52 protein-coding genes are annotated in these 56,106 nt (G+C 66.4%); 20 read left to right on the forward strand and 32 right to left on the reverse strand.

Annotated features, from left to right (window positions below):
• Positions 1-78: 78 nt before the first annotated feature.
• Positions 79-393: an EthD family reductase gene (locus L5G32_RS12005; protein ID WP_237011293.1), complete on the reverse strand. Its 315-nt coding sequence runs from the start codon at positions 391-393 to the stop codon at positions 79-81.
• Positions 394-528: 135 nt separating this feature from the next.
• Here L5G32_RS12005 and L5G32_RS12010 point away from each other — a divergent pair, with 135 nt between their 5' ends.
• Positions 529-1,212, forward strand: a complete 684-nt coding sequence (locus L5G32_RS12010) for a nitroreductase family protein (protein WP_237011294.1) — start codon at positions 529-531, stop codon at positions 1,210-1,212.
• 65 nt (positions 1,213-1,277) lie between these two features.
• Here L5G32_RS12010 and L5G32_RS12015 read toward each other — a convergent pair whose 3' ends face one another.
• Positions 1,278-2,465 carry a globin domain-containing protein gene (locus L5G32_RS12015; RefSeq protein WP_237011295.1) on the reverse strand — a complete coding sequence of 396 codons (1,188 nt, stop codon included), beginning with the start codon at positions 2,463-2,465 and terminating at the stop codon, positions 1,278-1,280.
• A 167-nt stretch (positions 2,466-2,632) separates the two neighbouring features.
• Between L5G32_RS12015 and L5G32_RS12020 the strand changes: the two genes are divergently transcribed.
• Both L5G32_RS12020 and L5G32_RS12025 read left to right on the forward strand, forming a co-directional pair.
• Positions 2,633-3,751 carry an amidohydrolase family protein gene (locus L5G32_RS12020; protein WP_237011296.1) on the forward strand — a complete coding sequence of 373 codons (1,119 nt, stop codon included), beginning with the start codon at positions 2,633-2,635 and terminating at the stop codon, positions 3,749-3,751.
• A 228-nt stretch (positions 3,752-3,979) separates the two neighbouring features.
• Positions 3,980-4,849, forward strand: a complete 870-nt coding sequence (locus tag L5G32_RS12025) for an SDR family oxidoreductase (RefSeq protein ID WP_237011297.1) — start codon at positions 3,980-3,982, stop codon at positions 4,847-4,849.
• On the opposite strand, the gene L5G32_RS12030 is transcribed toward L5G32_RS12025, so the two are convergent.
• Positions 4,834-5,403, reverse strand: coding sequence for a TetR/AcrR family transcriptional regulator (locus L5G32_RS12030; protein WP_237011298.1), 570 nt, complete (start codon positions 5,401-5,403; stop codon positions 4,834-4,836). The two genes, L5G32_RS12025 and L5G32_RS12030, sit on opposite strands and share 16 nt — an antisense overlap.
• 89 nt (positions 5,404-5,492) lie before the next feature.
• Here L5G32_RS12030 and L5G32_RS12035 point away from each other — a divergent pair, with 89 nt between their 5' ends.
• Both L5G32_RS12035 and L5G32_RS12040 read left to right on the forward strand, forming a co-directional pair.
• Entirely contained in the window at positions 5,493-6,398 is a 906-nt protein-coding gene (locus tag L5G32_RS12035; RefSeq protein ID WP_237011299.1) for an oxygenase MpaB family protein, read from the forward strand.
• Positions 6,395-6,919: a DUF4334 domain-containing protein gene (locus L5G32_RS12040; protein ID WP_237011300.1), complete on the forward strand. Its 525-nt coding sequence runs from the start codon at positions 6,395-6,397 to the stop codon at positions 6,917-6,919. The genes L5G32_RS12035 and L5G32_RS12040 overlap by 4 nt, the downstream gene beginning before the upstream one ends.
• 100 nt (positions 6,920-7,019) lie before the next feature.
• On the opposite strand, the gene L5G32_RS12045 is transcribed toward L5G32_RS12040, so the two are convergent.
• The 5 genes from L5G32_RS12045 to L5G32_RS12065 all read right to left on the reverse strand — a co-directional run bounded on the left by L5G32_RS12045 (position 7,020) and on the right by L5G32_RS12065 (position 11,560).
• Positions 7,020-7,841, reverse strand: a complete 822-nt coding sequence (locus L5G32_RS12045; protein WP_237011301.1) for a sulfurtransferase — start codon at positions 7,839-7,841, stop codon at positions 7,020-7,022.
• Positions 7,842-7,845: 4 nt separating this feature from the next.
• Positions 7,846-8,766 carry a TIGR03564 family F420-dependent LLM class oxidoreductase gene (locus L5G32_RS12050; RefSeq protein ID WP_237011391.1) on the reverse strand — a complete coding sequence of 307 codons (921 nt, stop codon included), beginning with the start codon at positions 8,764-8,766 and terminating at the stop codon, positions 7,846-7,848.
• A gap of 29 nt (positions 8,767-8,795) precedes the next feature.
• Complete coding sequence (locus L5G32_RS12055; RefSeq protein ID WP_237011302.1) at positions 8,796-9,452, reverse strand: NAD(P)H-binding protein; 657 nt, start codon at positions 9,450-9,452, stop codon at positions 8,796-8,798.
• 87 nt (positions 9,453-9,539) lie between these two features.
• Positions 9,540-10,616, reverse strand: a complete 1,077-nt coding sequence (locus tag L5G32_RS12060) for an ATP-binding protein (protein ID WP_237011303.1) — start codon at positions 10,614-10,616, stop codon at positions 9,540-9,542.
• Between the two features lie 62 nt (positions 10,617-10,678).
• Positions 10,679-11,560: a LysR family transcriptional regulator gene (locus L5G32_RS12065; protein ID WP_237011304.1), complete on the reverse strand. Its 882-nt coding sequence runs from the start codon at positions 11,558-11,560 to the stop codon at positions 10,679-10,681.
• 248 nt (positions 11,561-11,808) lie between these two features.
• On the opposite strand from L5G32_RS12065, the gene L5G32_RS12070 reads away from it, so the two are divergent.
• Positions 11,809-13,179, forward strand: a complete 1,371-nt coding sequence (locus L5G32_RS12070) for a malate:quinone oxidoreductase (protein WP_237011392.1) — start codon at positions 11,809-11,811, stop codon at positions 13,177-13,179.
• Positions 13,180-13,202: 23 nt separating this feature from the next.
• Here the strand turns inward: L5G32_RS12070 and L5G32_RS12075 are convergent, their stop codons facing one another.
• Positions 13,203-14,438, reverse strand: coding sequence for a Glu/Leu/Phe/Val dehydrogenase dimerization domain-containing protein (locus L5G32_RS12075; protein ID WP_372491691.1), 1,236 nt, complete (start codon positions 14,436-14,438; stop codon positions 13,203-13,205).
• A 117-nt stretch (positions 14,439-14,555) separates the two neighbouring features.
• Here L5G32_RS12075 and L5G32_RS12080 point away from each other — a divergent pair, with 117 nt between their 5' ends.
• A complete protein-coding gene (locus tag L5G32_RS12080) occupies positions 14,556-15,515 on the forward strand; it encodes a LysR substrate-binding domain-containing protein (RefSeq protein WP_237011305.1) in 960 nt (319 codons plus the stop codon).
• Here the strand turns inward: L5G32_RS12080 and L5G32_RS12085 are convergent.
• Positions 15,500-16,465: a D-2-hydroxyacid dehydrogenase gene (locus L5G32_RS12085; protein WP_237011306.1), complete on the reverse strand. Its 966-nt coding sequence runs from the start codon at positions 16,463-16,465 to the stop codon at positions 15,500-15,502. The genes L5G32_RS12080 and L5G32_RS12085 overlap by 16 nt on opposite strands.
• Positions 16,466-16,543: 78 nt before the next feature.
• Here L5G32_RS12085 and L5G32_RS12090 point away from each other — a divergent pair, with 78 nt between their 5' ends.
• Positions 16,544-17,836, forward strand: a complete 1,293-nt coding sequence (locus tag L5G32_RS12090) for an aspartate aminotransferase family protein (RefSeq protein ID WP_237011307.1) — start codon at positions 16,544-16,546, stop codon at positions 17,834-17,836.
• Entirely contained in the window at positions 17,833-19,296 is a 1,464-nt protein-coding gene (locus tag L5G32_RS12095; protein ID WP_237011308.1) for an NAD-dependent succinate-semialdehyde dehydrogenase, read from the forward strand. Before L5G32_RS12090 ends, L5G32_RS12095 begins: the two co-directional genes overlap by 4 nt.
• A gap of 327 nt (positions 19,297-19,623) precedes the next feature.
• Here the strand turns inward: L5G32_RS12095 and L5G32_RS12100 are convergent, their stop codons facing one another.
• Both L5G32_RS12100 and L5G32_RS12105 read right to left on the reverse strand, forming a co-directional pair.
• The gene (locus L5G32_RS12100; protein ID WP_237011309.1) at positions 19,624-20,286 is read right to left on the reverse strand and encodes a GntR family transcriptional regulator; all 663 of its coding nucleotides are present in this window, start codon (positions 20,284-20,286) and stop codon (positions 19,624-19,626) included.
• Positions 20,283-21,752, reverse strand: coding sequence for an amidase (locus tag L5G32_RS12105; protein ID WP_237011310.1), 1,470 nt, complete (start codon positions 21,750-21,752; stop codon positions 20,283-20,285). Before L5G32_RS12105 ends, L5G32_RS12100 begins: the two co-directional genes overlap by 4 nt.
• A gap of 174 nt (positions 21,753-21,926) precedes the next feature.
• Here L5G32_RS12105 and L5G32_RS12110 point away from each other — a divergent pair, with 174 nt between their 5' ends.
• Complete coding sequence (locus L5G32_RS12110) at positions 21,927-22,673, forward strand: SDR family oxidoreductase (protein ID WP_237011311.1); 747 nt, start codon at positions 21,927-21,929, stop codon at positions 22,671-22,673.
• Here L5G32_RS12110 and L5G32_RS12115 read toward each other — a convergent pair.
• From L5G32_RS12115 to L5G32_RS12130, 4 genes are read right to left on the reverse strand one after another with little or no spacing between them, the layout of a single operon-like run.
• A complete protein-coding gene (locus L5G32_RS12115; protein ID WP_237011312.1) occupies positions 22,641-23,648 on the reverse strand; it encodes a hypothetical protein in 1,008 nt (335 codons plus the stop codon). The genes L5G32_RS12110 and L5G32_RS12115 overlap by 33 nt on opposite strands.
• Positions 23,645-24,226, reverse strand: coding sequence for a hypothetical protein (locus L5G32_RS12120; protein WP_237011313.1), 582 nt, complete (start codon positions 24,224-24,226; stop codon positions 23,645-23,647). Before L5G32_RS12120 ends, L5G32_RS12115 begins: the two co-directional genes overlap by 4 nt.
• Positions 24,227-24,263: 37 nt before the next feature.
• Positions 24,264-25,052 carry a hypothetical protein gene (locus L5G32_RS12125; RefSeq protein WP_237011314.1) on the reverse strand — a complete coding sequence of 263 codons (789 nt, stop codon included), beginning with the start codon at positions 25,050-25,052 and terminating at the stop codon, positions 24,264-24,266.
• Positions 25,053-25,103: 51 nt separating this feature from the next.
• Positions 25,104-25,514: a helix-turn-helix domain-containing protein gene (locus tag L5G32_RS12130; protein ID WP_237011315.1), complete on the reverse strand. Its 411-nt coding sequence runs from the start codon at positions 25,512-25,514 to the stop codon at positions 25,104-25,106.
• Positions 25,515-26,089: 575 nt separating this feature from the next.
• Here L5G32_RS12130 and L5G32_RS12135 point away from each other — a divergent pair.
• Genes L5G32_RS12135 through L5G32_RS12150 form a run of 4 tightly spaced genes read left to right on the forward strand, consistent with a single transcriptional unit; the run spans position 26,090 to position 29,476 of the window.
• Positions 26,090-27,322 (forward strand): acetyl-CoA C-acetyltransferase, encoded by a 1,233-nt coding sequence (locus tag L5G32_RS12135; protein ID WP_237011316.1) that lies wholly within the window; start codon positions 26,090-26,092, stop codon positions 27,320-27,322.
• Entirely contained in the window at positions 27,319-28,086 is a 768-nt protein-coding gene (gene pcaD / locus L5G32_RS12140; protein ID WP_237011317.1) for a 3-oxoadipate enol-lactonase, read from the forward strand. The genes L5G32_RS12135 and pcaD overlap by 4 nt, the downstream gene beginning before the upstream one ends.
• Entirely contained in the window at positions 28,083-28,853 is a 771-nt protein-coding gene (locus L5G32_RS12145; RefSeq protein ID WP_237011318.1) for a CoA transferase subunit A, read from the forward strand. The genes pcaD and L5G32_RS12145 overlap by 4 nt, the downstream gene beginning before the upstream one ends.
• Complete coding sequence (locus L5G32_RS12150; RefSeq protein ID WP_237011319.1) at positions 28,850-29,476, forward strand: CoA transferase subunit B; 627 nt, start codon at positions 28,850-28,852, stop codon at positions 29,474-29,476. The genes L5G32_RS12145 and L5G32_RS12150 overlap by 4 nt, the downstream gene beginning before the upstream one ends.
• 8 nt (positions 29,477-29,484) lie before the next feature.
• Here L5G32_RS12150 and L5G32_RS12155 read toward each other — a convergent pair whose 3' ends face one another.
• The 4 genes from L5G32_RS12155 to benA are packed head-to-tail and all read right to left on the reverse strand — an operon-like array spanning position 29,485 to position 37,019.
• Positions 29,485-32,151 carry a LuxR C-terminal-related transcriptional regulator gene (locus L5G32_RS12155; protein WP_237011320.1) on the reverse strand — a complete coding sequence of 889 codons (2,667 nt, stop codon included), beginning with the start codon at positions 32,149-32,151 and terminating at the stop codon, positions 29,485-29,487.
• Positions 32,152-32,181: 30 nt separating this feature from the next.
• Entirely contained in the window at positions 32,182-35,007 is a 2,826-nt protein-coding gene (gene benC / locus L5G32_RS12160; RefSeq protein ID WP_237011321.1) for a benzoate 1,2-dioxygenase electron transfer component BenC, read from the reverse strand.
• A gap of 13 nt (positions 35,008-35,020) precedes the next feature.
• Positions 35,021-35,575, reverse strand: a complete 555-nt coding sequence (gene benB, locus L5G32_RS12165) for a benzoate 1,2-dioxygenase small subunit (RefSeq protein ID WP_308192039.1) — start codon at positions 35,573-35,575, stop codon at positions 35,021-35,023.
• A 13-nt stretch (positions 35,576-35,588) separates the two neighbouring features.
• Positions 35,589-37,019: a benzoate 1,2-dioxygenase large subunit gene (gene benA, locus L5G32_RS12170; RefSeq protein WP_237011322.1), complete on the reverse strand. Its 1,431-nt coding sequence runs from the start codon at positions 37,017-37,019 to the stop codon at positions 35,589-35,591.
• A 244-nt stretch (positions 37,020-37,263) separates the two neighbouring features.
• Between benA and L5G32_RS12175 the strand changes: the two genes are divergently transcribed.
• Positions 37,264-38,190, forward strand: coding sequence for a LysR family transcriptional regulator (locus L5G32_RS12175; RefSeq protein ID WP_237011323.1), 927 nt, complete (start codon positions 37,264-37,266; stop codon positions 38,188-38,190).
• A gap of 60 nt (positions 38,191-38,250) precedes the next feature.
• Entirely contained in the window at positions 38,251-39,831 is a 1,581-nt protein-coding gene (locus L5G32_RS12180; protein ID WP_237011324.1) for an AAA family ATPase, read from the forward strand.
• A gap of 64 nt (positions 39,832-39,895) precedes the next feature.
• Here the strand turns inward: L5G32_RS12180 and catA are convergent, their stop codons facing one another.
• The 7 genes from catA to L5G32_RS12215 all read right to left on the reverse strand — a co-directional run bounded on the left by catA (position 39,896) and on the right by L5G32_RS12215 (position 46,215).
• Positions 39,896-40,771, reverse strand: a complete 876-nt coding sequence (gene catA / locus L5G32_RS12185; protein ID WP_237011325.1) for a catechol 1,2-dioxygenase — start codon at positions 40,769-40,771, stop codon at positions 39,896-39,898.
• A gap of 85 nt (positions 40,772-40,856) precedes the next feature.
• On the reverse strand, positions 40,857-41,141 hold the full coding sequence (gene catC / locus L5G32_RS12190; protein WP_237011326.1) for a muconolactone Delta-isomerase: 285 nt from the start codon (positions 41,139-41,141) through the stop codon (positions 40,857-40,859).
• A 102-nt stretch (positions 41,142-41,243) separates the two neighbouring features.
• Positions 41,244-42,347 (reverse strand): mandelate racemase/muconate lactonizing enzyme family protein, encoded by a 1,104-nt coding sequence (locus tag L5G32_RS12195; protein WP_237011327.1) that lies wholly within the window; start codon positions 42,345-42,347, stop codon positions 41,244-41,246.
• A 159-nt stretch (positions 42,348-42,506) separates the two neighbouring features.
• A complete protein-coding gene (gene acuI, locus L5G32_RS12200) occupies positions 42,507-43,505 on the reverse strand; it encodes an acrylyl-CoA reductase (NADPH) (RefSeq protein ID WP_237011328.1) in 999 nt (332 codons plus the stop codon).
• A 116-nt stretch (positions 43,506-43,621) separates the two neighbouring features.
• On the reverse strand, positions 43,622-44,398 hold the full coding sequence (locus L5G32_RS12205) for an alpha/beta fold hydrolase (protein WP_237011329.1): 777 nt from the start codon (positions 44,396-44,398) through the stop codon (positions 43,622-43,624).
• A gap of 170 nt (positions 44,399-44,568) precedes the next feature.
• Positions 44,569-45,363: a lytic transglycosylase domain-containing protein gene (locus L5G32_RS12210; RefSeq protein ID WP_237011330.1), complete on the reverse strand. Its 795-nt coding sequence runs from the start codon at positions 45,361-45,363 to the stop codon at positions 44,569-44,571.
• 267 nt (positions 45,364-45,630) lie between these two features.
• Complete coding sequence (locus L5G32_RS12215; RefSeq protein ID WP_237011331.1) at positions 45,631-46,215, reverse strand: TetR/AcrR family transcriptional regulator; 585 nt, start codon at positions 46,213-46,215, stop codon at positions 45,631-45,633.
• A gap of 96 nt (positions 46,216-46,311) precedes the next feature.
• Between L5G32_RS12215 and L5G32_RS12220 the strand changes: the two genes are divergently transcribed.
• Together L5G32_RS12220 and L5G32_RS12225 are read left to right on the forward strand one after the other, a co-directional pair.
• Complete coding sequence (locus L5G32_RS12220) at positions 46,312-47,457, forward strand: acyl-CoA dehydrogenase family protein (protein WP_237011332.1); 1,146 nt, start codon at positions 46,312-46,314, stop codon at positions 47,455-47,457.
• Positions 47,458-47,520: 63 nt separating this feature from the next.
• Positions 47,521-48,381, forward strand: a complete 861-nt coding sequence (locus L5G32_RS12225; RefSeq protein ID WP_237011333.1) for an SDR family oxidoreductase — start codon at positions 47,521-47,523, stop codon at positions 48,379-48,381.
• 51 nt (positions 48,382-48,432) lie between these two features.
• Here the strand turns inward: L5G32_RS12225 and L5G32_RS12230 are convergent, their stop codons facing one another.
• Positions 48,433-49,035 (reverse strand): DUF4203 domain-containing protein, encoded by a 603-nt coding sequence (locus tag L5G32_RS12230; protein ID WP_237011334.1) that lies wholly within the window; start codon positions 49,033-49,035, stop codon positions 48,433-48,435.
• A complete protein-coding gene (locus L5G32_RS12235; RefSeq protein ID WP_237011335.1) occupies positions 49,028-50,110 on the reverse strand; it encodes an AI-2E family transporter in 1,083 nt (360 codons plus the stop codon). The genes L5G32_RS12230 and L5G32_RS12235 overlap by 8 nt, the downstream gene beginning before the upstream one ends.
• A gap of 134 nt (positions 50,111-50,244) precedes the next feature.
• Between L5G32_RS12235 and L5G32_RS12240 the strand changes: the two genes are divergently transcribed.
• On the forward strand, positions 50,245-50,685 hold the full coding sequence (locus L5G32_RS12240) for a DUF6325 family protein (RefSeq protein ID WP_237011336.1): 441 nt from the start codon (positions 50,245-50,247) through the stop codon (positions 50,683-50,685).
• Positions 50,686-50,724: 39 nt separating this feature from the next.
• Entirely contained in the window at positions 50,725-51,006 is a 282-nt protein-coding gene (locus tag L5G32_RS12245; RefSeq protein WP_237011337.1) for an SHOCT domain-containing protein, read from the forward strand.
• 33 nt (positions 51,007-51,039) lie between these two features.
• On the opposite strand, the gene L5G32_RS12250 is transcribed toward L5G32_RS12245, so the two are convergent.
• From L5G32_RS12250 to L5G32_RS12260, 3 genes are all read right to left on the reverse strand, one after another.
• A complete protein-coding gene (locus tag L5G32_RS12250; protein WP_237011338.1) occupies positions 51,040-52,728 on the reverse strand; it encodes a SulP family inorganic anion transporter in 1,689 nt (562 codons plus the stop codon).
• Positions 52,725-53,444, reverse strand: coding sequence for a GAP family protein (locus L5G32_RS12255; RefSeq protein ID WP_237019166.1), 720 nt, complete (start codon positions 53,442-53,444; stop codon positions 52,725-52,727). Before L5G32_RS12255 ends, L5G32_RS12250 begins: the two co-directional genes overlap by 4 nt.
• A gap of 68 nt (positions 53,445-53,512) precedes the next feature.
• Entirely contained in the window at positions 53,513-56,074 is a 2,562-nt protein-coding gene (locus L5G32_RS12260; protein WP_237011340.1) for a helix-turn-helix transcriptional regulator, read from the reverse strand.
• Between the last annotated feature and the right edge of the window lie 32 nt (positions 56,075-56,106).

The raw sequence follows: 56,106 nt of genomic DNA on the forward strand, positions 1-56,106 counted from the left end.
TCGTTGCCCGCCGATCTGTTGTGTGGCGGGGGGGGCCGCTCGCCGTCCCGCGGCCCCCCCGGCCGTTCACGTCACGAGTCAGCTGAAGTCGAAGACCGTGACCTCGGCGCCGACCATCGTCACGCCACCGGTCGCGAAGTTCGGGACGTCGGCGGCGACGGCCTGGCCTTCGGGCGAGCCCAGGCCTGCGCCCAGCGCTTCTTTCGAATCGAAGTCAAGCGTGGTGATCAGGTAGACGTCCGGGGTCGAACCGTCGAGTGCCTCGGCCTTGGAGACGGTCGCGCCGCGCAGCCCGGGGATCTTTCCGGCCAGCGGCATATGGGTGTTGAAGTAGTACTCGTCGAATGCGACCGGATCGGTCGGCTGGTTGTAGAGGACGTTCAGGCGGTACATGGTTCTCCGATATCAGTGGGGGAATGGCGCTTCCAGGTCTGGCGTGGGCGGTGCCACCGTTCGTCACGGTACGGGAGTGCGACTGTGCCCGAAGCGGAATCGGATCGGCCTTGCTCGCGCCGATATCATCGAAGGATGACCTCCGTAGATCGCTTCGACGCCGCAGACTTCGACCGAACCCAGATCGACGCGTTGCTGTCGACCACCCGATCGGTGCGTAAGCGACTCGACCTTGCCCGTGACGTCCCGGACGACGTCCTCCTCGAATGTCTGGAGCTCGCAGTCCAGGCGCCGACCGGGTCGAACAACCAGGGCTGGCGGTGGCTGGTGATCCGCGACGACTCCACCAAGGAGCGCCTCGCCGAGATCTACCGCAAGGGAGGCGGCGAGTATCTGGCGAAGAGCGCTGAGGACGCCGAAGCCGGAACACAGTCGGGCCGAGTGGCGACGTCGGCCAACTACCTCGCCGAGCACCTCGGTGAGGTTCCGGTGATCGTGATCCCGCTGATCATCGGCCGACTGGATCAGCTGAGCAGCTCGCCGAACACGGCGGCGGCCGCTGGCCTCATGGGGTCGATCCTGCCCGCAACCTGGAGCTTGCAACTCGCGCTGCGCAGCCGCGGACTCGGCAGCTGCTACACGACTCTGCACCTCAATGCGGAAGCCGAAGCCGCAGAGCTCCTCGGGATCCCGCCGCACATGACCCAGGCCGGTCTGATCCCCGTCGCGTACACGACGGGCACCTCGTTCAGCGCCGCGAAGCGCCCGCCGGTCGAAGACATCACGTACCTGGACCGGTACAAGAAGCCGTTTCGGTAAGGCTCGGTGAGCGGCGAGGATCGAGCGGCAGGCGAAGCTCGAGCAGCCGGGATGGGGAGCCGGTCTCAGTTCAGCGGATCGTGCGAGATGTTCGCGGGGTCGACGCCGGCAGCGCGCAGCTTGAGTTGCGTGTGGAACACCATCGGCGCCGGGCCGGACAACAGGATCTGGTGATCGGTCCAGTCGCGCGGTTCGAGCGAATGCCGCGAATACGTGTCCGGGTAGTCGACGGCGACCTCGCCGACCCTCCCGAAACGTAGGTCGAATCCCCACTGACGCGGGTCGGGTGCTCCGTCGATCCACCACGGATCGGACTCGGTCTCCGACACCGCCGTCACGTGCAGCCACGGGTTGGTGCGCGCAAGCTGCTGCAGCACGCCGAGTTCGTACAGTTCACCGGGATGACGCGACCCGTAGAACAGATGCGTCTGCGGGTTGTCGACTCGCTGGGCCATGTCCAGAAGGATCGCGCGCAGCGGTGCGAGACCGGAGCCGCCCGCGACCATGAGGACCGGGCGATCGTCGGTGACGCGCATCGTCCCGTGCATCTGACCGAAGGTCCAGACGTCGCCCGGCTCGGTCTCGCGAACGATGGTCCCGCTCATCTGCCCGGTCGGTATCGAGTGGACGTGGAACTCGAGCTCGCCGCGAGGATTCGGCGGTATCGCGGGCGACAGGTTGCGCCACACGTGCGGCCACTGCGGGATCTGCACCTCCGTGTACTGGCCCGCGTGGTACCGCGGCGCGCCGTCCTCGGCGACGAGACGGACGACGGCCCGCTCCCGGTTGATCGTGAACTTCTGCACGACTCTCGCTTGCCAGACAGACGGCTCCGAAGCGCTCTCGGCTGCTCCGCGCATCACGCCGGTCATCAGCATCATCGCATGGGAGGCAGCGTCGAACGCCGTCTGCGTCCAGCGTGGTCCCAGCATCCGAGAGAACTCGGTCATCAGCGCGTCGTACATGAGCCAGTAGTGCTCGCTCGTGACCCCGTACTTGCGGTGGTCTCGGCCGAGTTGGGCGAGGAACTCGATGAGATCTTCGTGGCCGTCTTCCGCTGAGATCGCTTCCAGAACGTAGTCGACGAATTGAGTGAAGGTGGCGCGCAAGGGTGCCATCGACACCGGGAACAGGTCGCGCAGCGGGGGGCTGGCGGAGAACAATCGCGTGAAGACGCTTGCGGCGAAGCGGTCGGGATCCGCTGCGATCAGCCGTCGGAGATCTGAAAGCACGGGCTGAGCTGGCGAATTCACCGGGCGACGTCCTCCTCGCGATAGTGCGGATGTTGTTGTTACCCGAGGGTAGTCCTCGGATGCGACAGCGGGTAGGACTCCTCCCACGTGTCATCGAGAATTCGCCCACGGTGGACTCGGCGTGGGCGCGCCCACGGTGGACGGAATCGGTGTGGCAATGTGAAGCGGTGACGTTGAGTGGAGTGATCCCCGGCATCGTCGATGCGCATGTCCACTTCTACGATCCGATGCGGTCGACGTGGGCACTGTCCCGATTCTCGCATGTGTCGGCGATGCCCGTGATCAAGCATTTCCCCCGCACTGCCCTGTGGCTGTCCGGCCTGACTTCGCACAGCTCGGAAACGCGATTGATGATCGATCCGAGTATCGTGCGGTCCCCGTATGAGCCCGCCCAGTACGGCACCGAGGCGGGTGGCGTGCGACGCGTCGCGGGCGTCCCGGTCGACACTGTCGTCGGCGTGGAATCGCACTGGGGCGGTTCGGGGTCGGCGACGAGCGAGACGTCGTTCGCCGAGACCCGGTACGTGACGGGGCTGCGGTTCGGTCGGTCGCGGGCACCGCGGCTGGGCGGGTTCGTCGTCTCGGGTGACCCCACCGACCCGGGTTTCGGCGACAACCTCGACGAGCACCTGCGGTACACGCCTCTGGTGCGCGGAGTGCGATACCAGTGGTCGAGCCATTCGGACCCACAGGTCAGCGACTCTCGGCGAGCGGCAGGCGTCCTCAGCTCAATGGCATTTCTCCGCGGGTTCGAAGAGATCGAGCGCCACGGACTGGCGTTCCACTCGTTCGCGTACTCACATCAGCTCGGCGAACTAGACCTGCTGGCGCGTCGTTTCCCGGAGACGACCATCGTCGTCGAACACCTGGGACTGCCGGTCGGAGTGTTCGGTCCGGTCGGTTCGGAGACGGGTATGACCGCGGCGGCTCGCGCCGAGATCATGCGGCTCTGGCGGGAGCGGATCGCGATGCTCGGGGCGCGCCCCAACGTCGTGGTCAAGGTGTCCGGTCTGGCGCTCGGGCTACTGGGCTACGGGCGGGAGACCTCGGGGAACATCGGTGGTCGGGACATCCTCGCGCAGATGATCGCACCGCTCGTGCTCCACGTCGTGGATCGCTTCGGCCCGGATCGCGTCGTCTTCGGGTCGGACATGCCGGTCGACCGGCCCAACGCGGGCATCGATGTCGTGGTCGGTGCATTGCTCGACGTGGTCGGCGACCGTGGAGATCACTTGCTGGCGCACCTGTTCGCGAAGAACGCGCAGCGCATTTACCGCATCGAATGACGTCGGCCGCACTGATGGAGCACGCACGGCGACGCTCCCGCCCCGTCGCCGTGCGTGAATCCATGCCCACCGGCACCGGTCGCCGCGAATACGGTGTCGTACGCGGCGGGTCCGCCCCAAAGTGTGTGCTCACAGGATAGTTTTCGGACTTGCACAGCGTCTAGTGAACGGACGAGTGTCACAGGGGCCGACCTCCCACTCCGGACTGAAACATGTTCTAGTTGAGGGATGGGAACGTATGTGGTGACAGGTGCGGCGTCCGGCATGGGAGAGGCCGTGTCCGCACGGCTGATCGGAGACGGGCACACGGTGGTCGGCGTCGACATCGCTGGCTCGGACGTTACGGCGGACCTCTCGACGAGCGAGGGGCGCAGTGATGCGATCACACAATTGCTGGCCAAGGTCGACGGTCCGCTCGACGGTGCGGTGGTTGCGGCCGGGATGGGACCCAAGCAGGGGCGCGAACGCACCCTCGTCGAGGTCAACGTTCTCGGGGTCACCGAGATCCTTACGGCCTTGCGACCGCGCCTGGCTGCTGCAGGCAACGCGAAAGTCGTTGTGTTCGGGTCCAACTCGACGACGTCGACGCCGCTCGTGCCGCGAGTCGCGATCCGTCGACTCGTCGACGGCGACACTGAGGGGGCGGTTCGGATCCTGCAGCGCCGCGGTCCGCTGTCCGGCCCGGCCGCGTACGCGGCGTCGAAGATCGCGGTGGCCAGATGGGCTCGCAGGCAGGCGGTGTCGGACGAGTGGGCAGGCTCCGGGATACGCGTGAACGTGATCGCGCCCGGCCCCGTCATGACGCCGCTCCTGCGGAGTCAGCTGTCGAGTTCCACCGCGTCGCAGGTGCGGTCGTTCCCGGTTCCGATCCGCGAGTTCGGGACGCCCGAGCAACTCGCGGAATGGGTGATGACGATGTTGTCTCCTGCCGCCGACTTCATGGTCGGCGCGGTGGTCACCGTGGACGGCGGAACCGAAGCGCTGCTCCGTCCGAACTCATGGCCCACCCGGCTGCCGGTACGGCTGCTGCCGCGGATGGCCTGGACGATGTACCGGGCTCCGAAGAAGGGGCGGGTAGCCGACTACTCCGACTCCTGACGTTCGTCGAGCAGGGCGAGCGCGGCCGTCGTAGTGCCGCGCATCGCCCAGGCGAAGTCGTCCATCGACGGGTTCGCGGAGTTCTCGAAGCCGGTCAGCAGCAACATCGCGGTGGAAGCGAGTCGCTCGGCGAGTTCGCGGCCGAACAACTCGACGCCCATCTCGGCGATAGCGTCGCGGCGCGCGGCCTCGACCGCGGTGAGCGCCTCGAGGACGGCGGGGTCGACTGACGCCCAGCTTCGGATGGCCCGCTCGGTGGCGTGCGGCAGATTCAGTGCGATCTCGATGAGCGCGTCGATGCGGTCGTGCGGATCGGTCACGCTGCGGGCCGACTCGACGAGTCGGTCGGTGGCCTCTAATCGCCAGTGTGCGATGAGAGCGGACTCGAAAGCCTTCCAATTGCGGAACGAGTGATAGAACGCTCCGGTCGTGACGCCTGCCTCCGTGCAGACCGCGGCCTGTTTGAAACCGGAGTAGCCGTCGCGCGCGAGAACCGTCATGCCTGCGTGGAGGAACCGTCGGCGCAGCTTGTCAGGATCGACGTCGGAGTCCATGGGGAGATTCTGTCATGTGGGTGTTCCGCCATCCTTGCCGATGTGGGTAAGTAGACTTATGCTGAGCTGACAAGCTCGAGAGGACGGCCATGTTCAATCCAGATCGCAATGCGGGCCTTGATCCGCACCGTGACTACATGGAGATCTACCGGAACATGTCGCTGCTCGACTTTCCGTGGGACATCAATCAAGCACTCAGCTTCGCGCTGTTCAGGACGTACGCCGTGCCGAGCGTCGGACGTCTCCTCGCCGAGACCCGCGGATTCGACGACACGCAGAAGCGGTACGACGACACTGCGATCCTGTTGGAGGTTCCGCTGCGAGAGGGATTCGCGACGTCTGACGCGAAGGCGGCGTTGCGGCGGATCAACCAGATGCACCGCACGTACGACATCAGCAACGACGACATGCGCTACGTCCTCGCGACGTTCGTCGTCGTTCCGAAACGGTGGGTGGACGACCACGGTTGGCGGAAGTTCACCTACGACGAAGTCGTCGCGTCGACCGAGTACTACCGCGAACTGGCGCGGCATATGAACATCAAGGATATCCCGGCGACATACGACGATTTCGTGACGCTGCTCGACACGTATGAGGCCGAGCACTTCGCCTACGACGAAGGCGGACGTCACGTCGCCGACATGACGCTGGACCTGATGGCGACGTTCTATCCGAAGCCCGCGCGGCCGGCAGTCCGCGTGTTCTCGCGTGCGCTGATGGACGATCCGCTGCTCGGAGCCTTCCGGTATTCGAAGCCGCCGCGACTGGTCGTCGCGGCCAGCCGTCGCGCAATGCGTGCGCGGGCAGCATTCGTCCGACTGCTGCCGCCTCGTCGTCGGCACAAGAACCCGTCCGACACCCACCGCGTGAAGTCGTATCCCGGCGGCTACGAAGTCGAGAAACTCGGCACGTTCCCGACGGGCTGCCCCGTCAAGCATCTCGATGCCGGACCCGCAGGCCAGAAAACCAACGAGCAGAAGATCGGCGCACGATGACCCTCACCGTCCATGAACTCCAGTCGGGCCTCTCTTCGGAGGCGGCCTGCGAGCTGTACGACTCGCTGCCTGCAGTCACCGTCGACGAGATCCTCGGCCAATGGCACGGATCCGAAGTACCGACCGGGCATCCGCTCGATGGACTTCTCGCCGTGTCGGGCTGGTACGGCAAACGATTCGACAGCGCAGACGAAGTGCATCCGTTGCTGTTCGGCGAGCCCGGCGACCTCTACCCGGTGAACCCGGGCTCGGTCCCGATGAACCTGCTCAATACGTTGGGCACTCGCATGCCCCGCCCGAGGATCCCCGGCGTCACCACCGCGTTCAAGGCCGTCCGGACTCGCAGGCACCGCGCCCGACTCCGCGACATCGAGTACCGCGGCAAGGTCAGTGTCGCGATGGTCTACGACCAGATCGCCGTCATCGATCACTTTCGCAAGCTCGACGACGACGCGCTCCTCGGGGCGATGGATCTCCGGAACTCGCCGCAGCCGTACTTCTTCCTGTTGGAGCGGGACTGAGTTCGCGCTCTACGCACCAGGTTTCGACTCGGCTCGTCGCTAGCGCTCGTCACCGGCTCAACCGGCTGAAAGGTCGCGTGTGTTCGCTGGTCGAGACCCCCTACCCGCGCTCCACGGCGCGCGCCGGATCGGACGACCACTGCGAGTACGAGCCGGGGTACAGCGTCGCGGTGAAACCTGCGTGTTCGAGCGCGGCGATCTCGTGCGCGGCGGTGACGCCGGAGCCGCAGTAGACGATCACGTCACGATCGTCGTCGACGCCGAGATCGGTGAAGCGGGAACGGAGTTCGTCGGCGGGCCGGAACCGTCCGTCGATGAGATTGTCGGACGTGGGTGCGCTGACTGCGCCAGGGATGTGCCCGGGGCGCGGATCGACGGGTTCCACCTCGCCGCGAAACCGCTCGCCTGCACGGGCGTCCAACAGCGGTGAATCGGTGCCGTCGACGTCGTCGACGTCGACCGTCGGCAGCGCTCCACCGGTCAGGACCACGGTGCCGCCGCGCGGAGTCGCGTCGCCCTTCGACAGCCGCATGCCGGCGTCGCGCCAGGCTCCGACACCGCCGTCGAGGATCTTCACGTCGGCGACGCCGCCCCAGCGCAGGAGCCACCAGGCGCGGGCCGCGGACATGCCGCCGTTGTCGTCGTAGACGACGACCGGAGCGAGTGCGTCCACGCCCCAGCGTCGGGCGGCCGCTTGCAGGTCGGCGACGTCCGGCAGCGGATGACGGCCGCGTGCGGGTTCGGCGGGCGCGGCCAACTCGGTGTCGAGGTCGACGTACACGGCGCCCGGGAGGTGTCCCTGACGGTACTGCTCCGGGCCGTCGTCGCGCCCCAACTGCCAACGCACGTCGAGAACGGCGGGCGGCCTCGACGAGAGCATGGCCTCGGCCAATTCGTCGACGGTGAGGAGGACGTTCGACATCGGTCTACGCGTCCAACGTCTTCAGCAGGGCGCGGGTGCGCGCGCGAACTTCCGGATCGCGGTCGAACAGGATCCCGACGAACTCGTCGACGCCGAACGATGCGAGTTCGGCGATCCGGTCGGCGACCGTCGCTTCGTCCCCGACGATCGCGGCGTCGGCGGGACCGGTGAAGCCTTCGCGGTCGAGCATGGCTTTGTACGACGGCAGTCCGTCGTACATCGCGAACTGGCGGCCGGCTTCGGCGCGGGCGGCGTCCACGTCGTCGGTCACGCTGACGGGCAGCATCGCCACTGTGCGGACGGAGCGTTCGGGACGTCCGGCGTCGGCGGCAGCCTGACGCAGCGTCGGGACGATGTGGTCGCGGAGAGTCTTGGGGCCGGTCATCCACGTGACGGTGCCTGCCGTGCGGCGGCCCGCGACGTCGAGCATCTTGGGGCCGAGCGCTGCGAAGTAGACCGACGGAGCAGATGAACTCTCGAGTGTCAGCGCACCGCGGGTGGTGACGAGTTCACCGGCAGTGCTGGCCTTCTCACCGTTCAGTAACGGGAGGAGACCGTCGAGGTACTCCTCGGTGCGCTGCACTGGTTTGCGGTAGGAGACACCCCACATGCCTTCGGTGACCACCTTGTGGCTCAATCCGAGGCCGAGCGTCAGGCGTCCGCCGATGATCTGATTGACCGTCGTGGCCTGCTGCGCGAGCTTCATCGGGTGCTGGGACTGGATCGGGAGCACGCTGGTGCCGAACTCGATGTCCGGGACCTCGCGGCCGGCGACGCCGATCACCGTGAGTGCGTCCGGCTCGTTCGGCATCTGGGTGGTCCAGACGCGTCGAAAGCCCTCCTCGCGCAGTTCGGCCAAGTTCGCGATCGCCTTGTCGATCGACAAGTTCTTCGCGTTGATCGTCCAGACGACGCCGACCTGCATGTGTGCTCCCTCGGGTTCTGCCAACGGTCTCACAGTGCGGCGAGTGCGACTTCGATCGGCACACTGCCGTCGGTGAACGCGATGTTCTGGCGGACCGATGACGGGGTGGCCAGCGCCGCGGCCGCGACGAGAGCGACATTGGCGCGCGAAGTGCCGGGCAGGTTCGCCGCGCGGATCGCCGCCGGGTCGATCGTGCCGGACGGCTCGTCGAGGGTCAGTGCGCCCGGCATGAGGATCGTCCAGTCGAGACGGGTCTCCCGCAGTGCGGTGTCGGCTGCCGCCTTGGCCTCGGCGTACGCGAAGAACGGCTCATCGCTGGGCACGCCGTGATTGGGGCCTGCGCCAAGGTACGAGACCATCACGAACCGGTCGACGCCGGCCTGGCCCGCGGCCTCCATGGTGCGGATCGCAGCATCGCGGTCCACCGCGTACGTGCGGTCGGGATTGCCGCCGCCGGCTCCGGCGCTCCACACGATCGCGTCGAACCCGTCCAGGGCCTCGGCGAGTTGATCGCGAGTCGCGTTCTCCACGTCCAAGACGAGCGGGGTGGCGCCTGCGGCGCGGATGTCGTCGGCCTGGTCGGGATTGCGGATGACGGCGGTCACCGCGTCTCCGCGCGCATCGAGCAGCGGGGCGAGAAGTAGTGCGATCTTGCCGTGGCCGCCGATGATCATGATGTCTGCCATGACGGTCACCGTACCGGGGGCGCGCGATCGACGCAGGTTCAGGGAGCGTTACACCTGCGTCGTGTGCCGTGGTGGTCGGGCGTTTCGCTATCGCAGCGGGACCGCCACATCCGACCCGCCTTCGTGGGTGAGACGGGCCGAGACCTGGACCACCTGCGGACTCGGCGTGAAGCCTCCGGCGAACAGGACTTGCCCCTGGGCGAAGGCAGGCGAACGCTGCAGCATCTGCTGCGGCGCATAGCCGAATACATCGCCGAGATCAGCGAGATCGCGCATCGAACTCATCTTCATCAGACCCAGGTTGTCGCACTGAGAGAGAGCGTTGGGGTGCACTTTGGACGGTCGCTGCGTCGACAGCAGTAGCCAGATCCCATACTTACGGCCCTCCGCAGCGATCTGCACGATCCGGTCGGTGAGAAGTCGCTCCAAGGGAGTCGTCGGGGTCGGTGGACATAAGTTGTGGGCTTCGTCGATCACCACGAGTCGGCCGACACGCTCGTCGCGGTGCGCCCACAAGTGGTCGAGGGCCGCGAGCGCCGTCGCCTGCTGCTCCTCCGGAGTGCCGAACGAGCCGAGGTCGACGACGGTCGCATCGGCCTTCTCGTCGATCACGTCGGTGACGTCGGCAGCTCCCCACGCCCACAGGTCCCAGTCGGTGACGCCGAGGTTCTCCAGTCGCATCGCGATCTTCTGGAACTGAGGATCATCGGTGCGGCGTAAAAGATCGACCAGCGGCTCGTCGATCTTGTCGATCTGCACGGTGTCGGTCCGCAGCATCACGTTGAACTCTTCGCGGTCGAGGATCGGATCGAGCTGCAGGATGGCCGCCCGCGATCGGATGTCCATGTCGACGAACCGCACTCTGAGTGCATGGTGATCGGCTCCCGGGCGCAGGACCCGAATGTCACGTCCGGTGAGTGTGGCGCCGTCGGACGAGGCGTCGTCCCGAACCGACCCGAGCTTCACGAAATCCGAATTCGGGTCGAGGACCACGATCGGCAGGCTGGTGTGGAGCAGGACCTGTTCCAGGAGGACACCGAGCGCATACGTCTTTCCCGAACCGCTCTGCCCGCACCAGAAGGTGTGGCGATTCAGCTTCGAGGCGAGGAGTCGTGCGGGTTCGTCGGAGTCGAGGATGACACCGACGGGCAGGTCAGAGGACATACGAGCTGATGATATCCGGACATTCGGTTCATCGGCGAGAGTTCGCGAACACGACTGACGGCTCAGCTGGATCGCTGCACGATGAAGTCCGAGAGTCGTCGTGCTGCGGGCGCCAGACGTGCCGTCGCCGACGCGAGTCCCACGGTCCGGCGGTGCTCGCCGGACAGCGGTATCTGGACGGTCCCGTCGGCCGGGTCGTCGGTCACGGGCAGTAGGGCCACGCCGAGCCCGAGTCCGACGAATTCCCGGATGGTCGAGAACTCGGTGATCTCCACCGCGATCTGCGGATCGAATCCGACTGCCTGGCACCATGCCTCGGTCATCAGGCGAAGGTTGTACGTCCTGGGATTGGCGATGAACCGGTCGTCGGCGAGGTCGGCCAGGTCGATACGTGGCGACACGGCTAGTCGGTGGGTCGCAGGGACCGTCGCCCGGATCTCCTGGGTGGCGACGACAGTGTGCGGCAACCCGTCGGGCGGAGGAATCGTCAGAGCGAGGTCGAGTTCTCCGTGACGCAAGTCGTCGACGAGTTCGGCTCCGTGGGCCTGCTTCAACTGCAGGCGTATCCCGGGGTGTGCTCGATTGAAGTCGGCGAGTAGGTCGGGCACGGTGCCATGCCCCATCGTCAGAGGGAAGCCGAATCGGACTGTGCCGTGCTCGGGATCGGCGTCGTCGGTCACTTCGGCGACGGCCGCCTCCAGTTCGGCGAGCGGTCCTCGAACCGTCTCGGCGAGGCGACGGGCTGCGGGCGTCAGACGTACTGCGCGACCGTCGCGCGAGATCAGTGGGATCCGCAGAGTCTGTTCCAACGCGTGAATGCGCCGACTCATCGACGACTGCGGGATGCCGAGCGACTCGGCCGCGCCGGTCATGAATCCGTCGTGGTCGGCGAGCGCGGTCAGAGCTCGCAGTTGGGGAGCCAGCTCCACAGTCCATTGATCCATATTCGGATTGTAATCAGAGGAAATGTCATTGGACGGATTGGTTGGCCGCGGGCGATCGTGAGATGTACCGGGACGGTTCTTCCCGGGTTCTCGATTCGTCAGGAGGCATCATGAGGAAGGTTTCAGGCCGACTCGCTGCGCTCGCCGGGGTCTCGACCCTTCGACTCGCTCCGCTCGCTCAGGACGGCGCTCCGCTCGACCAGCGGCGTGCGGAGGAGGCGGACGTCGTGCTGATCGGCGGCGGCATCATGTCGGCGACGCTCGGGTCAATGCTCGCAGTGAGCGACCCGGCGCTCAAGATCGTCGTTCTGGAGCGGTTCGACGAGGTCGCCGCAGAGAGCAGCGGCCCATGGAATAACGCGGGGACCGGGCACTCCGGTTTCTGCGAACTCAACTACATGCCGGACCCGACCGACGGCGCGAAACCTGCCGAGATCGCCCGGCAGTACCGGCAGAGCCTGCAGTGGTGGGCGTACCTGGCGCGCGAAGGCCTCGTCGACCCGACGCAGTTCATCCATTCGGCTCCACACCTGAACGTGGTGTTCGGGGCCGACGGTGTCGACTATCTGCGCGCGCGCCATCGGACGCTGTCGGCCGATCGGATGTTCGACACGATGGAGTTCACCGACGATCCGGCATTGATCGCGCAGTGGGCGCCACTGCTGATGGACGGTCGCGAACCCGGGGACCCGATCGCAGCGACTCGGCAGGACCGGGGTACCGACGTCGATTTCGGTGCGCTGACCAAGGCACTGCTCGACGTGGTCGTCGAACGCGGTGGGCAGGTGCGCACCGGACACGAGGTGCGCGACCTGACACGACGCTCGGACGGCGGCTGGACGGTGGCCGGTACGACGTACGACGGCGGCCGCTTTGCCGTCGACTCCCAGCGGGTCTTCGTCGGAGCAGGCGGATTCGCCCTACGACTGCTGCAGAAGGCGCAGATTCCGGAAGTGCGCGGGTACGCGGTGCTCCCCGTCGGCGCGGCGTTCTTCCGCACCGCAGACGACGACGCCGTCGCCCGCCACGACGTGAAGGTCTACGGGCAGGCGGAGTTCGGAGCGCCGCCGATGTCGGTGCCGCATCTGGATCGTCGATTCGTCGACGGGCACGGCTACCTCATGTTCGGGCCATATGCGACGTTCAGCACCAAGCTGTTGCGGAACGGCTCGCTCACCGACTTCTTCACCACGCTGCGCTGGCACAACCTGCGGGCGATCGCATCGGCGGCGCTGCACAGCCTTGACCTGGTGCGGTACCTGATCGGTCAACTCGCTGCCCGACCGCGACGCAAGTTCGCTGTGCTGCAACGATTCTGGCCGAACGCGGAGTTCAACGACTGGGAGCTGATCCCGGGCGGTCAACGGGCCCAATTGGTCAAGCCGAGCCCGGGTGGAGGCGGTGAACTACAACAGGGGACCGAACTCGTCGTCGGCGGATCCGGGACGATCTCCGGCCTGCTCGGCGCGTCACCGGGTGCGTCGACGGCGGTATCGGTCATGGCAGATCTGGTGCATCGGACCTTCCCGGCAGAGACTGCTTCGGCGTTGGACGAGGCGTTCGCTGCGTGCTCGGACCAGACGGCCACCGCCGAGACCCTGTTGGGGGCTCGGCGGTGACGGTCGTCAGGTGACAGCGGTCCTCACGGGACCACGAGCGGCTCCGGATTCCGGACTATCGCCGACACGTCCGCCGCCCAGCGGATCGGACCGTCCGACGGCGTCCATTCCGCGACGAGTGACGTCACCTTCGACGTCATCTGGGCGTCGAGCATGGCGAACGAGTCGCGGTAGTCGTCGCCCACTCGGCCGAGCAGCAGCCACCACGCCCAGGCGACAGCGCCTGCATTGGCGATGAAGTCGGGGACGACGGCGATACCGCGGGCGGTCAGATCGAGTTCGGCATCGATGGTGGTCGGCGCGTTCGCCGCTTCGACGATGATCGACGCGTCGATCGACGCGCAGTTGTCGGCGGTGATCGCGTACGACACGGCGGCGGGCACCAGCACGTCGCACGCGGTGGACAGGACTGCGTCGCGGGGGAGTTGCAGCACGGTCGCCGAGACCTGGTCGCGGTCGATCTCGCCGAATCGGTCCCTGGTGTCGAGCAGAGCAGGGACGTCCAGACCGTCGGCGTCGTAGAGAGTTCCGACGGCGTCGGCGAGTGCGATCACCTTCGCGCCTGCCTCGTGGAGATAGAAGGCGGCTCCGCCGCCCATGGTTCCGACGCCCTGGATGGCAACCGTCGTGTCATGTGCCGGACGGCCGGTGGCGCGAGCGGCGGCGAGAACCGCTTGTGCCACACCGTATCCGCCGATCACATCGCCCAGCGCGCCGCCGGGAGTGTGGGCGTGCAAACCAGCCATCACTCGTGCGGTGGTCGCCTCCGGGTTGCTCGAACGGGCGATCGCCGCGTGGTACGACTGCGACATTCCGAGGCGCGCGAACACGGTGTCGATGAGGTCTTGCGTCACGCCGAGATCCTCGGCGGTCACCCAATGGTGATCGAGGTACGGCTTCATCGCATCACAGAACCGAGTGAGGACGTCGAGAGCCCGCGGGTCCTTCGGGTCGAAGTCGATTCCGCCTTTGGCTCCGCCGACCGGAAGGTCGAAAGCGGCGGTCTTGTTGGACATGCCGTACGCGAGGTCGGCGACCTCGTTCACGGTGCAGCCCGAACGCATACGAGTGCCGCCCGTCGCCATGCCCTGGACGAGCGAATCGACGACCAGCCACCCGAGGGCTCCGGTCTCCGCGTCGACCCATTCCATGCGCAGATAAGGCGAGCGCCGCCTGGCCGGTGCAACCGGTGCCAGGGCGGTGGGTGGCATTGAGACCGCGGGAACCGATCCAGGCCGTTCGATAGGTGTGAGTGTCATCGTCATCGCCTCCTTCTGTGTCCCTCAAGCATGGCGCTGACCTGCGGATACTTCCACGTGTTGTTTGTGAACACGATTGTTCGCTTTAACCGATCACTGCGACCTACTCTTGGAGGCATGGAGGTCACCCTGCATCGTCTGAAGCTGCTGCGGGAACTGCGGCGCCGCGGCACGGTCCGTGCGGTCGCCGACGTCCTCCACTACTCGACGTCGACGGTGTCCCAGCAGTTGTCGCTGCTCGAGCGTGAAGCGGGGGCCGATCTGTTCGCTCGCCACGGTCGGCGCATCGTGTTGACCGAAGCAGGCGAACTCCTCGCCGACCACGCCGACGCAATCCTCGACGCCGTCGACAACGCCGGAACCGCGATCGAATCGCTGCGCGACGGTTCCGCCGCGACCCTGCATGCGGGGGTGTGGGCGTCGGTTGCGATGGGGCTGTTACCGACCGGGCTGTCGCTGTTGGCCGAGCGGTCGCCCGGCATCGTCGTGCACTCGGTGGAACTCATGCCCGAAGCCGGTTCGGACGCCGTCCGCGACGGATCGTTGGACGTAGCATTCGTCATCGACTACTCGAACTACGCTATGCCGCGCACCCCGATGCTGACGCGGCGACTGGTCGCCGTCGAACAGATCCAGGTCGCGGCCCGGACTGGCGCGCTCGGTCCGGAGCCGGTCGACCTGGCGTCCATCGCATCTGACCCGTGGATCCTCTCGGACGCCCGGTCGCACTTCGGTCGTTCGGTCCGGATCGCTTGTCGTGACGCGGGATTCGAGCCAGAGGTTCGGCACGTGGTCGGCGAGCAGTCGACCGCGATGACGCTCGCCGCGGCCGGCCTCGGCGTGACCCTGGTGTCCGATCTGGCCGCGCGAGCGGCACCGCCCGGAGTGGAGTTGACACCGCTCGCCGTCCCGCTCGCGAGGAATCTGTCGATCACGTACCGAGTCCGCGACGAGCAGCGGTGGCCGGTCCGACGGTTCGTCGAAGCGATGGTCGACGCCGCACGCGATGCCGGACTGCAGACGCCCCAGCCGGTCACTCCGCAGGCGCAGACGCGGGAACCTCAGCCCGAGACGTAACCGCGGTGCTTGTCGACGGCCGGTCCGGGCGCGGCGCCGTCGATGTAGTCGCGCAGGTGCGCGAGGAATTGGGACGACAGATCGTCGCGCCAGCCGACGACGTCGCCCGACATGTGCGGGCTGATGTGGGCCCCGGGCAACGACCACAGCGGGTCGTCGGCGGGGAGCGGTTCGGTGACGAGCACATCGAGGTGTGCATCGAGCCGTCCGGCGGCGATCTCTGCGGTCAACGCCGTCTGGTCGACGAGCGGTCCGCGTCCGACGTTGATCACGTGCGCGCCGTCGGGCAGCGCCGCGAGTTCGCGGGCGCCGAGCATTCCCTGCGTCGCGTCGGTGAGGGGTGCGACCATCACGAGGTGGTCGACGTCGGGCAGGTGGTCCGCCAACCGGGCGGAGTCGACGACAGTTCCGAAGTCGGGGTCGTCCTCGCGCGGGGTACGGCCGGCTCCGCGGACGTCGAGGCCGACGGCGCGCAGGATCCGCGCGATCGCGCGGCCGATGCCGCCGGTCCCGACGACCAGGGCGCGTCGTCCAGCTACTCGGGTGGTCTCCCGGTGCAGCCACTCGCCACTGCGCTGCAGTTCTTCGGTCCGGTGTAACTGCTTGTCGTGGGCGAAGACGCACGCCAGGACGTATTCGGCGATCGGGCCGTCGAAGACTCCGCGCGCGTTGGTCACCAGGACATCGGAGTCGCGGAGTCCGTCGAACAGGATCTTGTCGACGCCTGCGGCAGCGACATGGACCCACCGCAGCGAATCGGCGGCGTTCCAGGCGTCGGCGAGTGCGTCGGAGAAGATGTCCCACACGAAGAGGGCGTCGGCACCGGGCAGCGCGGTGGCCAGCGACGACGCGGTCGCGGTCCGCACTTGCGCTAGGTGCGCGACGGTGTCGAGATCCTTCGGCGGTGCGACGCCGTCGGCGGTCAACAGGACGACGATCGGTTCTCCCATGGGTCCACCGTAGCCCCGACCACGATTGTCGACAATCCTACCGTTGACAATAGTGGACAGGTCGCACACACTGGCCTCATGAGTGGTGCATCCCTTTCCCCAGTCCTCAAGCAGGCGACACCGGTCGTGGTCGAGAGTGCGGCCGGGTCGTGGATACACGGTGTAGACGGGCGCGACTACCTGGACTTCACCACCGGCATCGGGGTGACGAGTACCGGGCACTGTCATCCCGACGTCGTGGCCGCCGCGCAGGCGCAGTGCGCGAAGATCATCCACGCGCAGTACACCACCGTCCTGCACAAGCCGCTGCTCGAATTGACCGAGAAACTCGGCGAGCACCTGCCCGACGGGATCGACTCGGTGTTCTACGCGAACTCGGGATCGGAGGCGGTCGAGGCTGCCGTCCGGTTGGCGCGAATGGCGACGGGGCGTCAGTACATCGTCACGGTCCAACGCGGATTCCACGGCCGTACGGTGGCGGCGGCGTCGCTGACGACGGCCGGAACCAAGTTCTCGGCGGGTTTCGGTCCGCTCATGTCCGGTGTCGCGACGACGCCGTTCCCGGATGCGCTGCGGCTGAAGATGTCCGTCGACGACGCGGTCGACTACGCGCTCGCCGAGTTCGACTTCCTCCTCGCCACCCGGGTGAACCCGAGTGAGATCGCGGGCGTTCTGGTGGAACCGTTCCTCGGCGACGGCGGGTACATCGCCGTCCCGCCTCGCTTCCTGTCCGGGCTCGCCGAGCGGGCACGTGCGCACGGTGCACTGATGATCTTCGACGAAGTGCAGGCAGGTGTCGGACGCACCGGAAAGTTCTGGGGCCATCAGCACACTGAGGGGTTGGTCCCCGACATCATGATCACTGCGAAGGGCATCGCATCGGGTTTCCCGATCTCGGCAATCGCCGCGCCGGAGTCGATCATGGCCAAGGCGTGGCCGGGCTCGCAGGGCGGAACCTACGGCGGCAATGCCGTCGCCGCCGCTGCCGGGGTCGCGACCCTCGGCGTGATCGACCGGGAAGGCCTCGTCGAGAACTCTCGAGCGCGGGGAGCGCAGTTGCTCGATGCGCTCCGCGCCGACCTGTCCGGTGTCAGCGAGATCTGTGACATCCGGGGGACAGGTCTGATGCTGGCCGTCGAGTTCGGCGACCCGACGGCGCCCGCGGGCGGAGCCGCTTCCGCCGACGCCGCTCGCCTTGCCGCCGCCGTCCAGCAGGCGTGCATCGACGAAGACCTGCTGACGCTGACGTGCGGACCGACCGGGTCGATCGTTCGGATCATCCCGCCATTGGTCGTCACCGCGGACGAGATCGACACCGGCGCAGCCCGATTCGGTCGAGCGGTGCGTCGCGTGGTTGGAGCGCAGTCATGACCCGCTCCGTGGCCGATATCATCGCAGGCCTGGGAACGGGCATCTACCGCGACGGCCGGTGGCACACCGCGTCGTCCGGCGACACGTTCACCGTCGAGAATCCGGCCACCGGCGAGACGATCGCGACCCTGTCCGACGGCGGGCCCGATGACGCGAGCGCTGCCGTCGCAGCTGCCGCGGCCAACCAACGGGACTGGGCCGCCGTACCCACCCGCACCCGGTCGGAGATCCTCCGTCGCGCCTACGAACTCGTCCTCGAGCGAGCCGACGAGCTCGCTGCGGTGATGACCGCAGAGATGGGTAAGCCGCTCGCCGAGGCCCGCGGCGAGGTCGGTTACGCAGCCGAGTTCTTCCGGTGGTTCGCCGAGGAGGCCGTCCGGGTCCGCGGCGACGCGCGACGCAGCCCCGACGGGAAGTCTCGATTCTTCGTCACCTCGGAGCCGGTAGGCCCGTCGATCCTGATCACACCGTGGAACTTCCCCCTCGCGATGGTCTCCCGCAAGATCGGTCCGGCGATCGCGGCAGGCTGCACAATGGTCTACAAACCGGCCGAGCTCACTCCGCTCACCTCCCTGTACGTCGTCGACCTCTTGGCCGAGGCCGGACTGCCAGACGGCGTCCTATCGGTGGTGTGCACGACGTCGCCGGGCCCGGTCGTGTCGACCTGGATCGACTCGGGTCAGGCGCGGAAGCTGTCGTTCACCGGGTCGACTCCCGTCGGGAAGGTCCTGCTCGAGCAGTGCGCGCGTGGCGTCCTCCGGACGTCGATGGAGTTGGGCGGCAACGCGCCCTTCATCGTCTGCGCCGATGCCGACATCGACACCGCGGTGGACGCCGCAATGGTCGCCAAGACCCGCAACATGGGGCAGGCGTGCACGGCGGCGAACCGGATGCTGGTGCACTGCAGCAGGATCGACGAGTTCTCGGCAGCGTTGACGGAACGGATGTCGGCGCTGACCGTCGGCGACGGCGCCGCGGAGGGAACCGACATCGGGCCGCTCGTCGAAGCGAAGGCGCTCGACAAGGTCGAGAGTCTGGTCGGCGACGCCGTCGCCCGCGGCGCGAAGGTCCTGTGCGGCGGCGAGCGCATTGAGGGCGCCGGGCACTTCTACCCGCCGACCGTCCTCACCGATGTCGACCCAGCTGCCGAGTTGATGAGCACTGAAGTCTTCGGCCCGGTCGCGGCGATCGTCCCGTTCGACACCGACGACGAAGCCGTCGCCGCCGCGAACGACACCGAGTTCGGTCTCGTCGCGTACGTGATGACGGAGTCCGCCGACCGCGGGTTCTCGATCGCCGAGCGCCTCGAATCGGGCATGGTCGGATTCAACACCGGCCTGGTGTCCAATCCCGCCGCCCCGTTCGGCGGTGTGAAGCAGTCGGGCCTCGGCCGCGAAGGCGGCCTGACTGGAATCGACGAGTTCCTGGAGACGAAGTACGTGGCGATGCCAGTGCGGTGACCCCACCCGCTGCCCGCTGCTCGAACTCCCCACGTCGCCGGTCGAGCTTCCTACGTCGCTGGTCGAGCGGAGTCGAGACGCTGCCCGCTGGTCGAGCGGAGTCGAGACGCTGCCCGCTGGTCGAGCGGAGTCGAGACGCTGCCCGCTGGTCGAGCGGAGTCGAGACCGCAAGTCGCGCAAAGGGATCTCGACTCCGCTCGATCAACGGGGGACTCCGCTCGATCAACGGGGGACTCCGCTCGATCAACGGGGACTCCGCTCGATCAACGAGGACTTCGCTCGATCAACGGGGAGCCCGCTCGATCAACGGGCGGCCCGAGGGCCGAGCTAGGTCAGACGGGCCAGGCCGTCGCGCATGTGGTCGTCGAGCAGGGCGGTGGCGCGGGCGACGTCGCCGGCGCGGACGGAGTCGGCGAGAGCGCGATGCTCGGCGGCCCGGTCCTCGTCTGGGCCGTACGTCGGGGCCGTGGCGCGCAGACACATGCTGGTCTCGACGATGACGGTCTCGTGGACCTGGGACAGGCGGGGCGAGCCTGCGGCTTCGACGAGTTCGTGGTGGAAGTCGAGGTCGGCGTCGACCATCGCAGCCGAGTCCGGGCGGTCCGCATGCGCGACCATCTTCTCGACGGCGGCGTCGAGCCGGTCGGCGCACGTCGGACCGTTGCCTGCAGCGAGGACCTGTTCGATCGCGGCGCGTTCGATGGTGGTCCGCAGCAGGTACATGTCCGACACCGCGTCCGGCGTCAACTCCGGCACGAACAGGCCGCGGTTGCGGAGCGCGACGAGCAGGCCCTCCTGCGTCAACCGTTGCATCGCCTCGCGTAGCGGTCCGCGACTCACGCCGAGCTGACCGGCGAGCGCCGCCTCGCCCAGTTGGCCGCCCGGCGGAAAGTCGCCCGCGGCGATCGCTCGACGCAACGACCGTGCGATCAGCGCGGGCGTCGACTCTTGGACCACCGGAGTGAGTGATCTGGAGATCTGGTCGGTCACGTGACGGCCTGACTGCTCGCGTGCACTCGCGGCCGTGGCACTCGGCCTGCGACGCGCGTCTCGAGGGCCGCACCGGTTCGGACCACCATGCGGTCGGCGAACCGGGCGCCGACGAGCTGGACGCCCACAGGGAGGCCCGAATCCGTCATCCCGCACGGGACCGACAGTGCCGGTTGCTGAGTCATGTTGAAAAGGTAGGTGTACGGGGTCCACGAGGTCCAATCAGGGCTGTGCCAGTCCTTCGGGACGTCGGCGCCTGCCGCGAACGCGGGGATCGGGATCGTCGGAGTCACGAGAATGTCGTACGTGTGGTGGACCGCACCGAGTCGCACGCCCAACGCCATCCGCTCGGCGACGGCGTCGAGGTAGTCCTGCGCGGTGAAGTCGTGGTAACGGCTCAACGCATCGCGCAGAGTCGGATCGATCCGGTCGATCGCGCCGTCGCCCAACGGTTTCACCACCGCCGCCGCGCCCGCGAACCACAGGACGTGGAAGGCGTCGACGGGGTCGGAGAGTCCGAGCTCGATCTCGTCGACGTCTGCCCCGAGATCGGTGAGTGCACGGACAGCGACGTCCACCTCGCGTTCGACGTCGGGATCGTTGACGCCGAATCCGAGGTTCCGGCTGTACGCGACGCGCACGCCGTCCAACGGCAGGTCCGACCGTCCGACGTCGAGTGCTGCGGCGAGGTAGCCCTCGCCGCCGGGGCACGTCGCCGACGGAGGGACCACTGACCAGTCACGCGAGTCGGGCCGGATCAGTTCGTCCATGAACGCCGCGGTGTCGAGGACGGTGCGCGTCATCGGGCCGGCGTGCGCGAGCGTCCCGAACGGACTCGACGGGAACATCGGGATCACGCCGTAGGTCGGCTTCAGAGCGACGGTCCCGGTGAACGCTGCTGGGATCCGGACCGAGCCTCCCGCGTCCGTGCCGGTCGAGAGCGGGCCGAGGCCCGCGGCGACCGCGGCAGCCGACCCGCCGCTCGATCCGCCGGGGGTCAGGCTCGGATCGTACGGATTCGTGGTCGCTCCGAGGAGAAGCGAGTCGGTGACGCCCTTCCACGCGAACTCGGGGGTCGTCGTCTTGCCGACCACCACGCAGCCCGCTTTGAGCGTGGCCGCGGTGACCGGGGCGTCGACCGTCGGCGGTGTGCCGTCGTCGGCCTCGGCGAGCAGCGTGGACCCGCGGTAGGTGGGGTGCCCGGCGGTGAGGAAGACGTCCTTGATGGAGGTCGGGACTCCGTCGAGCGGGCTGAGTGTCCGTCCGTCGCGATACCGCTGCAGTGCCTCGCGCGCCGAAGCGCGCGCTCCCTCGTGGTCGACGAGGCAGAACGCCGTCAACTGGTCGTTCACTCGATCGATGGCATCGAGGACCGCGTTGGTCGCCTCGACGGGCGAGAGGGTCCCGGTGCGGTACGCGTCCGTGAGCTCCAGGGCGGAGAGAGTGCAGATGTCGCGAGAATCCATGTGAGCGACCGCCTTCGACGAGAAATCGACTGATTGTCGACAATCCTACATCGAATGTGGGCGTCGTCAATGACCCCGAGGTGGGGTCGACTCCTTGACTGCTCGGCCGTGCGACGATAGAAAGTAAGCAATCGCTTATTTTTGAACTGGCGTCGCCAACGCAGGGAGAGTCGCATGACCGCACGTTTCGCCGGAAAGACCGCCATCATCACGGGATCGAGTCGAGGGATCGGACTGGGGATCGCCCGCCGTCTCGTCGCCGACGGCGCGAAGGTCGTCATCACCGCTCGCAAGCAGGACGCACTCGACGGCGCCGTAGCCGAACTCGGCGGATCCGACGTCGCGCTGGCCGTCGCAGGCCCGGCCGACGACTCCGATCATCAGGACGAAGTGATCGCGAAGGCCATCGAGACCTTCGGCAGCGCCGACTTCTTCGTCAACAACACTGGCATCAACCCGGTGTACGGCTCGCTCATGGACATCGACGCCGGCGCTGCGCGGAAGATCCTGGACGTCAACGTGGTCTCCACCCTCCAGTGGACGCAGAAGGTGTATCGGGCGTGGCAGCAGGAGCACGGCGGAGCCGTCGTCAACGTCGCATCCGTCGCAGGTATCCGTCCCGCGCCGGGGATCGCGTTCTACGGAGTGTCGAAGGCTGCCGTCATCGACCTCACCTCGTCGCTCGCCGAGGAACTCGGACCGGACATCCGGGTCAACGCGGTAGCGCCCGCCGTGGTTAAGACCCGCTTCGCGACCGCACTGTACGAAGGCCGTGAAGAAGAGGTCGCGTCGGCGTACCCGCTCAAGCGTCTCGGCGTCCCGGACGACATCGGGTCGGTCGTCGCCTTCCTTCTGTCGGACGACGCGGGCTGGATGACCGGTCAGACGCTAACCGTCGACGGTGGTGTCTTGCTCCACTGACGTCGCGGGTTCGGGGACAACTCGACTCTGCGAACCGACTCGATCGTATTCGCGAGCGATCAACTGAACCCAGCGCCGGTCCGACAGGTCGGTCGGCGTCGTCAGTGTGTCCGGATCGATCGGGGTCACCTCGGTGCTGCGCAGCCATGTCGCGATCTCGTGAGCGCGGTCGCGCGGGGATCCGTGATCGGCTTCGTCGCCCGGCGTGATCAGGCCGGCGCCCGCATGCAGGTACAGGCCGTCGAGGATCTGCGAGACCCGGTCGTCGGCTGCCAGGACGGTCGTCGCCGACTTGTAGTCGCCGGATGCGACCTCCGGGTGAGCTGTCGCCAACGCGGTCCACAGTCGGTCGGTGCGACGCAGGTCGCGCCGTGCGGAGAAGAACGACGTCAACATGACCGACGAGCACGCGAAGCTGATGATGATGATGGCGACCGCCCACCAGCCGCTCTCCGGGTCTGGATGGGCGAGGTCGAGCGCCAGAACGACGGTGGCCACGGTGTTCCCCGCCAAGAAATAGGCGATGGCCCGGCCCAACGGGTGCCAGGCGACGTACCGCACCCCGTTGGCCAGTGCGAACACGCCTGCCACGACGACGAACACCGATCCGACGATCGCGTCGCCGGTCACGCCCATCACGACGAGGTCGACGAGCGCCAGCGCGATCGTTACGACGGTGACGACGTGCAGGACACGCTGCGTCATTCGCGGCAGTGTGGCGACGCCGATCAGAGTCGTCGCGGTCGCCACCACCACCCAGCAGCCGACGAAGGCTAAGACCGGAACGGCGTCGCCGAGAGGTTCGAGGATCACCGACACGGTGGGCGTCCGGACCGCGGCAGCGGCGGCGACTCCGACGGCGGCGACGGCGACCGAGGTGCGTGCCAACGACGGCGGTCGGACGGTGAGCCGTCCGATGCGGGCGCCGACCGCGGCAGCACACAGCACCGCGATCACCCAGGTGAGCCAGGTCATCCGAGAGCCTCGTCGTAGCGGAGCATGGGCCGCAGCGACCGATTGCGATGCAGCTGACGCAGACGTTGCAACAGCCGCGCGGCGAACGCCTCAGCCTCCCACTCCTGCAGTTCGAGCTCCTCGGCGGTGATCGTCTTGCCGGACGTCGACCCGGACACGGACTCGGACTCCGGCGCTGATTCCGACGCATCCGACTCATCCGGTTCGGACAGGCCGAGCATGTAGGCGATCAGATCGTCCTCGGCTTCGACCGTCGATTCCTCGGCGACGGTCCCGGAGTGGGCGAACACGATGTGACCGAGTTCGTGCGCCAACGTTCGCGCCTCGCTGGGAAGGGCTCGCGCCAACACGATCACGTCGTGGTCGGGGAAGTCGCGGCGTTGCCCCCACACTCCGGGCGCGAGGTCGTCGAAGGCGATCGCGATCGGCCGCTGCCTGCTCTCGCCGACGGCGCGGACGATGTCGTCCAACGAACCGGCCTGCTTCTGCGCGGCGACGTCGAGCACTGCGTCGACCGCCGCATGGACGCGACGGTGCGACCGGTGGGCGGCACGGGTCGATTCGACGGGGCTAGACACAGGTCACCACTCTAGGGCTCGTAACCGATTGCACGCATCACTTGGGCGGCGACAGGAACTCGGCGCGTGCGGCGTTCAGCCGGACGCGACCGGCGCGGGCTCCGCGATGGGTCACCAGTCCGGCGCCACCCGCGATCAGGATCATGGCGCCGATCCCGCCGCCAGCCGCGGCGTACTGGCTTGCCGACACCTCGGACGGTACTGGGAGAGCTTCGGTCTGGGTCGGCGGCTTCGGATCGGACGCGGAATGAGCAGCGGGAGCCTTCGACGTAGACGTCCGAGCAGGCTTCTTCGTGGTCTTACGCGTCGTGGACGGCTTGTGTGACCGAGACGGCTTGGATGCCTTGGGCTTGGAGCCCGTCGGCGTCTGCTGCTGCGTCTTGGGAGTCGCCTTCCGGCTCGGCGCACGGCCCGTGGGGGTGTTCGTCGCCGAGTCGTCGCCGGGGCCGAGATCGTCGAGGTCGTGATAGACGGCGCCGGGGTCGCGATCGTCGTCCTCATTCTCGGACGTCGTGGGTGGCTCAGGCTTCTCGTGCTTCGGGGGAGACGCTGGCGCCTCGTCGTCGCCGTTGTCGCCGCCCTCGTCGTCTTCGCCGTCTTCGCCGTCTGTCGTCGTCGCAGGCGACGACTTCTGCGACGACGATTCGGGCGCCTCAGACGACTCGGGCGTCGACGATTCCGCCGTGTCCTCGTCGTCTGCGCTGCACGTGACGTGGCAGTGGTGACCAGGGAAGGCCACGGCCGTCGCAGGGACTGCGAAGAGGGCGCCCACCGCTACTGCGGCGACGCCGAACGGGCGCGCGGCACGCGAGAACTTCACCTGCATCAATGTCTCCAACCGATCCTCGACGTCGAGGATACGAGGTCTGTCGGGCGGTCAGTCGAGGGGGTTTTCCGGGAGGCCTTCGCCGCGGCGAAGTTTCTCGGCCATCGCGGTCAGCATCTCTTGGGACTCTTCGGACAGATCGAACGCGCGGCTCGACAGACGGCGCAGACTCGAACCGCGCAACTGAGACAGGAGTTCGAGATCGTGATCGATCTTCGCCGCATAGATGTCGTCGTAGAAGTAGTCGGGCTTCACCTTGAAGAAACGGGCGAGCGCGGTGACGGTCTCATGCGACGGATTGGTGCGGTGGCCGTTGCGCAACTGAGAGAGGTACGGCTTGGAGAGCTTGTATCCCGTAGCGGTGACGGCGTCGGCGACTTCGGCGTTCGTGTGCGACTTGCGCCCCGGAGGGTGCACTGTCTCGAACAGCCTGTTGAGCCGTCCCGCAAATCCGTTGTCCATGTCGCCTTCCCCCGAGAGTGCGGTGAGCCGGGTGATCCGTCTGACTCTCCGCTACGTGCAGTGCGTCGCCCCGACGAGGGAGAACGTGATGCCTCTGTATCCGCTACATACTAGCAATTCGATGTTGCCAGACGGAAATTGCCGACGGCAACGTGCGATTTGATCACGTAATAATATCCGCTGACGTGCGCATTCGTGGTCGTCAAATGGTGTGTACTGTCTCGATTCCACCTTCCAGCGCACACAACTGGCGGCAGAAATTGGTTTGCTGTACGGTAACTGACGTACTCATGGGGATGGGTGCAACGGACGTCAGTTCGGCGGAGGGCCTTCCGGGTCGATTGCGACTCGGTAGGTGTCGACGACGTCCGCGGCAGGCGCTGGGAAGCGTGGAAGCCGCCGACCGCGAGTGACTCCTAGAGGGGGGAGCATCCGCGATCGGCGGCTTCTGTCGTCTCTAGGCCTGGCTGGCGAGTCGCGGTCTGTATCCGGTCGAGATCATTGATAAACAGCACATATCAATAGAATGAGAATTGATCCTTCTATGTATGGCTGATTGTTCCTATGGTGGATACATGAGTTCTGAATCACAGTCGGCAGACATCGTCGTATGCAGTCCGGTCCGGACTCCGGTGGGGCGGATGGGCGGGGCACTGGCATCCCTCGCCGCGCAGGACCTCGCCACCACGACCCTTCGGAGCCTCATTGACCGCACCGGCCTGGACCCCGAGTCCGTCGACGACGTGATTCTCGGACAGGGATCGCCGAACGGGGAGGCGCCTGCAATCGGCCGGGTCGCCGCCCTCGACGCAGGCCTGGGGATCGGCGTCCCCGGAATGCAAGTGGATCGCCGCTGCGGATCCGGTCTGCAGGCCGTGCTGACCGCCGCGTCGGCGATCGCCACCGGCGGCGCGGACCTGATCGTCGCAGGCGGCGTGGAATCGATGTCGACCGTCGAGCACTACGCGCTCGGGCTGCGGACCGGAATCCGGCAGGGTGGTGTCGAACTGATGGACCGGCTCGACCGCGCTCGAGCCACGGCCGGCGGATCGTCGTACCCCGTGCCGGGCGGCATGATCGAGACGGCGGAGAACCTTCGCAAGAAGTACGGAATCACTCGGGAAGCGCAGGACAGTCTCGCCGTCGAGTCGCACCGCCGAGCAGCCGCCGCGCACGACGAAGGTCGGTTCGCCGACGAGTTGACACCGGTCACCGTTCCGGGCCGACGCGGAAAGCCCGACGTCGTGGTCGACCGCGACGAGCATCCGCGCGCCGACGCGTCGATGGAGTCGTTTGCGAACCTCAAGCCGGTCCGCCGAAAGATCGATCCGGAGTCGACGGTCACCGCCGGAAACGCGTCTGGCCAGAACGACGGCGCTGCGATGGCCATCGTGACCACGCGCGCCACTGCCGAGAAGCTCGGTCTCGACCCGATGCTCACCCTCCGATCGTGGTCGGTCGCCGGCTGCGAGCCGAAGACCATGGGCATCGGCCCGGTCCCGGCGAGTCGCAAGGCGCTCGACCGCGCCGGGATCACCCTGGCCGACCTCGACCTGATCGAGCTCAACGAAGCGTTCGCGGCGCAGGTTCTCAGTGTGCTCGCCGAGTGGGGGATCGGAGCCGACGATCCCCGCCTGAACCCGAGCGGATCGGGCATCTCGCTAGGTCATCCCGTCGGCGCGACCGGTGCCCGGATCTTGGCGACCGCCGCATACGAAGCCCGCCGCCGGGACGCGAGGTACGTCCTCGAGACCATGTGCATCGGTGGCGGACAGGGACTCGCCGCGGTGTTCGAGGCCACCCGATGAGCGCCGTCGACGTCCACGCCGTCGCCAGCGGGAAGGCGGACCGCCCCGCTGTCGTCCTGTCGAACTCGCTCGGGTCGGACATGCGGATGTGGGAGCCGCAGCTTCCGGCTCTCGAGGAGCGCTTCCACGTCATCCGATACGACACCCGAGGACACGGGCAGTCGCCGGTGCCGGACGGCCCGTACACACTCGACGACCTCTCCGACGACCTGCTCGCTCTGCTCGACCGATTCGGTGTCGAGCAGGCTCACCTGATCGGTCTGTCCCTCGGCGGCATGACGATGATGCGCACTGCGGTGCGGGCTCACGAACGGGTTGCGAGCGTCGCGGTGCTGTGTACCTCGGCGGCCCTGCCCGACGCCGGTTACGCCGATCGTGCCGGGTTGGTACGACGGGAGGGGACCGGGCACATCGCCGAGGCGGTCGTCGGCAAGTGGTTCACGCCCACCTACCTCGCCGAGAACTCCGCGCAGAAGGAGTTCTACGAGGCGATGGTCGCCGACACCCCCGACGAGGGGTACGCCGGATGCTGCGAAGCGATCGCCGCGATGGACCTGCGCGACGAGTTGTCGCGCATCGCCGCCCGCACGCTCGTCGTCGCAGGCGCCGAGGACATCGCGACCCCGCCCGCGATGCTGACCGACATCGCCGATCGGATCGAAGGTTCCACCCTGACCGTGTTGCCCAATGCCTGCCATCTGGCGAACTTGCAGCAGCCCGAAGCCGCGACCGCGGCACTCATCAATCACTTGGAGCAAGCATGACCTTGAACAAAGTGGTCGGATCGGCCGACGAGGCCGTTCAAGACATCCCGGACGGGTCGAGCATCGCCGTCGGCGGCTTCGGCCTCGCAGGCATCCCGTGGTTCTTGATCGAGGCGCTCCTCGATCAAGGCGCCAAGGATCTGACCATCGTGTCGAACAACTGCGGCGTCGACGGTGCGGGCCTCGGTCTGCTGTTGGAGGCCCGCCGCATCAGTAAGGTGATCGCCTCGTACATCGGCGAGAACAAGGAGTTCGGCAGGCAGTTCCTGTCGGGAGAGGTGACCGTCGAGTTGACGCCGCAGGGCACGCTCGCCGAGCGGATGCGCTCCGGCGGCAGCGGAATCGGCGCCTTCTTCACCCCGACCGGCGTCGGCACGTTGGTCGCCGAGGGCGGCCTGCCGTGGCGTTACAACGCCGACGGGACCATAGCCGAGGCATCCGCGCCCAAGGAAGTACGGGAGATCGGCGGCCGTCAGATGGTGCTCGAGGAGTCCATCGTCACCGACTTCGCATTGGTCCGGGCCGCGGTGGTCGATCGGGCGGGCAACTGCCGGTTCCACGCCGCCGCACAGAACTTCAACCCGCCCGCCGCGATGGCCGGGCGCATCACGGTGGTCGAGGCGGAGAAGGTCGTCGATGTCGGCGAGATCGCTCCCGACGACATCCACCTGCCCGGAATCTTCGTGCAGAAGGTCGTCGAGTTGACGCCGGAACAGGCCGCCCGCAAGGAAATAGAACAGCGCACCACGCGTGAGAGGACGTCATGAGCTGGAACCGCGACGCGATGGCGGCACGGGCGGCGAAAGAGCTGTCCGACGGGGACTACGTGAATCTCGGAATCGGTCTGCCGACCAAGATCCCCGACCACATTCCGCCGGAGTCCACTGTCACCCTGCATGCCGAGAACGGGATCCTCGGTGTCGGCCCGTACCCGTACGAGGACCAGGTGGATCCCGACCTGATCAATGCGGGTAAGCAGACCGTGACCGTCCTGCCGGGGGCGTCGTTCTTCGACTCGGCGACCAGCTTCTCGATGATCCGCGGTCGCCACGTCGACGTCGCGGTGCTCGGCGGCATGCAGGTGTCGGCAGCAGGCGACCTGGCCAACTGGATGGTTCCCGGCGCGCTGGTCAAGGGCATCGGCGGCGCAATGGATCTGGTGAGCGGCGCCCGCCACGTGATCGTCCTGATGGAGCATCTGACGAAGAAGGGCGACGCGAAGCTGCTCGCCGAGTGCTCGCTGCCGCTGACCGGCCGCGGCATCGTGCAGCGAGTGATCACCGACCTCGGTGTCTTCGACACTGCGGGGGATCACTTCACGATCGTCGAGCTCGCGCCCGACGTCACCCGTGAGGAAGTCCAGGAGAAGACTGGCGCTCCCGTCGAATGAGTTGAGGCTCAGTGCCAGACGGCGGTGAGTTCGGCCCGCGACCGCACGCCGATCTTCCCGTAGATCCGCGTGAGGTGGTACTGCACGGTCTTGGCCGAGATGTAGAGCTCAGCGGCGACTTCTCGATTCGTCATCCCCTGGACGACGAGCGCCGCCACCGCCTGCTCCTGCGGCGTCAGATCGATGCCGTCGCGGGTGTCCCGCGGGGCGTGCACGCCGCCTGCCCGCAGTTCGCGGTCGCAGCGTTCGACGTAGGTCCGTGCCCCTAGCGACTCGTAGAGGTCTCGGGCGCGGGTGATCACCTCATCGGCTGCGCGGCGTTTGCCCGCCCGGCGCAGGGTCTGCCCGTACGCGAAGTTCACGCGTGCCCGGTCGTAGCGCAGTGGCAGACCCTCGAGATGGTCCAACGCCTGCTCAAATGCTTGCCGAGCCGCGGTGAGGTCTCCCGAGCTTCCGAGAAGCCTGCCGCGCGCGTATCCGAGCCGCGCCTGGGCAGATCGGTGCTCGCGGGCGCTGGCACGTTCCTCATGTGGAATCAGCAGCGCGTCGGCCTCGTCGAGTCGGCCTTCCAACACCAACGCGTTGGCCAATTGGTCGACCCACGGCCAGAATCCAGGTTCGGACAACCCGGAGGCATGTCGTGCGAGGGGGACGATCGTCGAGAGTGATTCACGCACCCGCCCGTAGTCGGCCCGCGATTCCGCGTAGGCGGCGCGCGCGAGCAGCGTCGGTACCTGCATCACCTCGCAGCTTCCCTCGGTGACTGCGGACGCGGCCACCGCGGTGCGTGCGGCGTCCCAGTCGCCTCGCAGTGAATTGATCTGCACTGCAGTCCATTCGAACAAGGGAGTGATCAAGGCGATGCCGCTGCTACGGGCCAGGACCCGACCGCGGTCGACGGCGTCGAGCGCCAGATCCCACTCTCCGGTCACGAAGTGCACGCGGGCGAGCCAGGCGAGGGCCCACTGGGTGATCCGGCTCGATCCGCGCAGTTGCGCCATCGACACCGCGACCTCCAGATTGCTGCGGGCCGCGTCGAGGTCGTCGAACCCGAACTCCATCCATCCGCGTCCCATCGTGACGCGCTGCGCCTGAGCGCCGTGCTGGATCGACTCGGTGAGGCTGTCGTACAAGGCGCGGGCCTCGGCGGGACGGCCTGACCATGCGAGACCGAGTCCCTTGATGACCGACGCTTCGGTGTGAGCGGGCGAGTCGTCGCCTGCGAGACCGATAGCAGTGTCGGCCCACGACACGAGTTCGCTGCCCTGGCAGCGCGCGAGGCTGAGTAGGACTCGACGCTGCGCGATGGTGCCTGCTACCTCCGGGGCCCGATCCGGGTTGCTGATGGCCCACGCGCGTTCGAGACGCATGTCGGCCTCTGCAGTGCGGCCGCGAAGGATGGCGAGGTACGCGAGGGTCGCCTCGCGCAGCGGTGTCTCGCGGAGGCTCTCCACTGCCGGCATGAGGACTGTCGCGCTGCCGCAGTCGCCTGCTGCGAGCAATGCGTCCGCGGCCCGCGTCAGGCGTTCGTCACGCATCGGCCCATCGACGGTCAGCCTGCTCGATTGTCGGAACAGCTTTGCGGCGGAGCGCCATTCGCCGTCGGCTCCGAGCCTGTTCGCGAGTGCTTCCAGGCGATCAGCGAGATCTGCATCGGCGACTGGAGTCGCGGCTGCCAGGTGGTGCAGGCGGCGTGCCGGGTCGGTGACGAGCTCGGCGGCCCGGCGATGCAGCGCTCCGGTCGCCTGCATGCCCATCGCCGCGGTGACTGCGGTGGCCTGCATCGGGCTGGTGAATCGGGGCGCCGAGTCGCCGGGCGAGACCCCCGCGGGGAGGGTGATCAACCCGGTGGCCGACGCATCGTCGAGCGCCGCGAGCGGATCGGCGACCTCGGCCAGCGTCGACGCCGTGGTCAGCGCGTCGATGTCGACGAGGCCGTCGCCCAAGACCGCGAGAGCGTTGATCAATGCCCGGCCCTGCGGCGTGCAGTGATCGAGCGCCGCCGCGACCTCGTCGACGACGAAGGCTGGTGCGAAGAGTTCGGCGTCGGGAGTGCTCCAGTACGTCGCCGGAGCCTGCGCCAGCATCGCGAGGACGGCACGTGGGTTGCCGCGAGTATGTCGGGTCAGTCGTGAGGCAGTCACCGGATGCATCACGACCCGGTGCTCGGCGGCGACGGCAGTCACCTCGTCGGCGGTGAATCCGCCCAACTGCAGTGTGAGTGCGCTCGCGACGGCGGTCAGTTCCGCTTCCTGTGGCGCAGTGCGGACGATGAGGATCGGGGCGTCCCGATGGTGGAGCAGGAGGCTCACGATCGCGTGCATCGAATCGGTGTCCGCCTGATGCGCGTCGTCGACGGTGATGAGAGTGGTCGCCTGGCCGCCAACGGACTCCACGGCGGCCCAGAGGTCAGTGGTTCCGTCCGGCAGCAGCTGATTCAGAATCCCACCGGGCCGATCGGACTCCCACGGAACGCCCTGTGCGCTCAGCACGTGATCGGCGCCGTGCGCACCGCGGTGTGCGTCGGCGAGTCGGTGCAGCAGAGTGCTTCTGCCGCTGCCCGGCCCACCGACGACTGTCACCAGACGTGCTCCGGTGACGGCGGAGGACGTGCCCTCCTCGAGGAGGCGAGCCAGGATCGACGCGGGGCCTGAACACTGCGTCGACCCGGTCATCCACTCACCCTAGGGCACGTCCTCGACCGCTCACCCCAGATCGCCGCCTGCGACCGGGAGCACCGTTCCGGTGATGTAGGACGCTTCTTCGGATGCCAGGAAGCAGACCGCCGCGGCCTGTTCGTCGAGCGTGCCGTAACGGTGCATGAGCGAGGAGTCGAGCGTCTGGTCGACGTGTGCCTGGAACCAGGCCTGTTCCTGCTCGTTGGTGGCCTCCGGCGTGCCGCGGGAGATGCGGCGCGGCGGAGCCTCGGTCCCGCCGGGCGCGGTCGCCACGACGCGGATGCCTGCATCGGCGTACTCCACCGCCAGCGACGCGGTGATCGCGTTGATGCCGCCCTTGGCCGCCGAGTAGGGGATCCGGTTGATCCCGCGAGTTGCGGCCGACGAGACGTTGACGATCGTGCCCTGCCCGCGTTCCACCATGCCCGGCAGGGCCGCTCGTGAGGCGTACAACGTGGTCATCAGCGAACGGTCGATCTCGGCCTGGATCTCCGCATCGGTGAACTCGATGAACGGTTTGAAATTGATCGCACCGCCCACGTTGTTGATGAGGACGTCGATCCGCCCGTACTTCGAGACCGCATGCTCCACGACCGATTTCGCGCCGGCATAGGTCTCTAGATCGGCCGTGACCGACGTCGCGTGCCCGTCGATCGCGAGCTCGGTTGCCAGTTCGTCGACCAGCTCCGACCGATCCGCGAGGACCATCTTGCCGCCCTCGGCTCCGATCCGACGGGCCACGTGCTCACCGATCCCCTGCGCCGATCCGGTGACCACGACGACCTTGTCGGCGAAGCGTCCCGGGGTGACGAAACGCGGTTTGCGAGCGGTCATCTCGTCGGCCATCGCACGACGCATGGTCTGCTTCGACCGGTTGGCGTGCGCCCGGATCAGGGAGATCGCGCGTTCTTTGTTGCCGCGCTCGAATGCGTCGACGATGTCGACGTGATCCTGGGCGCACAACGGGTGACACCACGTGGCGTTGCGCAGGACCTCGCCCATCCGGCCCTTCACACCGAGCGCTGAATACGCCTGGAGGAGGTGCTCGTTGCGCGTCTGTGTGAACAGGTAGTCGTGGAACGCCGCGTTGGTCTCGGTGTACTCGGCGGCGTCGATGAACGTCGACTTGTCGGCGTCCACGTACGGCAGGGTCGCGTCCGCGAGCAGTCGGTAGCCTGCGAGCTGCTTGCTGGACATGCGCCCGAAGGTGACCTCCAATGCACCCAGTTCGAGTGCTGCGCGCGCTTCGAACAGAGCATCGGAGGCGTAGACGCCCGGATGCTCCTGACCGATCTGGTAACCCTGCGAGCCGACGGTACTGCCGTCCACGATGCTCGACTCCGGCTGAGCTGGGGCGGCAGCCGTGGCCGGGCTCGACGGGGCGGGCGGCGCCGGTTCGTGCAGCGGAGCGATCGCCGTGTGCGCGAACACCTCTTGTCCGCCGATGCCGCGTGCGGTCGTCGGCAGGATCTCGTCGCCGTCGGCATCGCTGACCTGAGCAGGTGCGGTACTGCCACGCCAGATCTGGTTGCCCGCGATGGCGCGCCGATCGTCGTCGTCCGCTGTGCGGGCGGCAGGGCCGGTCCACGGCTCCGTCGACACCGGCGGCAGAACCTGCTGTCCGCCGATTCCACGTGCCTCGTCGACGATGAGCAGATCGGCGACGCCTGCAGACGTGCCGGATGTGGACCGGGCGGCCCCGGACTCGGCCTCGGCGATGGCAGTCGTGGTGTCCGGCGTCGCGTCGCCCTGGGCCTTCTCCTTGGGCGGAGCGCCTGCGAGTGCGAACTTCTCGTAGTAGAAGCCGGTCGGCTCGATGCCGGTGTCCGACATGTGAGTGCGGACCGATTCGACCATCGGCGGCGGGCCGCACAGGTAGATCGCGACGTCGCCGTCGTAGAGGTGATGCGGTTTGATCAGTGTGGTGACGTAGCCCTTGTTCTGCGCCGTGCTGTCTTCGGCAGACACACAGTGGTCCCACGTGAAGCCCGGCAGTTCTTTCTCGAAGAACTCGATCTCGTCGACCGCCACGAGATCCTCATCGGTGCTGACACCGTAGATCAGGTGTGCCTTGCGAGGACTGTTGTCGGTGTGCAGCTTTCGCAGGATCGACAGGACCGGAGCCAACCCGGTGCCGCCCGCGAGCAGCATGACGGGCCGCTCGGAGTCGCGGAGGAAGAACGAACCGTGCGGACCGGTGAACGAGATCGAGTCGCCGACCTTCGCCTGTTCGGTGAGGTACGTCGACATCACGCCGCCCGGAGTGATCTTGATCAGGAAGGTCAACCGGTCCTCGTGCGGTCCGCTCGAGAACGAGTACGAGCGGGTCAACGGCCCGTCGCCCGACTCGTTCTCGGTGCCCGGCACCGCGATGTTCACGTACTGGCCGGGAAGGAACGCCAGTTCGCCGCGGTTGGGGATCGACACGGCGAGCTTGACGGTGGTCTCCGACAGTCGCTGCAGATCGTCGATGGTCGCGTCGAATGTGGCAGCCTGTGTCTTGGCCACCTCGGACGTCGCAGCGATCTGCAGGACCAGATCGGACTTGGGCTTCATCGAGCACGGAAGCGCATAGCCCTCGTCCGACTCGGACTGCGAGAGTGCGTCTTCGATGTAGTCGCCGCCGTCGTAGTCGCCTGACTCGCAGAACGCCTTGCACGTTCCGCAGGCGCCGTCGCGGCAGTCCAGCGGGATGTTGATGCGGTTGCGGTACGAGGCGTCCGCCACCGTCTGATCGTCCCGGCAGGTGATGAACCGGGTGACGCCGTCTTCGAACGCGAGCGCGACCTGATGAGATCCGTCGCCCGTCTCCGCGGTACCGTCCGGTGTGGGTCGGTCGGTCGTGACAGTCATGGGGTTCTCCGGTTCAGATGTGATAGATGTCGACGACGTGGTGGATGTAGTCGTTCTTCAGCACCACCGTCTTGCGTCGGATCAGCGGGTACTCGCCCGAGAAGTCGATCGTGTAGAAGGACGTTCCGTAGTAGGGGTCGACGATCTTGTAACGGAAGTACATCGTGTGCCAGTTGAAGCGGATGTCGACGATGTCGCCGTCACGTCCGATCACCTCGACGTTCGAGATGTTGTGGCTCGTACGGGCTTCGGGGAGCGACGTGGCCGATGAACGCTCGGTCCGGATTCGGAAGACGCGGTCGGCCAGCCCGCCCTTGTTCGGGTAGTAGATCAGCGAGATCTCGGATTCGGGATCCTGGGTGAGCTCGTCGTTGTCGTCCCACGACGGCATCCAGAAGACGACGTCGTCGGCGTAGCATTCCAGCCACTTCTCGAATTCGCGGTCGTCGAGGTGACGAGCTTCCCGGTAGAGGAACTGCTCGATCATGTTCTGGGTGATCAGCTTGCCGCCGGCCGGTGAGGTGGCCGCGCCGGAGCTCTGTGTGCCGGCATTCTGTGTTGTGGTCATGATGATCGTCCTCTCAGGCGCGGGGGCCGGCGTTCAGGGAGCCGGCGCTGGGGGCGGCGGCATCGGCCGCCTCCTCGGAGGACAGGCCCTCCCGCATCTTCTCGAGCCAGTAGCTGTGCTGAACGGGGAACAGTCCCTCGTCCTCGTTGCGGGCACCGGCGGAGATCACGTTCGGCATCTCCAGGGACTCGGCCACCTCGTCGGGGCCGGTGATCCAATGCTCGGCGCCGCGGCTCATGTCGTTCCACTGCGCTGCCTGTGCACGGAACGTGAGCTGGCACGAGCGGAACTCCTCGAGATCGTCGGGAGTGGCCATGCCGGACGCGTTGAAGAAGTCCTCGTACTGGCGGATGCGCCACGAGCGAGACTTCGCGCTCTCGCCCTTCGGGGCGATGCAGTAGATGGTGACCTCGGTCTTGTCCGGCGCGATCGGCCGGAAGTGACGGATCTGCGTGGAGAACTGGTCCATCAGGTAGACGTTCGGGTAGAGGCACAGGTTCCGCGAGCCGCGGACCATGAAGTCGCCCTTGGCGTCGCCGAACTTCTCCTTGAGCTCGTCCAACTGGTCCCACAGCGGCCGGTCCTGCGGATTGCCTGCCCACGTCCAGAGGCACAGGTGGCCGTTCGGGTACGACCAGTAGCCGCCGCCCGACTTGCCCCAGCTTCCGGCGTCCAGAGTCTTGGTGTCGTTGGCCGACTCACCGGTGTTGCGGCGCGACGTGGTGGCCGCGTAGTTCCAGTGGACAGCGCTGACGTGATAGCCGTCGGCGCCGTTCTCCGCCTGCACCTTCCAGTTGCCGTCGTAGGTGTAGGTGGACGAGCCGCGCACCACCTCGAGGCCCTCGGGGGACTGGTCGACGAGCATGTCGATGACCTTGGTCGAGTCGCCGAGGTGCTCTTCGAGCGAGGAGACGTCCGGATTGAGGCTGCCGAACAGGAAGCCGCGGTAGCTGTCGAACTTGGCGACCTTGGTCAGGTTGTGGCTGCCGTCGACGTCGAACGTGTCGGGATAGCCCGCCCCTTCGGGGTCCTTGACCTTGAGGAGAGTGCCGTCGTTGCGGAACGTCCAGCCGTGGAAGGGGCACGTGAGCGTGGTGCGGTTGTCGGTCTTGCGGCGGCAGAGCATGGCGCCGCGGTGCGCGCACGCATTGATCAGCAGGTGCAGTTCGCTGTTCTTGTCGCGCGTGATGACGACCGGCTGGCGTCCCATGTACGTGGTGAAGTAGTCGCCCGGCTCGGACACCTGACTCTCGTGTGCGAGGTAGACCCAGTTGCCTTCGAAGATGTACTTCATTTCGAGTTCGAAGACGTCATCGTCGGTGAAGATACGCCGGTTGGTGCGGTAGAGGCCCGCATCTCGATCGTCGACCACAGCATTGGAGAGAACCGATGCCAGATGTTCCAGATGGGCTGGTAGCGGAGTCTGCGGAACTGTTGCGGTCATGTGGACCTCCGGAGGTAGTGATGTGGGCTGCGCTTTCGAGAGTGCTCGACTGTGGTTCCAATCACACTAGGTAAAACCCTAGGGTTGAACTGGGGGTCTATTGATAGTTCTGCAATCTCAATCCGACGTCTGCACGCATATTGTGCGTATTTATCGAAAGCCGTACCGTGATTCACATATGTGCCGCATCACTTCTTCAGTACGGCAGAGGTGACGAGCACTCGTCTGGTGAACGAGGAGAACCATGGAACTGCGCCACCTCCGCTACTTTTCTGCGGTCGCCGACACCTGCCACTTCGGGCGGGCGGCCGCTCGACTGCACGTCGCGCAGCCAGCGTTGTCGTATGCGATCCGCCAACTCGAAGGCGAACTCGACGTCGTCCTGTTCACTCGGACCACGCGGCAAGTGGCGTTGACGCCTGCCGGCGAGTACTTCCGGGACGAGGTGGAGCGGATTCTGGCATCGGTCGACCGCGCGGTGCACGGTGCACGCCGACTCGCTGACGGCCGCAGCGGACTGATCCGCCTCGGGCTCACCGGCACCGCTGCCTTCTCCCACCTGCCGTCGATTGCCCGAGCGATCGGTCAGGAACTTCCTGAGGTGGCGTTGCAGATCTCCAGCGACCTCCTGACCCCGGACCAGTGCGACGGCCTCCGCGACGGCACGCTGGACTTGAGTGTGCTGCGCCCGCCCGCGGTCGGAGACGACATCGAACTGCGGACCATCGGTTACGAACCTCTCGTCCTTGCGGTCCCGGTCGATCACCGACTCGCCGTGGAACCGATTGTGTCCGTCGCCGACCTGCGCACAGAACCGTTCGTCGTGTACGGCAGTCGTGACTCCGCCGTCACCGCAGCGGCATTGCGCGTGTGTCGTGAAGCCGGGTTCACGCCACGCGGCGAGCACGAGGCTCCCGGCACCGCCGTCCTGCTGGCGCTGGTAGCAGCGGGCCTCGGAGTGAGTCTGGTGCCTGCGTCGGTGCGTGCCCTCCCGCTGGACGGTCTGGTGATCCGGGACCTGCCGGACGGCGGCTGGATGGAGACGGCACTCGCATGGCGCAGTGGCCGGGACAACCCTCTCGTCGACGCGATCGTCGAGATCATCGCGGCTATCGACTTCTCCGCTGTGACTCCGCGCGGCGCCGTCGCGACACCGGGAACCGACGACTGAACGTCGGGAGCACGAATAGCTGGGTCACGAGGATTCGGGCACGAACAGAAGGGAACCGCAGTGTTGGAAGCACCCACGTCGTTGGTGGCGGCGACCTCGTCCGAGGATCTGCGGGCCGCGCGCGAACAGGCGAAGTCCTGGCGGTCGCCGGAGATCACTCTGGCCGACCACGTCTTGACCGACGCAGCGCTGATCGACCTCGCCGAGACCGCCGTCGCCGTCTCCGACGACTCGTTCCGCCGCGCGGTGTCGGCGATCCAATCGGCCAGGGCCGGTGACTTCCCGGCCGTGCCGGGCATCGGCGCGGCGACCGAGATGCTCCACTCGTTCCTGACCCGAGATCGCATCGACGGCTGGCTGTACGTGCGCGAACCCGATGGGTATCTGCACCCGTACCTCGTCATGAAGCTCTCGCTGGAGACCGCGGACCGGACGCACGGGCCTCGTATCAAATTCACGATGGAGGCCGACAATCCGACGGTGAAGCGGCCGTCGCGTGCGCCGCGGATCCTCTACTTCGAGGAGACTGAGATCGTCGGGAAGTCGCCAGCCGACGTCCTGCTGTCCGGCGGAGCCTACCGCGAGACCCCCGAACTCAAGGCCGAGTACCAGGCGCGCCGGAAACGCTTCACCGAGATCATCGACGAGGGTTTCGGCAAGCAGTACACCTTCACCGGACATGCGGTGCGCACCGACGACTACCGGTCCGCCAACAAACGGGCGGGTCGGAAAGTGGTGCACGACGTCGCCGTCGACGAGATCGCGTCGCTGCGGATGGTGGCGCCGTCCATGTTGTTCGACGACGGTGAGTTCGGGCCGGTGCCGGTGATCACCGCGGTACGGGTGTTCGACCTCGCCGCCCAGGACTTCTTGGACGTGAACACCGGAGACCTCGTGGAGTACGAGTACGACGTGCATCTGCAAGACAAGCTCGTTCTGCCCGACGATCAGCGCGAACTGCTCAACATCCTCACCACCGACATCTCGGTGTTCACTGGGGACATCATCAACGGCAAATCGGCGGGGAACGTGATTCTCGCGAAGGGTCGTCCCGGTGTGGGCAAGACCCTCACGGCCGAGGTCTACGCCGAGGTCACCGGGCGTCCGCTCTACTCGATCCACTCCGGATCCCTCGGCGTGACACCAGAACTCGTCCGGAAGAACCTCGAGGTCATCTTCGATCGCGCCAAGCGGTGGGACGCCGTTCTGTTGCTCGATGAGGCGGACGTGTTCGTGATGGAGCGCGGATTCGACTTGAACCAGAACGCGATTGTCGCCGAGTTCCTGCGCACTCTCGAGTACTTCGACGGACTGTTGTTCCTCACCACCAACCGGATCGACGGCGTCGACGAGGCGATCCTCGCTCGGTGCGCGGCTGTGATCGAGTACCGCCCGCCGGAGCCGGAAGCGGCCCGCGAGGTGTGGACGATCCTCGCCGCGGGAAACGACGTGACGCTGTCCGATGACCTCCTCGACGATCTGATCGGCGGTTTCCCCGACATCACCCCGCGGGACATCAAGATGCTCTTGCGTCTCGCGCTGCGCATGGCTGTGCATCGAGGCACCACGTTGGACGCGGAGATCTTCGCGACCAGTGCGCACTTCCGCGGTCTGCGCTACGTGCTGCCCGAGGAGCGCTGACACCCACGCATGAGAGAGCCGGTCGACGGAATCCGTCGACCGGCTCTCTCGTCTGGTTCAGAACTCAGGCCTCGGGGTCGAGAACGAAGTCGTACTCGGTGATCTCGCCTTCGCCGTCCGGATTCGGCTTCGGGTCGAGGATCAGTTCTGGCTTCACCGCAGAGGCGATGTCGTCATTGTTGTGCGGGTCGCCGGGGAAGTACAACTGGCTGGTGTTCGTCTCATGTCCGGGGGCGCTCACCTTCAGATGCAGGTGCGCGGGACGCCAGGCGTGCCAGTCGGCCGCCGCGATGAGCTGGCCGCAGGCCCCGTCGGTCGGGATCTGGTACGGAGCAGGACGGATGGTGTGGATCTCGTAGCGGCCCTCCTCATTCGCGACGAACGTCCCGCGCAGGTTCCACTCGGGCAGACCCGGTGCGAACTGCGAGTAGAAGCCGAGATTGTCGGCGTGCCACAGCTCGAGCTTGGCGCCCGCCAGCGGCTGTCCGTCGACCGCGCGCACCTGTCCGGCGAAGATGAACGGGGTGCCCGGCTCGTCGTCGCGCATCGGAATGGTGCCGTTCCACTCGACCTCGGGCGAGTCGCCGATGTAGTACGGGCCCTCGATGGTTCCCTTGCTGCCTTCGCGGTGCTCGTTGGCGACCTCCTCGACGGAGTGCTCGAGCCACACGTCCAGGAACAGCGGCCACTCGCCGTCCTCGCCGACCTTGATCAGCCATGCCTTGAGGGCGTTGTACTCGGTGTAGCTGACCTTGTCCTCGAGGACGATGTCGTTGAGGGCCTTGACCGCCTTGCTGGCCAGGTAGTCGACGCGCTTGTGGTCGATGGGGCCGGAGCCTGCGGCAGCAGCGGCCATGCGCTCACGGAACTGCACGGAGGCATTGGCGCCGGACTCGGCGGCCTTAGCGGTGGTCTCGGAATCGAAACTGGTGTCGGTCATTGGATCTCTCCTTCTTCTGGGCTCCGGCTGTGGGGCTGCACGCCGGTCACGGTGTATTGGGATGAAGTACTCGAGGCGATCGGGATCAGCCTGCGGCGATGTCGGACGGGTGAGCGGCGAGGGGCGTGACCTTGATGTCCATGTACGCGAACAGTGGCAGCCCGGACAGGATGTCGTGCAGTTCGGCGTTGTCCGCGACGTCGAAGATCGAGTAGTTGGAGTACTCGCCGACGATCCGCCAGATGTGCGGCCACTTGCCGGACCGCTGGAGGTCCTGCGAGTACGCCTTCTCACGGGCGACGGTGTCCGCCTTGACCTCGGGGTCGAGGTCGTTCGGGATCTTTACGTCCATCCGAACGTGGAACAGCATGTCGGTCAGCTCCGTTTCGTGGTCGATGTGCGCCGGGGTGCCGGCTGGGGTGGGCTTTGGGACGAGTGCATACGGCTGGTCACATCCTTCCCGTCGGGCGGGTCATCGGTCGGTCCGGTACTTGGCGAGCTGATCGGGATCGATCTCGATGCCGATGCCGTCGCCCGCAAGGCGGTGCAGCCGCCCGTCGACGATCTGGAGAGGCTGGGCGAGCAGGTCGTCCTTCATGTCGAGGAAGTTGGAGAGTTCGCCCGCCTGCCGCGAGGTGCGCTCGAACGCCGTCCCGAAGGTCAGGGCACACGCGGTGCCGACCTGTCCGTCGATCTGGTTTCCCATCACGACGTCGAGTCCGAGGCCCTCCGCGAGATGGTGGACACGCTGTGATGCGGTGAATCCGGTGCGTGCGGTCTTGATGCTGATCGCGGTCGCAGCCCCGCTGAGGACTTCCCGCGTGACGTCGGCAGGTGTCGGCACCGATTCGTCGGCGATGAACGGGACGTCCAACTGGTCGACGAGCCAGCGGCGACCGAGAACGTCGTCGGCCGGGCAGAGTTCCTCGGCATACAAGAGATCCAGATCGCTCATCTCGCGCATTGCACGTGCGGACTCCCGAGCGGTCCAGCCGCGATTGCCGTCGACGTACAGGTCGATCTTGTCGCCGAAGTGTCCACGCAGGGCGCGGACCACCGCCGTATCGAGTGATACGGGCTCGCGTCCGACCTTCACCTTGAAAGTGCTGATGCCGTAGGTCTCGCGCATCCGCTCGGCCTCGGCGACCATCACGTCGGGGTCGGCGAAGCCGAGCATGTGCGATACGCGCAGGCTGTCGGTGAAGCCGCCGAGCAACTCGGATACCGGCTGCTCGAGCGTCTTGCCCAGTGCGTCCCAGACGGCCATGTCGACGGCCGATTTGGCGGTCGGGTTTCCGATGGTCCGCTCCAGGCGGTTCCGGATGATCTCGCGCTGCAGCAGGGTGAGTCCGACGACGTCCGGACCGAACACGTCGTTGATGACGGCGACGATGCCCTTCTGCGTCTCTCCGTAGGTGAAGGGCCGCGGCGGCGCCTCGGCCACTCCGATCACGCCGTCCTCGGTGTGCACTCGTACCAGGACGTGCTCGGCGGTGTGGACCTCGCCCGAGGCGAAGCACAGCGGTTTCACGTACGGGATCGCGAAGGGGATCGCTTCGATGGCTGTGATCTTCATGGTGCTCCGAAAAACGGTTATCGCGGCGGCCGCGATGAGTGGGCTGGTGCGATCGTGTCACGCTATGTGACTACGATCACGGGTACCAGCCTAGGAGCACTATAGATATAGAACAAGAACCTAATTTCGTCAGATTAGGAACGTGTATTTATTAATCGGTCAGTCCGCGGCGATGGGCACGACGATTCGTCCGCGCACCTTGCCCGCGAGGAGGTCGTCGGCGAGACCTGCGCAGTCGTCGAGCGTCGCGGTCGTCGTGACGGGCTTCAGGACGGCGGGGTCGAGGTCCTGAGCCAGGCGACGCCAGGCTTCGCGGCGTTCGTCGGCGGGGCACATGACGCTGTCAACGCCCGCGAGGGTCACGCCGCGCAGGATGAACGGTGCGACGCTGGCCGGGAAGTCCATACCGCCTGCAAGTCCGCACGCGGCGACGGCGCCGCGGTACTTGATGCCCGCGCATACGTTGGCCAGCACCTGGCCGCCGACCACGTCGATGGCGCCCGCCCACTGTTCCTTCGCGAGCGGCTTGCCGGGCTCGGTGAAGTCGGCGCGCGGAAGGATGCGTGCGGCGCCGAGTCCGGTCAGGTAGTCGGCTTCCTCGGGTCGGCCGGTCACGGCCGCGACCTGGTAGCCGAGGTTGGCGAGGATCGCGACGGCGATGCTGCCGACGCCGCCTGCAGCGCCGGTGACGAGCACCTCGCCCGACTCCGGTGTGACGCCGTGGCGTTCGAGCGCCATGACACACAGCATCGACGTGTATCCGGCGGTGCCGATGCTCATCGCCTGCTCGAAGGTGAACGCCGACTCGAGCGGGATCAGCCAGTCGCCGTTCAGTCGCGCGTACTCCGCGAGGCCGCCCCAATGCTTCTCGCCGACGCCCCACCCGTTGAGGACGACGCGGTCGCCGGGTGCGAACGCCGGATTCGACGACTCGTCGACGGTGCCGGCGAGATCGATGCCCGGAACCATGGGGAACGATCGGACGACGGGACTGGCGCCGGTGATCGCGAGCGCGTCCTTGTAGTTCAGTGTCGACGCAGCCACGCGGACCGTCACATCGCCGTCGGGCAGCTGATCGGGCGAGATGTTCGCTACCTGGACGGACTGCTTCTTCTCATCGTCGCGGTCGATGATCAGGGCGCGGAACTCGTCTTTCATGGCTGCCTTTCGTCGGTTGATGACAGCTTGTCACAGGAGTGTCGTAGACGGGGTGTGACGAATTCGCGTGCTGCGCAAGGCTGGTCCGCCAAGGAACGGGCTCGTCGAGAGGTTGATCAAGCCTTCAAGAATTCAGTCGCCATCGGACTCGCCTCGTCACGGCACTCGTCGAAGTAGCCGTGACGTGCGCCGTCGAAGACGTGGGCGCGAGCATCGGGGATCCGATCGGCGAGGAGCTGGGCGTTGACGACGGGCGCGAACTGGTCGTCGGAGCCGTGCAGGACGAGGGTCGGAGCGATGATCTCGGTGAGGCGATCCCATGCGTCGTGCTTGTTGCTGGCGGCGAGATGGCCGTGACGGGCCCGCGCGCTCATTCGTGCGTCGCCGAGAGTCTTGTACGGTCCGGGATGCTCGGCGCGCCACGAGGGCGTGTACATCATCTCTTCGAGCGCCGCCTCGCGGTCAGGGCCTGCGAGGACCTTCCGGACGTCGTCGCTGCGTTCCACGGCGTGCTCGCCGCCCGGCGTCGTGCAGCCGAGGACGAGTCGCTGGACTCGGTCGGGTGCAGAGATCGCGACCCACTGCGCGGTGCGGCCGCCCATCGATGTGCCGTACACGTGGAAGTTCTCAATGGCGAGCGAATCCATCACTGCGAGAGCGTCTTCGGCGAACAGCGGTGTGCTGTAGGAATCCGACTCGTCGCTGTCGCCAGTGCCGCGGTAGTCGAAGGTGACGGTCGTGAACTCGGCGGCGAAGTCGTTGCGAGTCCGATCCCACCACCGGTGGTCGTTCGCTTGGCCCGGCAGGAGAAGCAGTGCCGGTCCGTGTCCGCGCAATTGAACGGACAGCCGGGTGCGATCGGCGGTGACGGTGGTCTGGCTGTACTGAAACATCAAACCCTCCCCGCTGCTTGAGCGTTCCCCTGCTGATCGAGCGTTCCTCACGCCGATCGAGCGGAGTCGAGATCCATCGAGCGTCCCCTGCTGATCGAGCGTAGTCGAGATCCGCCGTGCGCAAGAGGCCTCGACTCCGTTCGACCAACAGCGGAGAGAGGGAGAGGATGTCAGTAACTGCCGGCGAAGCCGAGCACCTTGTTCACGTACTCCATCGAGTTGTTGTAGCGCAGGATGGCTTCGGTGCGGTCGCCCGCCTTGCTCAGGTCGAGGCCCTCGTCGCACAGGTAGTGAGCGGTGGTGAGTGCGGCGTCGTAGATGTTCTGGGGGTCGGACTTGCCGTCCCCGTTGCCGTCGGCCTCGTAGTGCTTCCACGTCTCAGGGAGGAACTGCATGGGGCCGACTGCCCTGTCGTAGGAGGCGTCGTCGTCGAGCTGGCCGCCGTCGGTGTCGTTGACGACGCGGTTGCCCGACAGTGATCCGTTGAGCGTCGGGCCGTAGATCGGGTCGCGCAGGGTGCCGTGCTTGTCGGTGTCGCCGAGGTTCGCGTGGTGGGATTCGACGCGGCCGATCCCTGCGATCAGCTTCCAGTCGATGTTGCAGCGACGGTCGGTCTTGCCCATCATGTCTTCGGCAGCGTGGTAGGCGGCGAAGTTGACCTTCGGGACCTCGCCGGAGGAGACGGACTCAGGGACGGCGATGTCAGTGTCGACGAGAGCCTTCTGAGGTTCGGTCTTCGGTGTCTTGGTCGTCGACTTCGGTGCGGTCGACTTCTGAACCACGGGCTTCACGGCTGGCTTCGCGGGGGCAGCGTCGACCTGGCCGTGGGCGGCGACGTTGACCGGTGCGGGCCCGGCGTAATGATCGGTCGCGGTCGACGACGCACCCAGGAGGGAGCCGACCATCGGGATGAGACCGGCGGCGACGAGCACGGCGTTACGTGTCTGTTTTCGGTTCGGCGGCATGAAGAAGACCTATGTTTTGGGAGGGGATGGGCCTCCTCGAAGGCTGGCCGAGGCGGGCGGGAGGGGTGCCCGGGGGACCTTCGGCTCTCGAGGACTGCGGACGAACGTACCGGAAATCCAGCCCCAGTCGTTATCTTGCCGTTACCGATGTGGTGATCTTACCGTTATCTAAGGCGGAGTCGCGCAGGTCGTGGACGGATCCGAGTACTCCTGTGAGCCTCGCCACGGGAGGGGTGTGGCGGGCGGGTGCCGGTTGGTCCTACTGGGTCACTTGCCGATTCCCGACGTGAGGATCGCCGCGAGCTCACGGTAGGCGTCGGCGTCGTCGAGTCCGGTGGTGGTGCGGACGCCACGCTGCTGGATGCGCGCCATGACGGTGGCTGTCAGGTCGGCGGCGAACGCGGCGTGCACGGAGCGGAACTCGCCCGCGGCCACACCCTCGTCGATCAGTTCCTGAACACGTTCGGCCGCCATGCGGGTGTTGCGTTCGTAGACCTCGCGGGCAGGCGCGAATGCGTTGAGGTCGGTCATGAAGCGGTCGGAAGCCGGGGCGAGTGCGGCGCCGACGGCGTCGAGGTAGCCGACGATTCGCTTCCGCGCCCCGTCGACCGGTGCGATGCGGGCTTCCACTTCGTCGGTCGCGCGCCGGAAGAAGTGCACCGTCGCCGACCGCACGAGTTGCTCTTTGCTGTCGGCCAGGGTGTACAGCGTCGATTTTGAGCAGCGCAGACGCCCCGCCATCTCGTCGAGAGTGAACTGAACGAATCCTTCGGCGAGGAATAGGTCGACGATCGAATCGAAGAGTTCGAGTCGGCGTCGCGTCGCGAATTCGGACGGAAGCGGAGTTCCCATGACCGTTGATAGTACTGGTCCATCCCTTGCAGTACTGCTCGCCGTACGATACTGATTGATGTACGTCAGTACTACTTCAAGTTCTAGGAGCGTCGTGTGCCAGTAGATCGCCTGTTGCCGAGCGACGAGGCCCGCGACCTCGTCGCGCTCACCGGCGAGATCGCCGACAAGGTGCTCGACCCGATCGTCGACGAGTACGAGAAGAACGAGCGCTATCCGGACCAGGCCTTCACCACGCTCGGCGACGCCGGGCTGCTCAGCCTGCCGTACCCGGAGGAGTGGGGAGGCGGTGGACAGTCGTACGAGGTCTACCTTCAGGTACTCGAGGAGATCGCGGCCCGCTGGGCCGCCGTGGGTGTTGCCGTCAGTGTTCACACGCTCGCCTGCCATCCGCTCATGGCGTTCGGCTCGCTAGAACAGCAGGAGCGTTGGCTGCCCGACATGCTCGGCGGCGGCACCGTCGGCGCCTACAGCCTGTCCGAGCCCGACGCAGGCTCGGATGCTGCGGCGGTGAAATGTGCCGCTCGACCCGTCGACGGCGGCTACCGCCTGACCGGGACCAAGAGTTGGATCACGCACGGCGGCGTCGCCGACTTCTACAACGTCTTCGCGCGAACCGGTCAGGGGTCGTCCGGGGTCTCCTGCTTCCTTATAGATAAGGAGACCGACGGCCTCATCTTCGGCAAACCAGAGGAGAAGATGGGACTCTCTGCGGTACCGACCGCGTCGGCACACTACGACGACGCGCACGTAGCGAGCGATCGTCGGATCGGGTCCGAAGGACAGGGATTGCAGATCGCGTTCAGCGCGTTGGACTCCGGACGTCTCGGTATCGCCGCCGTGGCGACCGGCATCGCGCAGGCCGCGTTAGACGAAGCAGTGGGATACGCGAACGAACGTCAGTCCTTCGGCAAGGCGATCATCGACCACCAGGGTCTCGGATTCCTGCTCGCCGACATGGCGGCTGCCGTCGACTCGGCGCGCGCGACGTATCTGGAAGCGGCACGTCGCCGCGACGCCGGGGTGCCGTACTCGCGCCAGGCTTCGGTTGCCAAGCTCATCGCCACCGACGTCGCGATGCGAGTGACCACTGATGCTGTACAGGTATTCGGCGGCAACGGCTACACGCGCGACTTTCGCGTCGAACGCTATATGCGCGAAGCCAAGATCACCCAGATCTTCGAGGGGACCAACCAGATTCAGCGCTTGGTCATCGCTCGCAGTCTCCGCGCGCGTCCCTGACCCTGATTGCACGACCGAAGCACTAGTACGACCGTAGAACCAGAGAAGAAGGGATCGTTCATCATGACGACCGCATCAGAATCCAGCCGTCCCCTTGAGGGGCGCACGCTCATCATGTCCGGCGGCAGCCGTGGAATCGGCGAGGCCATCGCAGTCAGCGCTGCGCGGGCCGGCGCCAACATCGCACTCATCGCGAAGACCGCCGAACCCAACCCGAACCTGCCGGGGACCATCTTCACCGCAGCGGCGGCCATCGAAGAAGCGGGCGGCCGAGCGCTGCCGATCGTCGGCGACATCCGCGAAGACGCTCAGGTGACCGACGCCGTCGCTCGCACCGTCGAGGAGTTCGGCGGCATTGACATCGTCGTGAACAACGCGAGCGCTCTCGACCTGTCTCACGCCGATTCGTTGAGCATGAAGAAGTACGACCTGATGCAGAACATCAACACGCGCGGCGCCTTCCTCCTGTCCAAGCTGTGCATCCCGCACCTGCGGAAGTCGCCGAACGCACACGTTCTCACGCTGTCGCCGCCGATCGACCTCGATTCGAAATGGTTCGCAGGCATCGGCACCGGCTACACCATCTCGAAGTTCTCGATGTCGCTCGTCACGATTGGTCTGGCCGCAGAGCTGATAGACGATGGGATCGCGGTGAACTCGCTGTGGCCGCGCACGACCATCGACACCGCTGCCGTCCGCAACATCCTCGGCGCGGAGTTGGTGTCGAAGAGCCGTACGCCGCAGATCGTCGCCGATGCGGCGATGGCGATCCTGACCCAGCCCGCGAGCGCCGCGACCGGCCGCTGCTTCATCGACGATGAGGTGCTCGTCGCGAACGGCACGGACGACCTGTCGCCGTATCGCGTCGCTCCGGGCACGTCGGACGACCTTGAACTAGACTTCTGGATGGACTCGCTGGGCTGAGGCCAGACCAGATCTAAGCGTTGAATCCGTCGGCATCAGGGGGTCTGATTCTCAGGAGTCCCGCTTCTCATTCCCGCCGAGTCGGTGTCTGACGTCGAGCCGGTCGGCGAAGAGTCGCCGCTGCACCACCCACCCGGTCACTGCGACTCCTATCCACGCTGCGGTGCCGCCTATCTCGCCGGCAGTGGTGTCGGCGGATCGGAGCCAGTCGAGAGCGTCGAACGCTCGGCCGAGGCCGTGAAGGATCATCGCTGCGCCTCCGATGGAGGTGAGCCATATGAGTGCCCGCGCCTTGTACTTCTCGGCGGCGAACGCCGCGGCGGCGGCGACCGCGACGATGATGATGCCGCTCGCCGCCCACGAGTTGTCTCCCGGTTGGACAAGGTCGGCGATCCGGGCTCCGGTGACAGCGCCTGCGAGTCCGCCGATCAAGTAGGACGCGAAGCTGAACACAAGGGACACGACCACCCATGCTGTGACCGCACCGATCAGTCCGAACAGGATGAGCGTGAGAGCCGATGGGTTGAACAGCGCGGCGATCAGCCAGCCAAGTCCGAAACCGGACGCGAGCACTCCCAGGTGTACGGAGCGGACGCCGTAGAAGCACAGCAGCGCTCCAACAGCGACAATGACGAATCCATTGGCGTCAAGCATCGGTTGGCCTCTCAGGTGGTACCGAGTCGGCGATGAAGATGTTCATCCATCGCGTCGCTGGGTCGATATCGATGAGCAGGGCTTTGACGAAGATCGTCAGCGGAACGGCGAGGATCGCGCCGAGTGGGCCGAGTATCCATGCCCACACCACCAGTGACAGGAACGTGACGGTGGTAGACAGACCGACGGCGTCACCGACGAACTTCGGTTGGACGAACGACTGGAGCACCACGTTGATCACGCTGTAGATGACGATCACCAGCAGCATGGTGCCCGGCCCGCCCTCAAGAAGGCCGAGAATTGCAGGCGGCACCACGCCGAGCACGAAACCGATGTTCGGAATGTAGTTCGTGATGAACGATAGGAGTCCCCAGAGGATCGGGAGAGGAATGCCTATCGCCCACAGCACGCCCGAGTCGAGCACGGCGACGATGAAACCGAACACGGTGGTCACTAGGAGGTATCGACGGGTTCCGACGGCAAACCCAATCAGGGCCTCGGCGATGTTCGGACGCACTCGCCGGAGCGTCGTGGTTCGTTCGCCCATGCCCAGGGAGTCGACGACCAGAAACAGTGCGACGGAGATGATCAGGACAAGTGTTGATGTCAGGGACACCGCCGACGACAGCACCGAACCCGCGGCATTGATGAGCGTGTGTGAATCGATGTTTCCGAGGACAGAGTCGGCTGCGCCGTGATCGACTCCGTGGTCGTGGAGGAATGCCTTCACGTTGCCGACCAAATCGTCCAACCGATCGGTGTAGCTCGGAATGATGGTGGTGAGACGTCCGAGGGAGAAGACGATGGACACGAAGACGAGGGCGAGCGTCCCATACAGCGCTACGAGGACGACGACCGCTGAGAGCCATGTGGGCCAGCCGTGTTTGCGCAGGTAGACGCCTGCCGGATGGACGGCGACGACCAGGATCAACGCGAGGAAGACGGGGCCGACGATACCCGCAGTCATCTTGATGCCTGCAGTCGTCACGGTGAGCGAGGCCAGTGCGGCCAGCACCGCGAGCCCGCGTGGGACGGCCCATGCGGGCGAGCTGCCGGGCGAGGACGTAGCGGCCATGGATCCGAGTATGTGTCGGTGGCGAGGAACTTCGGTTCGCCTCTCGCCCGATGCGGGTGACGCGCGTCCGGCCGGTCGGGTTCGGCTGCCACGATGGGATGCAGGGTCGACCGACTACTTCACGGGGAGGAATTATGGGTTTCGAATCATTAGCCGGAGCGGGAGGGCTCGGACCGGTCGAGATCAATGTCATCATGCTGGGCGGATCACAGATCTCCACAATCGTCTTTCACGCACTGACCGAGCAACTCGATGCGGGTGTTGTTCGGTTGCTCGATGCGGTGGTGGTCACCAAGACCACGAGTGGGTCGGTGACCGTCGACGAGGTGGACCGCGCTGAATTCGCGCTCGCTGACGCGGCTCTCGCTACGCCCGGGTTGATCGGTGACGACGACGTGGCTGACCTCCTGGCCGGCATTCCTGACGGGGAGGCCGCCGCGATAGTCGCGTTTGAGCTCGTCTGGGCGCGAGAGCTCGCCGCTGCACTGAATGAGGACGGATCCTCGGTGATCGCCGTGGAGCGGATCCCGGCGCACGTCGTGAATGCAGTCGCCGAGATGGCCGCAGCCGAATGAGAATGTCGGATCAAACAGGAGCCGAGTGAGGAGTCGATTATGTTACGACGAGGGGGCCGCCCAGGTCTGATCGGACTGGCTGCCCGTACTGCGGTGGTGGCGGGGACCGCGAACGCGGTTTCTAGTAGGCAGGCTCGTTGGGGAGCGGAGAGATCCGCGCAGACCTACGCGCCGATGCCGGAACAGAGTTATGCGCCGCCGCGGGGCGCGGCGCCGACTGCAGATCTGACCAGCGAGTTGGGGCGACTTGCCGATCTGCGCTCGCAAGGCCTGCTCACCGACGACGAGTTCGCTGCGGCAAAGGCCAAGCTACTCGGTTGACGGCGAGTCGCCGGGAACGCCGTCGAATGCGGATCATCCGCTTCGGCGGCGTTCTTCTATGGCGTCGAGAGCGTCGAAGACCGAGTCGCCGAGGCGGTTGCGTCGCCGGAAGATGTTGTCGGCGCCGATCGTCGCGTACAGGCCCGTCGCCACGAGTTGGGCGGCTAGGTCCTCGTCGACACCGCTGACCATGAGCGTGGCATTGGCCCTGGCAAGTTCGCGTGCGTAGTCGCCGAGCATCGTGAGGAAGGTGACGCCCAGTTCGTCTGTGCCGCGGAGCCGGATCACGACGACGGCGTCGTCAGCCAGGGGCTCCGGTGTCGGCAGCTGCGCACGGAATGCCTGCGCGGAGGCGAAGAACAGGGTTCCGTACGGTGCGAGTACGAGCGTGTCACCGGCGACGAGTTCAGCAGGGGGCATGCTCTCACTGGGGCGCGATTCGGGCGTCTCGAAGGTCCACCGAACGATCCGGACCCGATTGGACTGCTGCACGACGTGCAGGATGATCGCCAGGCCCACACCCGACAGCACCGCGTACTGGAGTGGAATCGTCAAGGTTAATGCGAATGTCACTGAGAACACGGAGACTTGCACTCGCCCCGCCTGCCAGACCATCCGGAACTGGTGTGGTTTCAATGTCCGGACGCCCACGAGGATTAGCAGACCGGCCAGCGCGGGCATGGCGACGGACTCGATGAGTGGACCGCACACGAGGACTGTCGTGACCATGACTGCTCCGGCGACAGGACCGGCGAGTGCACTTCGTGCGCCCGCCGAACGTGACAGCGACGTGGCCGACATCGATCCGCCGACCGGCATCCCGCGGAGAAGTCCGGAGGCGATGTTGGCGAGCCCCTGCCCACGGAAGTCCGCCGACGCGTCGGGGTAACGACCGTTGGGATTCGGGATGGATCCAGAGACGGCCGCACCCTGGACGAGTCCGACGAGCGCTAACGACACGGCAGGGACGATCAGGGCCGGCACTGCCGACAACGACGGCGCGACGAGCGTCGGAAGAGTGCGTCCGACGTCGACAGAGTCGCCGAGCGTTGCGACGGAGTCTGCGGGAAATGCCGCGGCGAGAACCGAGCCAGCGATCACGGAGAGGACGAGGCCGAGCGGGCCGACGCCGAGAGCCTCGAACGCGAACACCAACGCGATGGTCGCCGAGCCAACGGCGACCGTCGCCCAATTGAAGTGCGTGACGTGTGCAGCTGTGTCGAGAGCCCGCGTCACCCGATTCCCGCCCACGCCGGCGAAACCGGTGAAGTTGGTGAGCTGACCGAGAACGATGTTGATCGCCACGCCGTTGACGAAGCCGTACAGGACTGCCGACGGTATGAATCGGACTAGGCTGCCGAGACGGGCGACGCCGAGGCCGAGCATCACCACGCCGGTCAGTACCGTCAACGTGGCGATGACGGTCGCAGACTGGGGGCCTCGGGCAGACGGGACGTCGCTGACGATCACCGACATCGCCCCGGTCGCCTGAACTGTCATGAACACTGAGCCGGTCGTCAGTGCTCCGGTGACAGTGCCGACCAGGTACGCGTTGAGTCCCAAGAGCGGGTTCACGCCGGCGAGGACACCCGCAGCCAGCCCATCGGGCACGCTCTCGACGCCGAGCACGACACCGGCCTTGACGTCGGAGGCTACTGTTCGGCGGGTGCCGAATCGACGAAGGTATTTGCGTGCCGGCTCCTTCGCCGACGCCCACCTCATCCGCCGCCGCCTGTGATCGCACGAGTCAGTTGAAGGAAGCCGACTACGGTCAGCATGCATGTCCTGATGAACCCGTTGTTTCGGAGCACCCATCGCCGCATGCGAGCGATGATCACGTCAGGCGCACGCCGCCCTGCGGCTACGACGGCGACGGGTAACGCGAGAGGTACGCAGACGGCGACGACGAAGCCCAGACCGAGCCAGAAGAACTGACTGGACGAGACGTCGGCGTTGAGTAGGTCGATGGCTGTCGCGGCCACCAAAGACACGTTGGTTGGGTTGAAGAGGAACACACCGAGTCCGACGACGAATGATCGTCCGATGCCGTAGTCCCTCGAGGATTTGACGAGGCCGGGCAATTGCGGTGTGGCGGCTGCGAACTCGTCGAAAGTCTGGGCCGCGGCGACCTTCGTCAACGTCGATTGCGCCTGCCGGTACGACCACACAGCGCCCAGGAAGCACAACGCCGCGATTGTCGCGTGCAACGAACGCGCGAGGGCTGAGTCCGGGCGAGTCTCGGATACGCCGATGACCCCGAACAGTGCAAGCCACGAGGCGAGCGACCCTGCGGTGGCTACCGCCCAGCCGAGAAGATAGCTCGCGTTCACAAGTAGCGGTCGCGACGACTGCAGCATTCCGAGCACTGCTAGGAACGCGATCGGGCTCGCCATGACACTCACGGTGATTGGCAGCATCCGCCACAAGACGTCGAGCATTGCCCTATCGTCGACCGGTCACGGTATGGAGGTGCGGAAGCCTCATCCTCTGAGGATGATGGCGCTGGTCAACGGGTGAAACGTACCGCTTCGCGCCGTGAGCGGACATCTAGCTTGCGGTAGATGGCGCGCTGATGGGTCTTCACAGTGTTGATCGACACGCCGAGGTGCTCTGCGATCTCCTGCATGGTGCGAGTCGTACGCAGTTGAGCGAAGACGTCGGATTCGCGTTCTGACAGGATGTCGAGAATACCTGTTCGCGTCGGCGGTGCCAGGCATGCCGCGAGGAAGTCTTCGTGTCGCGTGCCCCACGCGAGGTGGCCGGTCAACATCTGACGCAGGTCGACGCCGTCGCCGGCGAAGAGCCTGCGGAGGTCTTCGCCCGCAGCGACGTCGAGTGCATGCTCGAGTAGATCGTGGGCCCGGGTGGGCGTTCCGTCGTGAACCGCGACTTGAGCGTCGGTGAGTAGCGTTGCCACCCGGACATACGAGATGTCCTGGTACCGGGTGAGGCGATGCAGCATGTGGGCGGCGCGGCGGTGTTGTCGTGCGCGCCCTGCTATCCCGGCGAGTACGACGGTGACCATCGGAGTGTTGTCGGTGTGCTCATACATCGAGACGATGCGCATCGCGCGGGAGTGATTGCCAGCAGCTTCGTTCAATACGGCGAGGGAAGCGTGACGGAAGGCGGACCAGGAGACGCCTTGGTCCACCCGACTCGGCATGCTGGAGAGTTCGTCGAGTGCCAGACGGCACCGGTCGGAGTCCCGGCTCGCCGCAGCGGCGAGGGCGAGCGTCATCCGTGCGGCGGCGCCGAAGAGCAGGGGCGAGTCGGCGGACCGAATGAGGCTGACCGATTCAATCATCGCGCTCTCGAGATCATTTTGCCAATAAGCGAGGAAGCCGGAGGCGAACAGAGCGCCACCTCCCGCGTACGCCGCCCACATGTCGTTGGAGAGGTCAGCGCTTGTCGATTCGATGACCTCTCGTGCATTCTGAAAGCGTCCGGCCCACGCGTGGCTGAACGCGAGATGGTTCCGGCTGTGATGTGCCAAGCCTAGAGCGCCTATGGCTTTCGCTTCGACGACCGCGGCGTCGAGGAACTCGACGGTGCGGCCAGGCGATCGGCGCAGGCGCATCTCGGTCCAGCCCAGAAGATAGAGCAGGTGCGCACGGTCTCTCGCCGTGGTGATCTCTGCCTCGAACCGGTGTCGCACAACGTCGCAGGCCTTCCCGAGTTCGTCGCGGTCGTCGATGAGGAACAGGTGTGCCTGTTCGAGAATGCCGGTGTAATCGGTGCCACTACCCGGCGGAGTGACGAAGTCTCGCGCGTGAGAGACCGCTCGGGCGTACAACATCGCGGCGTATGCCGACTCGCCGGTTGACCGATGTATGCATGCCCTCACCAGTAAGACGCGTGGATCGTCATCCCAGGGCGCGGGCAGTCCGGCACAGAACCGGTCGACGACCCCGGCATCGGGTCCGATCAACGCACCGACCCACCGGCTGAGTACGACGCGGACGGCGTCCTCCGGCTGGTCCACGGCGAGCCAGTACTCGGCCGCCTCCAGCGGTCTGTCCGCTTCGACGAACGAGGCGGTGGCACACATCGAAGCGTGTGCCGTCTCAGGTCGAGATTCGGTAAGGATGTCCCGGCAGTGTCGAGCGAACAGTGAATGCCACCGGTATACGGAACCCTTCGATGACTCGTACCGGTCGATGAACAGACCCGACGCGACGCATCGGTCCAGAAGGATCTCGCTGTCTGTGCGGCCAGTGACCTCGTTCGCGAGTGCGGGGGTGATAGCTCGGCAGCCGGAGGTCAGGAGTGCGAACTCGGCGAGGTCGGTGGGGAGTGAGGGCAGAACATAGTCCTTGACGTACGAATGGAAGACGCTGTGGTCAGCATCGGTACCCGGGTTCACCCCCGTCATTACGAGAACGCGGACGGCGATCGGCCAACCGTGTGTCGCGTCCCAGACGAAGTCCGGGGACAGTGCCGAGCCGTTGTCCTCGACGAGACGCACGACTTCGTCGATGTCGAAAGCGAGGTCGGCGGCACGAATGACTGCGCGAGGATTGGTCAGTGCGAACCGGCTCAACGCGAGCTCGGTGTAGGTAGTACCGATGATGATGACTCGCAGGTTCCCGTATCCGCCGTCGATCAGCGCCCCGAGCAGTCCCGTCGCCAGCGCATCCTTCGCCCGGTGCGCGTCGTCGATCACGAGGTACACGGGGTCGGTGATGCCGGTGAAGGCGTCGGTGATGTTGTCGAGGGCGGCCAGTGACGCACCGCTGAACGAATCGGCGCGGCGCAGCGATTCGTGACCGTCGGGGGACAGGTGACCGACTAGCGACAAGAGGGCGCGCAACACGACCTTATGGATGCGGTCGGCGTCAGTGTCGAGGCGGCTCAGGGTGACCCATGCGACCTGATCGCGTCGGGTTGCGGCCCATTCCGCAACCGACGACGTCTTGCCATAGCCACTCGGTGCAACGACGAGGGCCGTGTGCGACTGGGTGATCCGCTCGTCGATGCAGCTCGTGAGTCGCGCGCGGCGAAGGTGGCCCGGCTGTTGGAGCGGCGGGTGGAATTGGAGGGAGGAAGACCATCCGCGAAAGTCGGTCATAAGGGAGGACCCTACGTGGTTCAGTGCCGTCC

It is taken from the genome of Gordonia zhenghanii (assembly GCF_021738965.1).
Taxonomy (GTDB): domain Bacteria; phylum Actinomycetota; class Actinomycetes; order Mycobacteriales; family Mycobacteriaceae; genus Gordonia; species Gordonia zhenghanii.

What these genes read in the sequence shown, in the direction of transcription:
- L5G32_RS12005 (WP_237011293.1), bottom strand. Translation starts at nt 393, where the DNA reads ATGTACCGCCTGAACGTCCTCTACAACCAGCCGACCGATCCGGTCGCA.
- L5G32_RS12010 (WP_237011294.1), top strand. Translation starts at nt 529, where the DNA reads ATGACCTCCGTAGATCGCTTCGACGCCGCAGACTTCGACCGAACCCAG.
- L5G32_RS12025 (WP_237011297.1), top strand. Translation starts at nt 3,980, where the DNA reads ATGGGAACGTATGTGGTGACAGGTGCGGCGTCCGGCATGGGAGAGGCC.
- L5G32_RS12030 (WP_237011298.1), bottom strand. Translation starts at nt 5,403, where the DNA reads ATGGACTCCGACGTCGATCCTGACAAGCTGCGCCGACGGTTCCTCCAC.
- L5G32_RS12035 (WP_237011299.1), top strand. Translation starts at nt 5,493, where the DNA reads ATGTTCAATCCAGATCGCAATGCGGGCCTTGATCCGCACCGTGACTAC.
- L5G32_RS12040 (WP_237011300.1), top strand. Translation starts at nt 6,395, where the DNA reads ATGACCCTCACCGTCCATGAACTCCAGTCGGGCCTCTCTTCGGAGGCG.
- L5G32_RS12045 (WP_237011301.1), bottom strand. Translation starts at nt 7,841, where the DNA reads ATGTCGAACGTCCTCCTCACCGTCGACGAATTGGCCGAGGCCATGCTC.
- L5G32_RS12050 (WP_237011391.1), bottom strand. Translation starts at nt 8,766, where the DNA reads ATGCAGGTCGGCGTCGTCTGGACGATCAACGCGAAGAACTTGTCGATC.
- L5G32_RS12055 (WP_237011302.1), bottom strand. Translation starts at nt 9,452, where the DNA reads ATGGCAGACATCATGATCATCGGCGGCCACGGCAAGATCGCACTACTT.
- L5G32_RS12060 (WP_237011303.1), bottom strand. Translation starts at nt 10,616, where the DNA reads ATGTCCTCTGACCTGCCCGTCGGTGTCATCCTCGACTCCGACGAACCC.
- L5G32_RS12065 (WP_237011304.1), bottom strand. Translation starts at nt 11,560, where the DNA reads ATGGATCAATGGACTGTGGAGCTGGCTCCCCAACTGCGAGCTCTGACC.
- L5G32_RS12070 (WP_237011392.1), top strand. Translation starts at nt 11,809, where the DNA reads ATGTCGGCGACGCTCGGGTCAATGCTCGCAGTGAGCGACCCGGCGCTC.
- L5G32_RS12075 (WP_372491691.1), bottom strand. Translation starts at nt 14,438, where the DNA reads ATGACACTCACACCTATCGAACGGCCTGGATCGGTTCCCGCGGTCTCA.
- L5G32_RS12080 (WP_237011305.1), top strand. Translation starts at nt 14,556, where the DNA reads ATGGAGGTCACCCTGCATCGTCTGAAGCTGCTGCGGGAACTGCGGCGC.
- L5G32_RS12085 (WP_237011306.1), bottom strand. Translation starts at nt 16,465, where the DNA reads ATGGGAGAACCGATCGTCGTCCTGTTGACCGCCGACGGCGTCGCACCG.
- L5G32_RS12090 (WP_237011307.1), top strand. Translation starts at nt 16,544, where the DNA reads ATGAGTGGTGCATCCCTTTCCCCAGTCCTCAAGCAGGCGACACCGGTC.
- L5G32_RS12095 (WP_237011308.1), top strand. Translation starts at nt 17,833, where the DNA reads ATGACCCGCTCCGTGGCCGATATCATCGCAGGCCTGGGAACGGGCATC.
- L5G32_RS12105 (WP_237011310.1), bottom strand. Translation starts at nt 21,752, where the DNA reads ATGGATTCTCGCGACATCTGCACTCTCTCCGCCCTGGAGCTCACGGAC.
- L5G32_RS12110 (WP_237011311.1), top strand. Translation starts at nt 21,927, where the DNA reads ATGACCGCACGTTTCGCCGGAAAGACCGCCATCATCACGGGATCGAGT.
- L5G32_RS12115 (WP_237011312.1), bottom strand. Translation starts at nt 23,648, where the DNA reads ATGACCTGGCTCACCTGGGTGATCGCGGTGCTGTGTGCTGCCGCGGTC.
- L5G32_RS12125 (WP_237011314.1), bottom strand. Translation starts at nt 25,052, where the DNA reads ATGCAGGTGAAGTTCTCGCGTGCCGCGCGCCCGTTCGGCGTCGCCGCA.
- L5G32_RS12130 (WP_237011315.1), bottom strand. Translation starts at nt 25,514, where the DNA reads ATGGACAACGGATTTGCGGGACGGCTCAACAGGCTGTTCGAGACAGTG.
- L5G32_RS12135 (WP_237011316.1), top strand. Translation starts at nt 26,090, where the DNA reads ATGAGTTCTGAATCACAGTCGGCAGACATCGTCGTATGCAGTCCGGTC.
- pcaD (WP_237011317.1), top strand. Translation starts at nt 27,319, where the DNA reads ATGAGCGCCGTCGACGTCCACGCCGTCGCCAGCGGGAAGGCGGACCGC.
- L5G32_RS12145 (WP_237011318.1), top strand. Translation starts at nt 28,083, where the DNA reads ATGACCTTGAACAAAGTGGTCGGATCGGCCGACGAGGCCGTTCAAGAC.
- L5G32_RS12150 (WP_237011319.1), top strand. Translation starts at nt 28,850, where the DNA reads ATGAGCTGGAACCGCGACGCGATGGCGGCACGGGCGGCGAAAGAGCTG.
- L5G32_RS12155 (WP_237011320.1), bottom strand. Translation starts at nt 32,151, where the DNA reads ATGACCGGGTCGACGCAGTGTTCAGGCCCCGCGTCGATCCTGGCTCGC.
- benC (WP_237011321.1), bottom strand. Translation starts at nt 35,007, where the DNA reads ATGACTGTCACGACCGACCGACCCACACCGGACGGTACCGCGGAGACG.
- benB (WP_308192039.1), bottom strand. Translation starts at nt 35,575, where the DNA reads ATGACCACAACACAGAATGCCGGCACACAGAGCTCCGGCGCGGCCACC.
- benA (WP_237011322.1), bottom strand. Translation starts at nt 37,019, where the DNA reads ATGACCGCAACAGTTCCGCAGACTCCGCTACCAGCCCATCTGGAACAT.
- L5G32_RS12175 (WP_237011323.1), top strand. Translation starts at nt 37,264, where the DNA reads ATGGAACTGCGCCACCTCCGCTACTTTTCTGCGGTCGCCGACACCTGC.
- catA (WP_237011325.1), bottom strand. Translation starts at nt 40,771, where the DNA reads ATGACCGACACCAGTTTCGATTCCGAGACCACCGCTAAGGCCGCCGAG.
- catC (WP_237011326.1), bottom strand. Translation starts at nt 41,141, where the DNA reads ATGCTGTTCCACGTTCGGATGGACGTAAAGATCCCGAACGACCTCGAC.
- L5G32_RS12195 (WP_237011327.1), bottom strand. Translation starts at nt 42,347, where the DNA reads ATGAAGATCACAGCCATCGAAGCGATCCCCTTCGCGATCCCGTACGTG.
- acuI (WP_237011328.1), bottom strand. Translation starts at nt 43,505, where the DNA reads ATGAAAGACGAGTTCCGCGCCCTGATCATCGACCGCGACGATGAGAAG.
- L5G32_RS12205 (WP_237011329.1), bottom strand. Translation starts at nt 44,398, where the DNA reads ATGTTTCAGTACAGCCAGACCACCGTCACCGCCGATCGCACCCGGCTG.
- L5G32_RS12210 (WP_237011330.1), bottom strand. Translation starts at nt 45,363, where the DNA reads ATGCCGCCGAACCGAAAACAGACACGTAACGCCGTGCTCGTCGCCGCC.
- L5G32_RS12215 (WP_237011331.1), bottom strand. Translation starts at nt 46,215, where the DNA reads ATGGGAACTCCGCTTCCGTCCGAATTCGCGACGCGACGCCGACTCGAA.
- L5G32_RS12225 (WP_237011333.1), top strand. Translation starts at nt 47,521, where the DNA reads ATGACGACCGCATCAGAATCCAGCCGTCCCCTTGAGGGGCGCACGCTC.
- L5G32_RS12230 (WP_237011334.1), bottom strand. Translation starts at nt 49,035, where the DNA reads ATGCTTGACGCCAATGGATTCGTCATTGTCGCTGTTGGAGCGCTGCTG.
- L5G32_RS12235 (WP_237011335.1), bottom strand. Translation starts at nt 50,110, where the DNA reads ATGGCCGCTACGTCCTCGCCCGGCAGCTCGCCCGCATGGGCCGTCCCA.
- L5G32_RS12240 (WP_237011336.1), top strand. Translation starts at nt 50,245, where the DNA reads ATGGGTTTCGAATCATTAGCCGGAGCGGGAGGGCTCGGACCGGTCGAG.
- L5G32_RS12245 (WP_237011337.1), top strand. Translation starts at nt 50,725, where the DNA reads ATGTTACGACGAGGGGGCCGCCCAGGTCTGATCGGACTGGCTGCCCGT.
- L5G32_RS12250 (WP_237011338.1), bottom strand. Translation starts at nt 52,728, where the DNA reads ATGAGGTGGGCGTCGGCGAAGGAGCCGGCACGCAAATACCTTCGTCGA.
- L5G32_RS12255 (WP_237019166.1), bottom strand. Translation starts at nt 53,444, where the DNA reads ATGCTCGACGTCTTGTGGCGGATGCTGCCAATCACCGTGAGTGTCATG.
- L5G32_RS12260 (WP_237011340.1), bottom strand. Translation starts at nt 56,074, where the DNA reads ATGACCGACTTTCGCGGATGGTCTTCCTCCCTCCAATTCCACCCGCCG.